This window comes from Olivibacter sp. SA151 (assembly GCF_054130995.1).
The window spans coordinates 3,287,271-3,344,941 of record NZ_CP096391.1 but is presented as its reverse complement, the minus strand read 5'-3'; the positions used below and the strand labels follow the sequence as shown (position 1 = coordinate 3,344,941).

The window sequence follows — 57,671 nt, the reverse complement described above, 5'->3', positions numbered from 1 at the left end:
TCAAATCCACGAACAATGATTCTAGAATCGCCATAACCTCCTGCTTGACCGGCCACGTAAACTGAAGGAGTATTTTTCAGGAGTTCTGGGAATTCTTGATTTCCTGCTTTCTGCTGGATTTCTGTAGTGCTTATAGTAGATACTGCAATTGGTGTTTTTCTATCCTTTGCCAAATCTATTAAACCACTTCCTATCTGTACAATCACTTCGTCAAGAGATTGTGCGCTTTGTTTTAGTGATATAGTACCAATGTCAGTAGTCCCAGATGAAAAGTTGACTTTTTCCACGTCGTAACCTACATAGCTAATTACAATCTCACCCGATTCCCTAGTTGTACTTAACGAAAACTTTCCATCAACGTCCGTAGAAGTTGATCGTGACGTTCCGGTAATTGATACCGTTGCCCCGGCTATTGGGTTTGTTCCGTCGGTTACAATCCCTTGGATAGCTTGCTGCGCAAAAGAAAATTTGGTATTAATTAGCAAGAACAATGCTAATAATAGCGTAGCCTTACTGAAAAGGTATTGGCTACGTCTTAATGATTTGAAAGAAAGTAAAAACTTCTTCATGTGCGTTGAATTGATTGAATAATTTGTTTTTCGGTACAAAATTAAATAGCTCGCGAGGAATAATTAGCAGGTTTTGTGTTAATTTAATATTAAGTTAATGTTACTTGATGCTTGGGTGTGAATAATTTACAGATCGATCTTGCGGTATCCAATTGTTTTTGTAACTGTTTAGAAATATATAAAGTCTTTTCTGATTTTTAATTGTTTATTGGTTAAAATTGTTTCGAATTTTCGAATGTGGATTGTGGATAACTTTTTTCAAAATCACAATCATACCCCCTGTGGTACATGCTTTAGGTAATGGTAAATGTAACAAGAGCTGTTGTCTGCTGTCGGAAATAAGCTATCAGCCTGATTAGACTGCCCGCCGGTAAGTATATACTGTTGCTGTTGTTGCTAGTAAATCCCCTACCCAACCACTTAACTATTTGCCCACTCAACTACTCTACTACTTCAACTATTTCCCTAAGGTAAAAAAATGCCGACACAGCCCGGAAATCTTCTAATTCTAAGAATTTTTATTAGGTTTGCGGAAGTAATACTTGTTTGACAAACACGTTCTTGGCTTGTTCAATGGGTATAAGCTAATTGTACTATCGAAACGAATTAATTTTTATAAGAATGAATTACGACATCATTGTAATTGGAAGTGGCCCGGGAGGCTATGTTGCAGCCATCAGAGCTTCACAATTAGGTTTCAAAACGGCTATTGTTGAACGCGAATCTCTTGGCGGTATCTGCCTTAACTGGGGTTGTATCCCAACGAAAGCTTTACTTAAAAGTGCGCAAGTTTTTGAGTATCTGAATCACGCGGCTGACTACGGTATCAAAGTAGAGGGCGGTGAGGCTGATTTTGGCGCGATTATTAAAAGAAGTCGCGGCGTGGCCGATGGTATGAGTAAAGGTATCCAATTCTTGATGAAAAAGAATAAAATTGATGTAATCATGGGTACCGCTAAGATAAAAAAAGGCGGTAAGATTGAGGTAAAGGGTGGTGATGGTTCTACTAAAGAGTACACGGCCAAACATACAATACTGGCAACGGGCGCCCGTTCGCGTGAGCTTCCGAATCTTAAGCAGGATGGAAAAAAAATCATCGGCTATCGTCAAGCCATGAACTTGGATAAACAGCCTAAATCATTAGTGGTCGTAGGATCTGGTGCTATCGGTGTAGAGTTCGCTTATTTTTACAATGCGATCGGAACGAAAGTAACGATTGTTGAATATTTAGATCGTATTGTACCGGTTGAGGATGAAGAAATCTCTAAACAGTTGGAACGTAGCTTGAAAAAAAGTGGCATCAATATCTTAACTGGTGCTGAAGTAACGGCGGTGGATACCAGCGCTTCGCCTAGCAAGGTGAAAATCAAAACGGCAAAAGGTGAAGAAGTGATCGAAGCGGAGGTTGTGTTGTCTGCCGTAGGTATTACTCCGAACATCGAAAACCTTGGTTTAGAAGAAGTCGGTGTAAAAACTGATAAAGGCCGGGTTGTTGTAGATGATTTCTACAAAACTAATGTAGAAGGTGTATATGCTATTGGTGATATTGTTAAAGGACAAGCCTTAGCACACGTTGCTTCTGCCGAAGGGATTACCTGCGTAGAAAAGATCAAAGGTTTACATGTTGAACCAATTGATTATAATAATATTCCTGGATGTACTTATTGCTCGCCTGAAATTGCCTCTGTTGGTTATACAGAAAAAGCCGCTAAGGAAGCCGGATACGAAATTAAAGTGGGCAAGTTTCCTTTTTCAGCTTCAGGTAAGGCAAGTGCCGCGGGTGCTAAGGATGGCTTTGTAAAGGTTATTTTTGATGCGAAGTACGGCGAGTTCTTAGGAGCACATATGATCGGATCCAATGTGACGGAAATGATTGCCGAGGTAGTGGCCGCCCGCAAACTGGAAACTACCGGACATGAAATTATTAAAACCATACACCCACACCCTACGATGAGTGAAGCTGTTATGGAGGCTACAGCGGATGCTTATGGTGAGGTAATCCACCTTTAATTAATTAGCCAATGAGTTAATTGGCTAATTAGCTAATTGGCTCATTGGTCAATTTGCCCAAAAACCTTTATGAAGAAAATCTTATCTATTGATGGTGGTGGGATTCGAGGGATCATTCCGGGAATGATCTTAGTTGCTTTGGAAGAAAAACTGAAGCAAAAAACGAACAATCCCTCAGCAGCTATCGTAGATTTTTTTGATTTTTTTGCCGGTACGAGTACCGGAGGTATTTTGGTTTGCCTGCTGCTCTGCCCTGATCAATCAGACCCCAAACGACCTCGTTTTTCTGCCAAAGAAGCTTTGGAAATGTATCTAAAATATGGTCACGATATTTTTAGAATGAGTTTTTTCAAGCGCATTACCTCAAGCTTGGGTTTAACCAGTGAGCGTTATAATAGTGCTACATTGGAAAGTGTGCTGCAGAAATATTTTGGAAAGACACAGTTAAGTGAACTCATCAAACCTTGTATCATCTCTGCTTATAACATAGAGCTTAGGAAGACACATTTTTTTAGGCAGCAGACAGCCATTGAACGGGGTGACGTGCGTGACTTTTATCTCAAAGATGTTTGTCGGGCTACCTCTGCCGCACCGACTTATTTTAGTGTCGCCGAAATTTACTCGTTATCAGGAACACGGTACCCTTTATTAGATGGCGGTGTTTTTGCAACAAATCCTGCTTTAAGTGGTTTAGTTGAAGTAACTCGGGCATTTAATCAAACGAAAATCAATGATATTCATATTTTTTCTTTGGGAACGGGGCGATCGAGAAAATCGTATAACTTAGAGCATTTTAAAAAAAGTCGGGCTATTTCCATGGTACCGGCTCTTATTGACATCATGATGAGCGGTGTGGCCGAAAGCAGCGACTTTTTTCTTCACCAGCTGTTCCGGTCGTCAAACAAGGAAAAAGATTATCTGCGGATCGAACCGGAAAATCTCAACAGCATTCAGGAGAGTTTAGATGCTGCAGAGGAATCGAATATGAAACGTTTAATTGCTTTAGGAGACCGTACGGTGAGTGAGAATCATTTAATACTGGATGAAATGGCTGACTTCTTGATCGAAGAACAAAAGAAGAATGGTTCCCATGAAAAGCCTTGGAGTTTTTTGAACAGAAATTTATGGTCTTGAGGGATGAAATATAGGCTTTAGGTATAAGGTATAAGGCTTTAGGTATAAGGTATAAGGGTTTAGGTTTAAGGTTTAAGGCTTTAGGTATAAGGGAAGGCTTATGCAACTAATAACTAATAACTAACAACTAACAGCTAACAACTAACAACTAGCTAATAATGGCTTTAAATTACGTTTGGATAGCCTTCTTTTTAATTGCTTTTGTTGTCGCGCTTTTTAAGCTGATTTTTCTTGGAGACCAGGAGATTTTTCAGGCGATTGTAAATGGAACTTTCGATACGGCAAAGACAGGAGCCGAGATTTCCCTGGGCCTGATCGGTTTAATGTCTTTTTGGCTAGGCATCATGAAAATTGGCGAAAAGGGTGGCATGATTAATATTTTTGCTCGTTTAGTAGGGCCTTTTTTTAATAAACTTTTTCCAGAGATTCCTAAAAATCACCCGGCGTTGGGTTCGGTTTTGATGAATTTCTCGGCTAATATGTTGGGCCTTGATAATGCGGCGACACCGGTAGGTCTAAAGGCTATGAAAGAACTACAGGAACTGAACCCAAATAAAGATACGGCAAGCAATGCGCAAATCATGTTTTTAGTATTGAATGCGTCAAGTTTGACACTCTTGCCAATTACCATCATGGCTTACCGGAAGGAAGCAGGAGCTATAGATCCGTCCGATGTGTTCATTCCCATCCTGCTGGCAACCTTCTTTTCTACTTTGGTCGGTTTGGTAGTGACCGCTATTTATCAGCGTATTAACCTGTTCAATAAAGTTATCATAGCTTATGTGGGCGGTCTGACAATCTTGATCGGCGGACTCTTGTACTACTTTTCCACGCTGAGCCAGGAAGAAATCAATGCTATATCGCAGGTTGCAAGCAATGTCATTCTCTTCACGGTAATTATTTCATTCATTGCCCTAGCCTTCTATCGCAAAGTGAATGTTTTTGAATCATTTATCGAGGGGGCTAAAGAGGGTTTTGAAGTTGCTATAAAAATTATCCCCTATTTAGTAGGGATTTTGGTAGCTGTAGGAGTTTTTCGAGCATCCGGTGCGATGGACTACCTGGTTCAGGGCGTCAATGCAATTGTTAGCGGGGCGGGTTTGGATACGCGCTTTGTGGAGGCGCTTCCTGTCGCTTTTATGAAACCAATGAGCGGAAGCGGTGCGCGTGGATTGATGATTGATTTAATGCATGCCAAAGGTGCCGATGATTTTGCGTCGCGCGTGGCTTGTGTCATTCAAGGAAGTACGGAAACAACTTTTTATGTGTTAGCAGTATACTTCGGATCAGTGGCCATTAAAAGAACGCGACATGCTTTACCTGCTGCTCTCTTAGCCGAACTCGCAGGGATAATTGCAGCCATTATTATCGCTTACATCTTTTTTGGATAGTAAAAAGTAAAAAGTAAAAAGTAAAAAGTAAAAAGTAAAAAGTAAAAAGTAAATTTTCACTAACAACTAACAACTAACAACTAACAACTAACAACTAACAACTAACAACTAACAACGAATAACTAACAACTAGCATGGCGGAAGTAAATGTAACAGTTACCATCGGAAAGGAACGGTATAAAACAGAAGTCAGCAATGGACGAAATATCGTAATAGCGGATGAACCGGAGTCTATGGGAGGTACTGATCAGGGATTAGGACCGAAGGAATTGTTACTTTCGAGTTTAGGTTCTTGTACGGCTATTACATTAAGGATGTACGCCGATCGAAAGCAATGGGATTTGCAGGAAGTCATCATAACGGTAAAAATGGAGGTAGTACCAAGCAGTCATCAGCAAACGACTTACATAAAAAATCATATTAAATTGATTGGCAATTTGGATGATGACCAACGGCAACGGCTGCTTCAGATTGCGGAGCTCTGCCCGGTACATAAAATATTATCAAATCCAATCGTAGTTGACAGTAATTTGGTCCCCTAATAGTTACGTGGTTAAGTGGGGGAATAGTTAAGTAGTTAAATGGATTGTATTGGAGCCCCTGGCGGGGGCGAATTTTGATTTTTGGCTTTTGAATTATTACGTTTGCGCGTGCAAGCTTAAACTTGGAATATGACTGATATGGCAATGAAGGAACAGTATTCTCCGTACGTGAGCATTACGCGAGACGAATGGAAATTACTGAACGGATCACTGAATTTCTCTCTTTCAAATGAGGATATTGGAAGGTTACATGCGCTGAATGAGCCATTAAATATGGAAGAGATTCAGGAAGTTTATTTCCCGCTTTGTCATCTCCTGAATATCCATATTGACCACGCACATAAGCTTTACGACGCTGAAAATGCTTACTTGAACAGCGGACGCAAACGCTCGCCCTTTATTATTGGTATAGCAGGCAGCGTGGCGGCGGGTAAGAGCACCACCGCACGCGTATTACAAAAGGTCTTGTCTTTATGGCCCGATAAGCCAAATGTCGCTTTAGTAACCACTGATGGCTTTTTATATCCCAATAGTGTGTTGGAACAACGCGGAATAATGAATCGAAAAGGCTTTCCGGAAAGTTATGATACGAAGAAGTTAATCAATTTTCTGGCGGATGTGAAGGCGGGCAAGGAAAGCCTTCAAGTGCCTATTTATTCGCATCTTGAATATGATGTGATACCGGATCAAATGCAGGAGATTTATAATCCCGATATTGTCATTGTAGAGGGGATCAATGTCTTACAAGTAAATTTGAGCGAAAAACACAAAGGACCGCAGGTTTTCGTGTCTGATTTTTTTGATTACTCCATTTACGTGCATGCCAACGAAAAAAACTTACTCGAATGGTATGTGTCTCGATTCAGACAATTGCAAACAACTGCTTTCCGGAATCCTAATTCCTATTTTCATAGATACGCCAGTCTTTCCGAAGAAGAAGCTATCGCGCGAGCAAATAGCATTTGGGATCTCATCAATAAACCAAACCTTATTAAAAACATACTACCGACGCGCTTTCGCGCTAATCTTATATTGGAAAAGGGAAGCAATCATTTCGTGACAGGCGTCAAATTACGGAAGGTGTAGTTGTCGGTTGCGAGCATGAATGATGAGTGATGAGTAAAGAGTGAATCGGCAGACAAGCTTCAGAGCATTATCACATTGGTTAATTATTGATCTCAGCTTTACATTAGGCTTTAAGCTATAAGCTATAAGCAGTATGCTTAAGCTCGTACAAACCGATCATCACATTGGCTCATCGGCTAATTGGCTAATCATCACATTGGCTAATCATCACATTGGCTAATTCCCAATTTTTAGTACTTCATTTAGCACAATGTTTTTGATAAACTGCGATTGCGTTTTTCCCAAATTGGTTAAGGTGAACTGTACCTTATATTTGACAACATCCTTTTGTACAGCCAATACCTTTAATTTCATACTATTTTCGAGTACTTCATTGCTGTGTTTGTTAAGCAGATCATTAAGACGCTTTTTGAGGTCCTCCCGGTCCATGGTATGGTTAATGGCTAATTCAAATTCAACGCTCACCTTGCGGGAGTTCTGAAAAGACTGGTTGACAATGTTTGTCGTAAAAACAAAGTTATTGGGAACCATGACAATATCATCATCATCATTATTGATAACAATATTAACCAGGGTGATGTCAATAATTTGCCCTTGGTACTCGCCGATCTTAACATAATCACCCAATGTCAATTGATCAGAAAACATGATAATTAAACCACTGATCATATTCGTGATGTAATCCTTAAAAATAAGGGCTATAGCCGCTGCAACGATGGTGATACTGGTTAGGAAATCTCTGGGGTTGATTCCAAAGGCCAACATCAGACTAAAAATAATGACGACGGCGTTGAGCACCGAGGCAATGCGGTTAATACCTAATACGAAGCTACCGCGCGAACTGGTATGAAAGTAAAGAGAGCGTCGTTTATACCAAGACAAGAGGATGATTCGGACAGTTGAAATGATGATATTACTGGATAGAAAGACATTCAAAGCATACACCAATCGTTGTAAAACCCTCTTGTCGTTATAGTAGGACTCATACTCTATTAAAGTGTATGTTATCGGAATGAATACAAGGATTTTGATTACCAGTATGAGCAAGTCTTTTTTCAGATGAATGCTACGTTGTATATATTCTTGTTGACTATTCATATTTTCAATGATGTATCTTTTTTTGCAGATCGCGTTGAAAACTAGCCGGCAGCTTGCCGGTATGTTTTTTAAAAAATCGAGTGAAGTAAGCAGGATCTTCAAAGCCGATTTTCCAGCCCACTTCGCGAATCGGGAGCTGCGTCCAAAACAGAAGGCGTTTCGCCTCCAGCACACGCCGTTCATCAATAACCGTTTTAGCGTTTGTCCCTGTCATTTCTTTAACTACATCATTCAAATGGCCTGCCGAGATAAACAATTTAGATGCATAATCAGCAACTTTCGTATGGCTAAGAAAGTCTTTTTCCACTAAAGCTATAAATTGACGCATTAAGGTACTATAGCGCTTCCGACCGGTGATATGGGTATGCGGACTGACATAGCTTTCTGTTTTTTCCAACAGCGCCAGTAAAAGTTGAGCTACAACCGCTCTATTCTGTTTAAAGAGTGTATATTCTTCCTCGATTAATGCAACAAAAGCCAAAATTCGTTCAAGTTCATGTTTCTTTAAGGATAACAGATTACTGCTAAACAGCTGTTCCCAGTGATTGTCTGCCGAATAAGAAAATAGAAAGTCGCCTTTAAAGGTAACCAAGTACATTTCCGCATTACCCGGGTCAACTTCATAATGAACCTGTCCGGGGCGCATAAATAATAGCGCAGCATCTTTCGCTTCATATTCTTTGAAATCGATAAATTGACGCGTCGTTCCTTGACAAAGAATGATCAAGGTATAATGATCGTGCCGATGCGGAGCCGTGGTTTTTTCATAGCGGTCGTGACCGTAGCTTAATCTTTTGATATCGAATTCGTCCGAATATCCTTCACCGGTACTCGGTACATTATATATCGGAATGTTCTGCTTTACCATTTTTAAGCTAGTTTTACAGTGCAAAGTTATTAAAATCCATGAAAAGTACCATTAATACCTTGTTTTGTTATGAAGGAGCTACCGCTCTAAACTTACATTTGTACAACAAAGAAGAAGTTACCCAAAGGTATCGCTTGTTTGTTCTCTCGATCTGCGGCAGATAGGAAGAGATCGGTAAATGCTAATTGCTTGTTTATGGCGGATATACCCGATGTCTCAATCTCACTACGTTAGGTTTGAGTTGGCATTAAGAAATATTAAGACAAAAAGATGCAAGGAGAAAATCAATTAGTCGAATTACACGTAACCGGCATGCATTGTAATAATTGTGCGCTCTCCGTACATAAAATGTTGGAGAAAAAAGGTTACCAAAACGTTTTCGTGAGTTTTGCAAATGAGGAAGTAAAATTTACAGCCGATAAGGGACTGAACGTAAATAATGTAATACAAGATATTGAAGGTTTAGGTTTCAAGGTGCAGCAGGAAGAACAGGGCTTTGTGAAAGAAGGTTTTTTAGAAAAAATAGAACATAAATTTATTTTTAGTCTATTGTTTACTTTGCCGCTTTTCCTGCACATGTTTTTACCTTTTCATTGGCTGCATAACCCCTATGTTCAATTGAGTTTATGTCTTCCTGTATTTATTTTAGGATGTGCTTATTTTGGAAAAAGTGCTATTAATTCAATTAAGGCAGGTGTGCCCAATATGGATGTCCTGATATTTGTTGGTTCTACGTCGGCATTTATCTACAGTATAATAGGTACTTTGTTGGGCTTAGGGCCTAATTATATGTTCTACGAAACAACAGCTACCATCATTACGCTTGTACTTTTAGGAAATGTATTTGAAAAGCGATCGGTAACACAAACGACTTCGGCCGTCAAAGATCTGATGAAAATCCAGGTCGACAGCGCCGTCCGTATTGTAAACGGTCAAGCCGAACGCGTCGATATAAATCAATTAAAAATTGGTGATACCTTATTAGTCAATGAAGGCGACAAGATACCGACCGATGGTGATATTGTATGGGGAGAAGCATCTGTGAACGAGTCGATGTTAACTGGCGAAAGCATTCCGGTTGAAAAGGGAAAATATGATGCGGTTATTGGTGGAACCATACTTGAACGAGGTAGCATTCGAATGCTGGTGACGAAAGTGGGTAACAAAACGGTGTTGGCACAAATCATTGATTTAATGAAAAGAGCGCAGGCCGCAAAGCCACCCATACAACGCTTAGGTGATAAGGTGGCGGCGATTTTTGTACCGGTGGTAATTGGCATCGCATTATTAACGTTTGTCCTGGCATATTTTGCCTTTGATATAGGTTTCCGTCAAGCCCTATTAAATGCCATTGCTGTGATGGTAATCTCCTGTCCTTGTGCCATGGGGTTAGCCACACCAACCGCAGTGATGGTTGGCCTGGGAAGAAGTGCTAAACAAGGTGTGCTTATAAAGGGCGGTGATACGGTAGAAGAAATGACCAATTTAAAATATATGGTGTTCGACAAGACGGGGACATTAAGCACCGGCAAGTTCAAGATAAGGGACATAAAAAGCGAGCTGAGTGATATAGAGACCGCGACGCTGATCCATGGTTTAGAAAGCTATTCGAACCATCCGATCGCCAAGTCACTTGTTAATGCATTTGCCAACCGGGAAAAGAGAAAGATCGTTTTTACACAGGTAAAGGAAGAAAAAGGATTAGGGATAAAAGCGATGGATAGTGAAGGGCACCGCTATCAAATTGGCTCAAAACAGCTTGTAGAAGATAGCAAGGAACTTGGCAACTATGATGTATTTTTATTGAGAGATGACGAGCTGGTTGTCAGAATCGCAATCGAGGATGAAATTAAAGCAGGAGCAAAAGAGCTTGTACAGACTTTGAAGGGACAGCAGATAATACCGGTCATTTTAAGTGGTGACAGAAAAGAGAAATGCGACGCACTTGCGGCGTCGATAGGAATTACAGAAGTTTATGCCGAAAAGTTACCCCATGAAAAATTAGAATTGATTGAGTCATTAAAGCAAGGAGGTAAAGTAGCAATGGTTGGAGATGGTATTAACGATGGTCCGGCGCTTACAACAGCCGATGTAGGCGTCTCTTTAGGCGATGCAAGTCAGGTCGCCATCCAATCTGCCAAAGTAGTATTGTTGAACAACGATTTGCAATCGATCACGACTTTACTTAAGATAGGTAAGCATACGTTGCTTACGATCAAACAGAACCTTTTCTGGGCATTTTTTTATAATATTTTTGCAATCCCTTTGGCCGCATTTGGTTTTTTAAGTCCGATGTTAGCAGCACTAGCCATGGCTTGCTCGGATGTAGTGGTAATTGGTAATTCCATCCGATTGAAGTTTAAAAAGCTATAAGCGAATGCCAAATAAAAATGCCCCAGTGTTTCACTGAGGCATTTTTATTAATTAAACATTCCTTTTACTTTATCGATGATACTATCCCCTCCCCCTTCACTATTTCCCAATAAGGATTGCATGTCGAAGTTGCCATTTAATAGGCCTTCAGCTTTGCCTTTTAATGCATCAGGTAAATTGTTGTTTACATAATCGAGCACAACTGAAGTTGCTTTTTGCGCTAATTCGGGGGAAAGACCTACTTTCTGAATCAGCTCGTTTACTAATTTTTCCATGCCTTTTGTTTTAATGTTGTCAATAGTTTTTTGAAAACATTTGAGGAGCTTATTTGTTTGCTCTCATTACATTATTGGCTAGCTATATTTATCGATTATATGCGCTACCTGTTTCAGGTAACTTCCTCCGAAGACATTGGCATGGAACAATAGAATATAGAGATTCCATAAATCGATTCGTTTCTTCCAATCCTTCTCCAAGGGAAAAACTTCTTGATAAGCGTCATAGAAAACTTGATCGAATCCACCAAAAAGTTGCGTTAATGCAAGGTCCATTTCGCGATGCCCGTAATAAACTGCCGGATCGATCAGGAAAGGTACTCCTGCTTGATTGACCATATAATTTCCATTCCAAAGGTCTCCGTGTAATAAAGCGGGCGGTTCAGTGGGAAAAAGAGAAGGCAGTCGCTGGAAGAGTTGTTCGAATTTATGATGTAATATGTTGTCTATCAGCCCCTTTGATTCACTTCGTTCCAGTTGTTTTTTTAAACGCTCTTCAATGAAAAAATCTGACCAGGATATATGCGGTCGATTATATTGAGGTAATGAACCTAGATAATTGTCGTATTCTAAACCAAAATAATCGTGGCTGTTTTTATGGACAAAAGCGAGCATGCGGCCTAGATTCGCTTGTGCGTTCTTACTATTATCGCCTTTTTCTATCCATGGCATAAGCAAAAAAGCATCCCTATTGAATTGACCTGCTATCAGCAGCTCCGGTACTACGGCTCCGCCCACACGTTTTAGCAGCTTTAAGCCTTCCCGCTCCAATACAAATATATTCGGCAGGGTATCGGCATCATTGATTTTAATAAAAAAAGATTCCCGGTGCCCCTGGATTTGATAGCTTCGATGGATATCACCTCCGGATACCGGTAACATATGGAGGATTTGAAAGCTAGTGCCGATCAACTTACTTATGACTTCCTCTAAGTTTTTTATAAAATCAACCGATAAAAACATTTTTTGAACTTGTTGAATAAACCTATGGATAAATGTATGTAAAAAGGAGAAAATAAGGTAGGGGTTTTAAATTTTATGTGATTTTGATAGTTTTAAAAGAACCTTTTCTTTGTCACTTTTATTCGTTATTGTTTGTTTTAAAAGGTACTCATGCTACTTCGTGGTTTCCGCAAAAAGTGACGCAAAAACTCGTCGCTTGGAAATTTGCTACAAACGGTAGCGCATCAAGGTGCAGACCGCAAATTTCCTAGGCGACATTTTCCAAAGCCAACGAATGATGCGTTTAACCAGACGTATCATTTCTTCAGCCCTAAATATAGCCCTGTGCGTGGGGAAAATCGGCCTTGGAGGATACCGAAGCAACGAGCAGCAAAGCATGTGCACCATCGTTCATATCGCAATATCCAAGCGGATTGAGGAAGTGAAACGGCTCCAATACGCGCCATGAATGCTTTGCAATCAGGTGCAAGGCAGCCTGCAGAGCCTTGATTGTTTGGTTCTTTATCATCAAGGATAAAGAACATTATATTAAATGAAAAATTATTTAAAATAAACGTTCTTTTTTGTAAGACACGGTTTTGCCGGAGAAAAAGTAAAAGAGATGGTAAATATTCTGGTTAATAATTTATCTTTGCCGTTTAATACGCATTATTGCCTACATGAAGCACATTCGCAATTTTTGTATCATTGCACATATCGATCACGGGAAGAGCACCTTGGCAGATCGCTTATTGGAGTACACCAATACTATCACACAGAGAGAGGCGCAGGCGCAGCTCTTGGACGATATGGATTTGGAACGTGAGCGTGGAATTACGATTAAGAGCCATGCCATCCAAATGAATTATAATTATGATGGACAGGACTATGTTCTTAACCTGATTGATACACCCGGGCACGTCGATTTTTCTTACGAAGTGTCCCGTTCGATTGCCGCCTGTGAAGGAGCTTTGCTGATTGTGGACGCTTCCCAAGGGATTCAGGCACAAACGATCTCCAACCTGTATTTGGCTTTGGAACACGATTTGGAAATCATTCCCATTCTGAATAAGATGGATTTACCGGGAGCAATGCCCGAGGAGGTAAAGGATCAGATTGTGGATTTGATCGGTGGAAAACGCGAAGATATTATTCCTGCGTCGGGAAAGACAGGGATGGGTGTTTCAGACATCCTTCGGGCAATTGTTGAGCGCGTACCGGCACCCGTAGGTGATCCGGATGGCCCCCTCCAAGCCTTAATTTTTGACTCCGTCTTTAACTCCTTTCGCGGAATTATGGCTTATTTCAAGGTAGAAAACGGGGAAATTAGAAAGAATGATAAGGTCAAATTTATCGCAACAGGTAAAGAATATACGGCCGATGAAATAGGAACGCTGAAACTCAACCAGGTGCCGAAAGACGTTATTCGTACGGGAGATGTAGGATATATTATCTCCGGTATAAAAGAGGCACGTGAAGTTAAAGTGGGTGATACAATTACCCATGTAAACCGTCCGAGCAAAGAGGCAATCAAAGGATTCGAAGAGGTTAAGCCCATGGTTTTTGCCGGAATTTATCCGGTAGATACGGAAGATTTCGAAGAGTTAAGAGAGAGCATGCACCGATTGCAGCTGAATGACGCTTCTCTCGTATTTGAACCCGAATCATCAGCTGCCCTTGGTTTCGGTTTCCGATGCGGTTTCTTGGGAATGCTCCATATGGAAATTATTCAGGAACGTTTGGAACGGGAGTTTGATATGACTGTTATCACAACGGTTCCAAACGTTTCCTACATTGCTCATACGACCAAAGATGGTGAGATAAAGGTAAACAACCCCTCTGATTTGCCTGATCCCAGTAAATTAGAATTTGTAGAAGAACCTTTTATCAAAGCTAATATCATTACCAAGTCGGAGTTTGTCGGACCTGTTATGTCACTCTGTATCCAAAAAAGAGGAGTTATTATTAACCAGAGTTATTTAACTGCGGATCGTGTAGAATTGGTATTTGAAATGCCAATGGGTGAGATTGTATTTGATTTCTACGATAAACTGAAAACCATTTCGAAAGGGTATGCCTCATTTGACTACCATCAAATTGGCTATAGACAATCGGATTTGGTTAAATTAGACATTCGATTAAACGGAGAACCGGTAGATGCGCTCTCTTCGCTTATTCACCGAAGCAATGCCTACGAGTTCGGAAAAAAGATTTGTGAGAAATTGAAAGAGCTTTTACCAAGGCAGCAATTTGAGATTGCCATCCAAGCGTCTATAGGAGCTAAGGTTATCGCGCGGGAGAATGTACGTGCCTTGCGAAAAGATGTAACGGCTAAATGTTACGGAGGGGATATTTCACGTAAGCGCAAGCTGTTGGAAAAGCAGAAAAAAGGTAAGAAAAGAATGCGCCAGGTTGGAAATGTGGAAATTCCTCAATCGGCCTTTATGGCGGTGTTGAAATTAGATTAATCTTTGGTTATTTGTTGTTCGTTATGAGTTATTAGCTGTGTAATTAACTGCATTATAACCAATAACGAATAACCGATAACTTATAACTAATAAGAAATGCAATTACTAGACGGTAAACTTGTATCTGAGAAGATTAAACAGGATATTGCTCGGGAAGCGGCAGAGTTTTTGACTTCAAACGGTCGGAAACCGCATTTGGTGGCGATTTTAGTAGGCCATGACGGTGGTAGTGAAACTTACGTAGCCAGTAAGATGAGAAATTGCCAGCAAGTTGGTTTCGAATCCACTAATATTCGCTATGAAGATGATATTACACAAGAGGAACTCATTAAGAAAATAAAAGAGCTCAACCAAGATGAGGCGGTTGATGGTATTATTGTGCAACTTCCTTTACCGAAGCATATTGATCCGGAAGTGGTGACCGAAGCTATCGATCACCGTAAGGATGTGGATGGCTTCCATCCGGTTAATTTAGGAAGGATGCAGCGGAACCTTCCCTGTTTCATTCCTGCTACTCCCTACGGCATTATGCTTATGTTAGACCATTACGGCATTCAAACTGCGGGTATGCATGCGGTAGTTGTAGGAAGAAGCAATATTGTTGGGAGTCCGATGAGCATTCTATTGGCACGTAACGCACAGCCCGGCAATTGTACCGTGACATTGACACATAGCCGTACTAAGAATTTAAAAGAAGAAATTTTACGTGCTGACTTAATTGTCGCCGCTATTGGTAAAAAGAATTTTGTTACAGCAGATATGGTGAAAGAAGGTGCTATCATCATTGATGTGGGAATCAATCGGGAAGTAAGCACGTTGACAAAATCCGGCTATAAACTGTTTGGAGATGTCGATTTTGAGCAGGTAGCGTCTAAGGCTTCTTATATCACACCCGTACCCGGAGGTGTTGGCTTAATGACGATTATTGGATTGTTGAAAAATACACTTGCAGCAGCTAAGAAAGAGGTTTATCGTTATTAGTTGTTCGTATTAGCTATTAGTTGTTAGTTATTAGTTGTTGGTTATTAGTTATTAGTGGTCGGTTGATCGTTGTTACGAAAAAAACTGTAGAAAAAATAGGACCATTTAACAACTCGACTATTTGACAACCAACCATAACAATTCAACTATTTAACAACTATATGTTAATATTAGTAGTAACGGGTTCTATAAACAATCTGGCATTTTTATTGTTATGTCTGAAAATGTAAACAAAAACAATTTATTCAAATGAAAAAATTAAGTTTATTAGCTGCCTTGGCGTTGGCATTTACATTCGCGGCCTGCAATAATTCCTCCAATAGTGGTGAAGGTACTTCGGATACGATTGTTGCCGATACAACTACACTTGGCGAGCACATAGATCAGGGCATTGACAGTATGAAAGAAGCTGGAGAAGAAGCAAAAAGTGATATTAATGCTGCTGCAGATGAGGCAAAGGCGGATGCTAAGACGACCGGAGAAAATATTAAAAACGACCTGAACGCTGCGAAGGAAGATGTAGGCGACGCTGCTAAAGCTGCCGGAACGGATATTAAGAATGCAGCAAATAAAGTAGCCGACAAGACGAAGGAAGGTTATAATAATATCAAGGAAAGCTTGAAAAAGGATAGTACAAAGAAATAATCGGTATTTTACATTTATAACCAATCTATGGGGCACTGATTCAGTGCCCCATTTTATTTACATAAACGCGTCAACTTCGCGATAGGCTTCAATTAACCGTTGTTCGCCGTCCTTGCCGCTGCCGGAGACACCATGTTCCATTCCGACAACACCTTTATAACCCTTCTCGTAAAGGTATTTGAATATGTTTTTATAGTTGATTTCGCCCGTAGTTGGCTCCTTTCTGCCGGGGTTATCTCCCGTTTGTATATAAGCAATTTCGCTCCAGGTGCGTTCCATATTCGCTATTAAATCGCCTTCATTCCGTTGCATGTGATATATATCATACAGTATTTTACAAGAGGGGCTATTTACCGCACGACAAATAAGATAGGTTTGGTTGGAAGTACGCAAAAATAAATCGGGTGTATCGCTCAAGGGTTCCAGCACCATGACGATGCCATGCGGTTCAAGTATTTCTGCGCCCTTCCGTAGCGCGTCGATAACGTGTGCTGTTTGCATATCCAGTGATAGATTTCTTGCAAAATCGCCCGGCACAACAGTAGTAAACTTGCCGCCGCATCTTTTTGATATCTCCACCGCTTCATGACAACCCTTTAAGAAGATGTCGATGTGGTCTTTTTTTCCCGCAGCCAAGGTGTTTGCACCGTTTCCGCCCTTATTTAAGACGAATACTCCCATTGCCATGCCCAATTTTGCTAATAAATTACCTATTTTTTCCTGTTCCTGCGGCGATCTACCCGACATACCATTGTCTTCAATACCCCGAAAGCCTTGATCGTACATAAACTGAATCTGATCTAAAAAATTATTGCCTGCCAGATTCTTAAACATACCATCGTGTGGTCCATAATTTAGATTGAAGGTTTTTGCGGCTTTGTTAACCGTTTGCGTGGACGCGTTGCTTGTTAGCGAACTACCGGCAACCAGTGCGCCTGTAGCCATTAATCCTTTCTGTAAAAATTCGCTTCTTTTCATCTTTTTTGTGTCAAGTATCGGGTATCAGGTATCAAGCATGATGTCCTTCTCCCTTGTTTTGTTCTTAGATCTTTTTCCTATGTCTATAATTAATCCTGTGTCTTCTATCTTTTATCTTATGTCTATGGTTCCCTTTGTCTTATGTCTTCTATCTATATCCTTTATCTTCCTCTACCAAAAATTGCTTAAATCCATTGGTCATGGTATCCAGCACATTTCCTTGCTGATCATGATAAATAATATACGCTTCCAGTGAAGGGCGTTTTGTTACAAAATTAAGGGCATCTGTTAAACTCATCGCCATTACCGCATTATCATAGCCATCAGCGGTTATTGCATCCTCTGCATAAAGCGTAACACTTATTAGTTCGTTATCCAGTGGAAAGCCCGTACGCGGATCAATAAGATGCGAAATTTTTTTGGATCCGTTTTGTTTGAACTTTCGATAGTTCCCCGAGGTGGTGATAGCGCCTTGACTTAGTGCTACGACATGTCGAATAATCGGTTCATCGTTATTTTCGGCAGGACCTTCGATGCCAATTTTCATAGCACTACCATCTTTCTTTTTGCCATGAATACGCAGTTCTCCCCCTATTTCGACAATAAATGATTTTATTCCTTTTTCTACCAGGTAATTTGCCACTTTGTCGACACTATATCCTTGGGCAATGCCATTCACATCTATCTTAACACAGGGCCTTGCCTTATGGAGGAAATTTCCTTTCAATTTTAATTTAGTATAACCAATGCACTTTTTAATAGCGGCAATTTCCAAGCTATCGGGGTAATGCGTTATTGCCTCATGGCCAAAACCCCAGGCTTCTACTAGCGGGCCTACGGTAACGTCAAATAAACCCTCGGTTTCCTGAGCTATTTGTAGTGATTTTTCGATAACCTTGCGAAAATCAGCGTCAATGGATATCCCTTTTTCACTGTTGTTAAATTGGCTAATCAGCGAGTAAGGTTTGTAGATCGACATGGAGCTATCAATGCCTGCCAGTAGGCTATCAATACTTTCTTTTCGAATACTAGGTAAAGGACTGTAGTACGTGATTTGATAGCTAGTACCTTGAGCATAGCCCGTTATCCAATGTTTATCTTCTTCGAGGGAAGGTTCGGAGAAAGAGCAAAACAAGCATAGCGTAAACAGGGAAAAAGAAAGCTTTTGCCAAGTATTAGTCGTGCTTGTTTCGCTCATAAGATGCCTATATTATGCTTTTTCCCAGTGAAATAATCCCGGTTGAGCTACAGGATAAAGGCCATTTTCATCCGGTAATATTTTTGGCTTAGCATCCCAAGCTAGCGTTTCGGGCATGAGGGAATTGTTGGCGTTTAATGCATCGTCCCATTTTATTACTTGACCGGAATAAGTAGCATAACGCCCAATAATGCCGGTAAGGGTGCTTTTAGCGCCATATTCCGCATCCCAATGCTTATACTCCCCTTTACTGATCGTTTCGAACAACTCATCGTGTTCTGTTTGATAGGGATTTGCCTGGCCTTTTGTTGGGTGATTAAACAGTAAGTTGCCTTGATGATCCCACAGTTTACCTGTGTTTCCCGCTGATAAATAGGCCTTTCCTTTCGTACCAAAGAAAGTTTCATCTACTCGGTTCTGCGTTCCTTCGAAATGCCGGCATTGACTGTAAATAACCGAACCATCAGCATAAGTAAGTTCAATCGAATGATTATCATAAATTTCACCGTATTCTTTTCCGGTACGCCAAGCCCGGCTTCCTGTACCCTGTATAGATACCGGATAAGAACCTTTAACCCAGTTCGCAATATCGATATTGTGAACATGCTGTTCTACTATATGATCGCCGCAGAGCCAGTTAAAATAAAACCAGTTACGCATTTGATATTCCATTTCAGTTTGTTCCGGCTTGCGCGGTCGTACCCACACCCCTCCACTATTCCAGTAAACCTGGCCGCCTACAATGTCGCCTATTTCACCGGCATGTATACGTTTAATTGCCTCTCTATAATTTTTTTGATAGCGGCGTTGTAGCCCGACAACGACATTTAGTTTTTTCTTCTTTGCTTCTTCAGCAGCTGCCAGTACTTTCCTCACACCAGGTGCGTCGACGGCTACCGGTTTTTCCATAAATACGTGTTTTCCCTGTCTGATGGCTTCTTCGAAATGAGTCGGCCTAAAGCCAGGTGAAGTAGCAAGGATAACAACATCCGCCAAGGCAATGGCCTTAGCATATGCATCAAAACCGACGAATTTATGATCTTCCGGTACATTGACCTTTTCTTTGAACTTTTCTGAAAGATCTTTGAAACTGTTATCCAGTTGATCCCTAAATGCATCGGCCATAGCGACAAGTTGAATGTTGAATTTGGTTGAAAGTGCCTGAGAGGCTGCTCCTGTGCCTCGTCCACCACATCCAACCAACGCAATCTTAATGGTATCATTTACGGAAGAATGTCCCATGAACGGAATGCTACTTAACATCGTGCTGCCGGCAATGACAGCGGAGGTTTTTAAGAAATCCCGGCGCTGTTGATGAAGATTTAATTTATTCATTTCGGTTTATTGTTTGTTATTATATCTGTTAATTGATTATTTATCTGGTATAGGCGCTTGGTTGTAGTAAGCTTCAATTTCGGCTTTAGCAGGCTGGACAGCGGGTCGTACCAAGCGAAAACCGACAAAAGGTGCTTCCGGAAACCACCAATTGCTTTTTGGTATCTGTGGATCCAATTGTTTCCAGGCCGGATCGGAAGCAAAGCGAGCTGCCGAGCGCAATGCAGCCGCTTCGTCGTCGTAGGCGCCGCCACGTACGCTGTGGGGATATAACTTAGTTGGTTTATTTACCGGGTTTTTAGCCGGTGACGACGCATAGAACTGCTCATCATATTGATCGTAGGTCCATTCCGATACATTGCCATGCATATCATATAATCCCCATGCATTTGGCTTCTTCTCTCCTACCTTATGTGTCGTTCCATTGCTGTTGTCCGTAAACCATGCATATTCGCTCAGCTTGCTCGCGTCATCTCCAAAAGTATAGCTTCCTGTACTACCGGCCCTGCAAGCATACTCCCACTCTGCTTCAGTAGGTAGTCGATAGAATACCCCGGTTCGTTCATAGAGCCATTTACAAAATTGTATGGCATTATAGTGGGTCATGGCGATTGCCGGATGTCCCTCTTTACCCATGCCAAAAGTCATGTCTAAGTAAGGTTTTGTAGGACGGGTAACGGCATCTACATTGGCCGGAACTTTTCCATCTATGCTTTGGGTCACTTCGTAATCCTTATAAAGGAAAGGTTCGAAAAGATCCCAAGTAACCTCGTAAACACCTATCCAAAAGGCATCTAAGGATACTTCGTGAACAGGCTTTTCATCAGGATTTCCATTTTCGCTTCCCATTTTAAAATCTCCTTTTGGAATGGCCTTCATCGGAAAGCTAAGTTTGGTTCCGTTGATGGCTTGCGTATAGTCTGCTACTTCTTGGGCGGAAAGAGTGAAACTTGTGAATGTTAGAATGGATAAAATGGCAAGTTTTCTATTCATTTGTTGTTTTAATTGGCTCTGCTTAATTAGTTTTGCATTGATTAGTCCACTAAATAAGTCATATTTTGGAAGATATACAAGAGTTATATGAAATAATTGTGTATGCTGAACACTTTCGGTTACATGCAATCGGTTGTATAGGTTAGGTTCAACACAATGCGACCGAATAACTGTTAATAAGTTGATTCGAAAATATAAAGGATATGCCCAACTTTAAAATAAAACGCATTTATGATGAACCCGATAAATCGGATGGTTATCGGATTTTGGTTGATCGGCTATGGCCACGAGGTATTAAAAAAGAACGTGCGCAAATTGATGAATGGTTGAAAAATTTAGCACCTTCAACGGACTTGAGGAAACGTTATCATCAAGATGCGGAAAGTTGGGATGAATTTAAAAGAGATTATTATCGAGAGATCAGTGGCAATAATGAATCAAAAGAAATCATTAACGAGTTAAAGAGGCATGAAGTGATTACCTTGCTTTATGCTGCTCATAATAAAGAACATAACAATGCAAAAGCCTTAAAGGAATATTTAGAGGCCTATTTTTGAAAAAATATTTGTCTAAAATGTGTAGGAAATAAAAGATTTTATTAGCTTTGCATCGCTTTTAGGGAGCATGCCTCGGTAGCTCAGTTGGATAGAGCAACGGTTTTCTAAACCGTGGGTCAGGGGTTCGAATCCCTTCCGGGGTACATAAGGTCTCAGTGAAAACTGAGACTTTTGTCATTTAAAAGGGATGCGAACAGAAGGGTCGGTCGGGTTCGAACACTTTCTCGGCGGGCCGAGTGCGGGCCAACAGGGACGCCGACAATCCCTTCCGGGGTACATAAGGTCTCAGTGAAAACTGAGACCTTTTTCGTTTAGCAGGGATGCGGACAGAAAGATTATAGATTACACATCGCCTGAAGTTGGAGATTTTCGTCTATGTGTTATTTCCTGAAAACTAAAAGATTTGCCCGATTTTCTTTCCCTACCCCTTCACTTAAATTCCTTAATAAATGCAGTAGCGATGCATCTTTATACACGTGATAACAAGATAATAGCGCGCTGTATAGATCATAAGGATAATAGACGGAAAAATGACCGCCATCATCAACATCCAGGCTAATAGCTTTATCGGTAATTTGTTTAAACGGCCATATCGAACCAGGCTCGACAAAACCTGCAAGGTATTTAATGGATTCTAATATATTTTTAGAATTTCCATTGTCCGTATTGTAATGCCATAAGTCAATGCCAACTTTACTACCGACCTTTGCCAAGGTTATCAACGCATGCACATTATACAAACTGTAATCGTAGGATTTAGTGCGGTTCAGTTCGTATATCTGCCGACCCATTGAATCGATCTGGGTATCAAAAAACTTTTTGCTGTCGCTAACTATTTTTGTCGCTAGTTGGTTATCGCCGGTGTATAAAGCATAATAAGCCGTTTGGGCAGCATACCAAGTTCCGTGATTGTTTTTCTCCTTCCCTTCCTCTTTTCCAATTTCACTGGTTAACAGCCAATTCAAAAAGGTATTGAACCATACTTTCAGTTCCCTTCTTTCTGCTTCTTGGAACACATCAGCCCCTTGAAGCATCTCTTGAGCATCAATCACCAGTATGAACCATCTCGAATCAATAATGCCTGTGGGCGTGCCCACTTCTACACCTGGTTTACACTGACCAAAATTCAAGTTGGGATTCATTTTGGTTTTAGGATTTAAGAACCACGTCCTAATCAATTCAGCGGATTTTTGTGCATATCTTTTATCTTTTGTAAAATGATAAGCAAGTGCCAATGTATGAACTGAGACCGACATTTTGCGAAGCAATGGTTTATCAGACACTTTTTCGGTTTCGGGGTTTGTCTCTCCATCTTTGGTGATATACGATAAACTATCTTTAGCGTTCGGATTAGGCCAACTGTACGGCGACCAACTGTAATAATCATGTATATCTTTACTGGCTGGCATGGGCGGATTATCTGTCACCGACAAGGCCTGAACTTTTAGCGTCAGATCCGCATCCGCTATGAGCCGCTTTAAAGAGGCAACCTTCGATTGTTCAAGTGCCTCGTCTACTATTTTTTTTATATTCGTAGTCTCTTGAGTAAAAGCAAGGACATGGTAGAGGAAACAAAGAATACATAATAATAATTTTCTAGCAAGATGCATTGCGTTGTTATTTAAATTCGTAATTTATTTTTTCGCCCACCACACGGGGATGGTGTACATGGTTGTTGCATTAATATTTGAAGGCGTATTGGGATTTCTGCTCACCTCCGAATTTGGATAGGGTAATCTTTTTACCGTCCCCTTTGGATTATTCATCAATGGAAAGCCAGTCCTCCGATAATCGTTAAACGCTTCAAATGGTTGGTATAGCCAGAAAGCAAGATATTTTTGACAGATGATATTTTCGAATGTTAAATCTTGCGGCGGCGGAAGCACTGTTGGCTTTAATAAATACTTCTCAACTTCAGGAGCAGAAACGCCAGCTCTGCTCATCGCTGCCTGAATGCCTCTCTTGTATGCAGCAAGCGCATCTATATTATTGTTTAATCTAAGTTGCGCTTCAGCTTCGATGAATTTCACTTCATCAAATGTAAGCAAGGGTTGGTGTGCTGCACCGAATAGTACATTCACCCTTGAAGGTTGGGAATATATCAGGTGGCCTTGGTCAAAAGTACTGGTTCCGCTTGGTGCACCAACTACTTTCTCACCAATTTTAGAGAACCACTTTTCCGATCTTGGATCTTCGACCAAAGTACCGGAAAATCCTTCCATGACTTTTAACACGGTTGAAGATACAGCAAACAATTCCTGTGAATTCTGGATGCCTGACCAAGGATTGTCATAGGCAGTCCCATCACTATATCTTTTAAAAATAAACCCTTCATTTTGATTGACAAAAGATTTTGCTGCCGCGGCGATAGCTAATGTTGCGGATCCCTGGGGATCGATTATACTTTGGCGGTTATACAACCTAGCTTTTAATCCATAGGCGGTTTTCTTCCAAAGTGTAACATCTCCTCCGAATATCAGATCTAACTCCATAGGATTACTGCCTGAGGTATCGTCTAAATTTACGATCGCTTCATCTAATAAATTAATAATAAATTTGTATATCTCCTCTTGTGCATCGAATTTGGGCGTTCTATTTTTACTTCCTAAAACCGCCTCACTTAACGGCACGTCGCCATACATATCTGTAAGCTGACTGACATCATGGGCATATAATACTTGAGCAATACCAAGGTAAATGAGGCTACCTTCAGTTTTGGCTTTTTCCATCAACCTGTTCAGATCATTTAATCCATAATAAACACGTGTCCAAAGCGACTCATTTACATCTGGCGGATCAATGGTATTCAACCGAACGCTCGTAGTATGTTCTACATAGGTAGATACCCCTTTAGCGGTATAGCCACCAGCGATGGCATAAACCGTGTTCATGGTTACCTGAGGTAAAAGCTGCTTCAACGGCACGTCGGTTGGAGCATTTGGATTGGTGTCTATTTTATTTAATTCCATTTCTGAGCAAGAATTCAAAAATACAATCAATAGACCTGCAATAGCTATATTTTTCATCTTTTTAATTGTTTTTTAGCGATGATGAAGCCCTGCCTACCGCAGGCAGGTATCAGACTTATTCATTCCCCTTTGTGGTTTGAATAAACCACGATGGTCTCATATTCATAAAGTTCGATCTTAGTTTAAAAAGTTACCCTCACCCCTCCACCAAAACTCATCACCTGAGGATAAGCCATGTACTCCTCCCCTTGCGCATTACCTATTCCACTGTTTAGTTCCGGATCAAAGTAAGGGAGTTTAGCGCTTAGCCAGAGGTTGCGTCCCGTTAAATACACACTAGCATTAGCAATACTGGTTTTCTTTATCCACTTCGCGGGCAGGTCATAGGCAAGGCGAACTTCTCTCAATCTGACAAATGTAGCATCGTACACACTCGCTTCTATGATCGGGTCCTGGTTTACCCGGTAAAAAGTCTCCCCTTTAACGATGTTTATGTCATTGGGACCTACCAGGTTCAATTGTCCACTGGCATCAAAATACCCCTTGCTGCCGGGGAAAATGTAGTCTGACGTACGATCTTCAGTCTCAATCAAACTGCCATATAGTTTGCCCAAACGGTTGCTGCCAGATGAGATTTTACCACCCTTTCTCCAATCAATCTGCACAGATAAAGACAAATTCTTGTAGTTAAACTGGTTTACAAACCCAAATTCAAAATCCGGCACGACACTGCCCAAAATGATCTCTTCATTAGATCGTAATGGCATTCCATAGGTTGAATTTACACTTCCGTTCGCTAATTTTTCTCTCGAATCGACGACAACGTTACCTTTGCTATCTCTGACATAACCAAAACCACGAAGAGATGGATAAGACTGTCCAACTTCCGCAACGATCGTCGCACGTGACCCTCCCAATTCTAAACGGGCGATTCCGTCAGCCAGACTGATAACTTTATTAATATATGAGGTGAAGTTTGTTGTTAGCGTATAGCTAAAGTTATTGGTTTGTATCGGTCTCGTAGTTAATACAATTTCATGGCCTTTTACAGACATTTGCCCGGCATTCCTAAGTTCAGAAGCGTAACCTGTTGAGGTAGCAACAGGCACTCGAAAGATCTGCCCACTTGATTTAGATTGGTAGTAGGTGTAATCCAGACCTATTCTATTCCTCAAAAATCTGAGATCCAAACCAAACTCGATAGTTCGCGTGTTTTCAGGTTTTAAATCACTGCTGATTAGGGTTTTATCGATTGTGAATCCGGTAATACCCTCAAATGGGAACATAAAAGAGCCGGATTGATCACCACTGTCTGCTGTGCCATTAACGAAAACGGAATTCGCTACATAGATCGGTCCGACCTGCCCAACCTCTGCCATACTTGCCCGGATCTTTCCAAAGTCAAGTATGCCGAGTTTTGATGTTTGAAACAGTTCTGTAAAGGCAAAAGCTAAGCCAACCGAAGGATAAAAGAATGAACGATTGCCTTGTTGCATATTTGACGCGATATCATTTCTACCTGTTGCATTAAAATAAAGCATCTCTTTCCAAGCGAGTGATAAATTTCCATAAAAGCCAACAATACGTTGTCTTTCAATAGTCTGCGCGGTCCGCTGTGTAGATGTATTAGAAATATGATCGAAACCACCGATGATGATATCGGTACCTGTTACTGAAAGGCTCTTTTCTTTCCTGTCAAAAACTTCGTTTCCCGCTAAAAAGTTGATATGGAAATCCTCTCCCAGCTGTTTATCGAACGTAACATTGAAGTTCGAGTTAAAATGACGTGAAGTTCGCATATGGTCTAGTATGCTGCCGCCACTCGGTGGCGTCGTTCTTCCTCCAGTGAATCCTGATCCGAGTGAATAAACTTGTTTCGCATCCGTTTGGCCATAATCTAAACCTATCCTGTAAGTGAAGGAAAGCCAATCAATCGGTTTATAGTCTAGAAGCACATTACCAAAAGTTCTTAAGGAAGTGGCCCGGTTGGAATTATTTTGTATAGACCAATAAATATTATCATGCGATGTCCTAAAATTGATTTGGTTATATGGATCATCTGAACGCGCGATTGGCTTGCCTTTTAAATGATAAGTTACCGGTGAAAAGTAGGCGGCATTTAACACACCGGAATTACCGCCTCCATCTACAATAGAAGAAGTATTCGAAGAGGTGAGGTTTATGGTTGTACTTACCGTAAACTTAGGGGTTAGATCGTAATCTGCGGCCACATTTACCGTATATCTTTTATAACCCGAGTTCATAACGACCCCATCTTGGTTGCTATGCCCCACACCAAGCAGCATATTTCCTTTTTCAATGCGTTTGGCGATCTGTAGGTCCATGTTGTACGTTTTTCCGGTTTGAAAAAAATCACGGGCATTATCATAAACTGCTGCTACTTCTGGTTGCCCTAACTGATTGGTATAGACGCCCATTTCATCGATTCTTGGACCCCATGAATTGGCATCAAAGGGCCCGAACTTTCCAGCTGAACCTTGACCATACGTAGTTTGCAGTTTCGGATATCTAGTGACGTTATCAAAGTTTACGCCCGACTCAAAGGTAATACTCGGTTTGCCTAAGGCATTTGATTCGCCACGTTTGGTAGTAATGATCACTACGCCGTTTGAGGCTCGGAGGCCATATAAAGCTGCCGCTGTGGGCCCTTTCAATACACTTAATGATTCGATTTCATTCGGATTGATATCGATAATTCTCCCGGAAATAGGAAGCCCATCTACTACATATAATGGCTCGTTGCTACCCGTCATCGACCTGCTTCCTCTGATATTAATTGCTGGTGTGTTTCCGGGCGAACCGCTTGATTGCCTGATCATAACCCCCGCAACTTTGCCTTGTAGGCCATTTAAAACATTGGGATTCCCTACTTTCGAAACAGCATCACCTCCCACCTCTTGTACAGCGTAACTTAGTGCTTTTTCTTTCACTTTTATGCCAAATGCTGTAACTACTACTTCATCTAATCCTTGAGATGATTCTTGCAACACAACTTCCAGCACTGTTTTGGATTCGACAGGTATGTCCTGCGAAATGTATCCAATACAAGAAAAGGACAAAACCGGGTTTTGTGTTGAATAAGCTATGTTGAATTTACCATCTTCACCCGTAACCACACCACCTGGCTCGCCCTTTACACGAACATTAACGCCAGGCAAACCTACACCTTTATCATCTCGAACATTACCTGAAATAGTAGATTGTGTACGGCTATTCCTGGAAAGTAGGCTAACGACCTTATCCGTCAATGAAGGTTCTTTCTTCTTTATTGATATGGACTTTCCGGTAATGTTGTATTCCAGTGCCAGCCCTTTAAGGGCTACATTAAGTGTTTCTTCAATACTTTTTTTAGATACTACGATGTTAATGTGCTGCTGTTGGGCAAGCACATCAGTATCGTAGTAAAAATTATAACCGCTTTGTTTTCGGATTTCTCTAAAAACACTTTCCAACGAAGCTTTTTTTAAATTCATAGTGATTTGCTGGCCGAATGTGGAGGCACTCACCTGCATGAGGGAGACTATTAATAGCACGATGGTTAATCGCATAGTCAAGGCTAATTTATGGATATAAGGTCCAAAGTAAGACCCAAAACCAGGTTTATTGATAAATAATTGGTACATTTGATGATGGTTTTGTTGACTATTGCCAAAATAATATGTAAACGAAGCCAGTTTCGCCAGTAGAGGATCGCCCTCCTTTACTGGCTTATTATGGCATCTGTGTTAGTGTCTTTATTTCATTACTCTCAACCTCCTTTCGTCTAACTTAAATTTCACTTGTCCAGACTTTTCAATTAATGCCAGTACTTCCGACAGTTTTGTGTCACGCGATATCCAACCTCCAGATTTGATATGGTCTGGAACCGTCGGATCATATACCACTTCTATATTGTACCAGCGTGCAATTTTCCGGAGCGCAGTTTTCAAATCGACGTCATTTAAAACGATCTCTCCATTTTTCCAATCCATTATGCTTTCCAGATTGGCTTTACCAACCTTTATAGCATGGCCATTATGAAGCGCTTGCTCGCCAGGTTTGAGATTGATAGCTTTGATCTTAATTGATGATATGCGAATAGATCCCTCGAGCAGTGTTGTTTCCACGATCGGTTCATCAGCATATGCATTGACATTGAAACTTGTGCCTAGTACTTCTACCTGTTGGTTTTTACTTTTTACCACGAAAGGATACTTCTTATTTTTGGCAATTTGAAAATAGGCCTCCCCTTGCAATTGTACCATTCGCTTCCCATTTGTTAATAGATTTGTGGTGTAGGTAATGCTGGAGGCGGCGTTCAGCCAAACTGTCGAACTATCAGGAAGTCGTACCTGGTAAGTTTCACCTTTAGCGGTGCTGAGCGTATTGAAAGCTCCGAAATCACTAGAGGCTTTTTTAGCGGGTTTTAACTCGTAAATCAATTGGCCATTGGCTGATTTTGTAATTACCACCCCAGCTTCTGTGGCTAGTTTGCCATTCGTTGCAGCAGATAGTTTGATGGTTTTGCCATTAGCCAGCGTCAAGGTGGCCCCTTGTTTTCCCGGTGCGATGTCATTGGTGAGCATTTCATCGCTGCTAGAAGTAGTTTTCAACGAGGCAACCTTATCCATATATAGCCAAGTTCCGCAAGTTATTACTACAATTGCTGCTGCGGCAGCTAGAATACGAGGCAATACGGCGGGCTTTCCGGTTGCTGCCTGAGTTGGACATATATATTCCTGTAATATGCTGTTTAATATATCTTGCCCCTGTCCCGGTTGAAAAACAGGCTCTGTTGGCATATTAGAAACATCAAATTCCTGCCAATAAACATTCAAAAGATCCTTTACCTGAGCTTCATTCTCGGGATTCGCCATCAATGAGAGCAACTCTTGCTTTTCTGCCGCAGAATTTTTATGAATCAGCTGTTGCCTGAATAAATAATAAAGTCTTGAATTTGGGTCCATTATTTTGTGTAGCAATGGCAGGATGGTTCTCAGCCATTTTGGAACTAAAGACGTAGAAAAGTCGGAAACGGGATATAAAATTTGAAAATAAATTTTACCCCTTGATCAACAACAGAATCGCACTCAACGCAGCATGAGATTTTAGGAACTTAGAGACAGAATGGCTCGCCCATTGCTGATATTTTTTTACCGAATCAGTAGAGATTCCCATTTTATCAGCTATTTCTCTCGTCTTTAAGCCTTGCTGTCTAAGCATTAACACCTTTTGTTGGGAAGGGGGCAGTTGGGCTACCGCACGTTGTATAATGTCCAAATACTCCTGATCCATGTTAAGGATTTCTTTACCGGTCTGGCAACTTAAAACATCTTCCACGTACAAGGCGGTGTGCTTTTTATTCTGTATCATCTTACGGATACAGTTCACCGTATAATTTCGCGTCAGAATAAAAAGATAGAAAGTAAACTTATCCAGCTGAGGAAGCGTTGTTCGGCTTTCCCATATTTTCACAAAAACGTCCTGCACAATCTCCTCGCACATCTGAACAGATTCCAGTAGGGTATATACATACCTCGCTAAAGGTTCATGGTAGGCATGGAACAATTCTGAAAACGCACGGTCATCCCCTTCCGCTATTTTGCGTAGCAATTCCTTTTCATTTGGAAGGGGTTTAATCGCCATTTATCTTATTACAGGTTCATAATATACTGCTAATATAACTATAATCGTTTTATTGTCAATTAATATTTATGGATAAAGCTGATCGGATATGCAAAAGAGTCTTTCATTAATATTTATGGGAACCTGCTCTGAACTATTGTATACGCTTCTTTAGCACCTCGCGACAAATATTACGGTGAGTATTATAAATTCGAGACGTTCGACTAGATAATTGGGCAGTTTAAGGTGTATAATCGGCCAAAAAGCCGATAGTGCTAATTATCGGCTTTTTGGCCGATTATATGATTGTAAAATTCCAACAAGTGCCAGTAATCAGGACAGTTTTGGTAATTGCCCTTGTAAACACTAATAGCAGTATAGCAAGCTTCTAAAAATTTTTTTGTATTAATAACCTTCGCCCACGGTTTCCATTCTACTTTAAAGGGTGGCGGATTGCTGTCAAAATATTCTTTAAGCTCTTGCGGTGTCATAAGGGATCTTCAAAAAACAGCCAAAAGTAGTAAAAATATTCACCTTCTCTCCTTTTACGAAGAAATCGAAGAAAATTAAATGGATTTTTCTGCATAACGAGTTCCCTTTAAACGGTATTAGTCCCCGTTAATTTGCAATGAAAACTTCGATTTCGACAAGTCCGATCTCAATGGATGGTTTTACTTTTATAGATAAAATATAGGAAGAATTCTTTATTTTCGCCCCTATATGGAAACAGTTGTCAGTGGAATCCGGAGCACCGGAAAATTACACTTAGGAAATTACTATGGCGCAATTAAGAACTTTATCAAAATGCAGGAAGAATACAACTGCTTTTTCTTTATTGCTGATTTACACTCATTAACAACCCATCCTACTCCCGATAACTTACATGGCAATGTGAAACAGGTTGTTGTAGAATATTTGGCAGCGGGTATCGATCCTGAGAAGGCCACCATTTATGTTCAGTCGGACGTACCGGAAGTTATTGAATTATATCTCTATTTAAATATGAACGCGTACTTGGGTGAATTGGAACGAGCTACCTCTTTCAAGGATAAAGTGCGCGCCAATCCGGATAACGTTAATGCGGGATTACTCACCTATCCTGTCTTGATGGCGGCCGATATTCTATTGCATAAAGCCACCAAGGTACCGGTTGGAAAGGATCAGGAACAGCATTTGGAAATGACGCGTACCTTTGGGAATCGTTTTAACAGAATGTACAAGCATGATTATTTTCCGGAGGCTTTTGCTTTTAGCTATAGTCATAATTTGGTGAAAATACCCGGTTTGGATGGTAAAGGAAAAATGGGTAAATCAGAAGGAGATGCTAATTGCATCTATTTATCAGATAAGCCGGAGGCGATTCGTAAGAAAGTCATGCGTGCCGTTACCGATAGCGGTCCAACGGAGGAAAATCAAGTAAAGCCCGTAGAAATACAGAATTTATTTGACTTAATGAAAGTTGTTTCATCTGCTGATACAGTTGCGCATTTTGACGACCTCTATAACAAATGCCAGATACGATACGGAGATTTTAAGAAACAGTTGGCAGAAGACATGGTAATAGCCACGGAACCCATGCGCTCACGAATTGAAGAGATAGAAGCTGATACAGCGTATATTCGAAGAGTTGTCGCTATGGGTGCGGAAAAAGCGAGGGAAAGTGCTAAAAGAACCATCAAGGATGTAAGGGAAATCATTGGATTTAAAGAGTTTTAAGAAGACAAGAGCATAAAGAGGTTGGTAGATAAAGCAACGAATAACAAATAACTTGTAACGAATAACAAAAAATGCATATAGCGATTGTAGGAAATATAGGCGCAGGCAAAACAACTTTGACCGGTTTGTTAGCTAAACACTTGGGTTGGGAGCCGCAATTTGAAGAGGTCGAAGACAACCCTTATCTAGAGGATTTTTATAGTGACATGAAACGCTGGTCTTTTAATCTTCAAATCTTTTTTCTCAATAGTCGCTTTCGCCATATTGTTGAACTGCAAAAAAGAAACGCTAACATTATTCAAGACCGTACTATTTATGAAGATGCTTATATTTTTGCCGAGAACTTGCATGACATGGGATTAATGACCACGCGCGATTTTCAAAACTATAGTAATATATTCGAGAGTATCGTTTCTTTTATTAAGGCTCCTGATTTATTGATTTACCTAAAGGCTTCAGTCCCCACCTTAGTTGATAATATACAGCTTAGGGGTCGTGACTATGAAGCAGGCATTCGCTTGGATTACCTTTCTAAGCTGAATGACAAATACCAAAAATGGATCAGTGGTTATAAGGAAGGCAAGCTGCTTATTCTGGATAAGGATAAGTTGGATTTTGCGAATAATCCGGAGGATCTTGGTTTTGTTATCCAGGAAATTGAAAAGAATCTCAATGGATTGTTCTAACAGATGCAAGATATAAAGACATAAGATGCAAGACAATGAATGTTTGTGCATCGAGTCTGGTTACTTTTATCTTACTACTTGATACTATAGAAAATGAACATTATAGGTATTATTCCCGCGCGTTATGCGTCGACACGGTTTCCAGGCAAGCCATTAATAGATATTAACGGAAAAAGTATGATCCGGCGGGTCTATGAACAGGCGCTTAAGGCTTCTTCCCTCAAACGTGTGGTGGTAGCAACGGATGACGAGCGGATCGCTCATCATGTGCAAAACTTCGGCGGTAATGTAATTTTAACGGCAAGTTCGCACCAAAGCGGAACGGATCGTTGTGCAGAAGTGATTGCTAAAGAGAATTCTTTCGATATTGCTATTAATATACAGGGAGACGAGCCTTATATAGATCCCGCCCAAATCGATTTGCTGGCGAGTTGTTTTGAAGATAAGGAGACGCAGATTGCGACACTTGTGAAGGAAATAAGAGACCATGAGGAGCTGTTTAATAATAACAGCCCTAAAGTGTTGCTAAATATGGATCGAGAAGCGATCTATTTTAGTCGCGCGACCTTACCATTTTTAAGAGGAGTTCCGACAGAAAAATGGCTTGATCATCATAAATTCTATAAGCATATTGGTATTTATGGATACCGTTGCGAAATATTAAAGCTTTTAACGGCACTTCCGATTTCGAGTCTGGAAAAGGCGGAATCCTTGGAGCAGTTACGCTGGATAGAAAATGGTTATCGTATTAAAACAGCGGAAACGCTGGTCGAAACAGTAGCTATTGACGAACCGAAGGATCTGCATAAAGTTAAACAATTAAAATAACGAAGGAAGCCAGTGTATTAAACTATAAATAACGATCTACTACCCTAACCCGTAACCTTGGCTGTAGTAGGAAATCTAAATCCGAATCAGATCAATTTAAACTGCTAACGAGGATTCCAGATTACTTCTTGCGTATTGCTGTCTTTGGCAATTTTCCTTGCTAAAACAAAAAGATAGTCGCTTAGACGATTAAGATAGATAATAATACTTCCCGATACTTCAGATGAAGCGGCTAAATGAACAACAATACGTTCTGCTCTCCGGCAAATACAGCGCGCAACGTGTACATGTGAGACGACGGTATTGCCTCCGGGAAGTATAAAGTTCTTTAATGGTTTAAGTTCATGGTCCATGCGGTCAATCGCCCTTTCCAAAAATTTAACATCATCATTCGCAATATTGTATAGTTTCATTTTTGATTTTTCAGGATCCGCAGCGAGTAAAGCTCCAATTGCAAAAAGCAAGTACTGTATTTCTAATAGTTCATCTTTCAAGTCGTTACTTATTTCATAGCTCCGAATTAGGCCAATGTAAGCGTTCAGTTCGTCTATCGTACCATAACATTCCACTCTCAAGTGATGTTTTGGTACCCTGGTACCTCCTATCAGGGAGGTCAATCCAGTATCTCCGGTTTTTGTGTATATTTTCACTTTACGTTGGTTAAGTTCATTGTTTTGATGATCATACGTTGCGCGTGCCTGAAAACTCCAAGTAGACTTACTTAGAGGAGACGGGCGTATTAAAATAAGCAATGCAATCGGTTAGATTCCTTCGAAATCAGAGCCCTTTTCCTTTAGTGCTGCTAAGCGAGGAGATACGTTCTTAATTTCGGGATTTGGATAATCATCTTCTATCAGACCATCTCTCATACGGACAATACGATGGGCGTGTTGCGCGATATCTTCCTCGTGGGTTACCAAGACAATGGTATTACCTTTAGAGTGAATTTCTTCCAATAAGCCCATAATTTCAACGGAAGTCTTTGTGTCGAGATTTCCAGTCGGTTCGTCTGCGAGAATAATGGAAGGATCATTTATCAAAGCACGGGCAATCGCTACACGTTGCCTTTGTCCGCCCGACAATTCGTTAGGTTTATGATCCACACGGTTTCCCAAATTTACACTTTCTAACGCTTTCTGAGCTTTTTCAATTCTTTCTGTTTTACTTAGGCCAGCGTATATTAAAGGAAGTGCAACATTGTCCAATGAGGTAGAACGGGGCAGCAGATTGAACGTCTGAAAAACAAATCCAATTTCTTTATTGCGTACTTCTGCCAGTTCATCGTCTGTCATATCACTTACTTTTATACCATTTAAGACATATTCGCCCCTTGTGGGCGTGTCCAAGCAGCCTAAGATATTCATCAAAGTAGATTTGCCTGAGCCTGAAGGGCCCATGAGCGCAACAAATTCGCCCTTATTAATTTGAAGGGTTACGGATTTTAGTGCGTGAATGGTCTCGGCTCCAATGACATATTTTCTTCCTATTTCTTTGATATCTATGAGCGGTGATGACATAAATTGTTAATGATATATAGATGAGACTTCGAAAGCATTCTTTTGTTACACTAAATATCGGAATTTAAGTGGGCCTTAAATAAGGCGTGTGTATGATCTCTAAGTGCGTCAGTATCATCAACGCCAAAATCCTGCGTTTCTATTGGTTTCAGTACTTCTATCAAACAACGACCGGGCCGGCTACCCGTAGCTCCTTCATCCCATAGAAGTTTCCATAGATTATGAATAACTATTGGAAGTACAGCAACGTGATTTTCGATGGCCAACCTAAAAGGCCCGTTTTTAAATGGCTGTAAGACGGGGGGATAGGTGTCGTCTATTTTCCCTTCGGGAAAAATGATAATGCTTTTACCTTCTGCTAATTTTTGTTGAGCTGCTTTAAAAGCTCTGTAGGAAGATATCTTACTATTTCTATCAACCGGAATATCAATCGTCTTGAAAAACATACGAGTGATCGGGTTCTCTAGCAGTTCTGCCTTTCCCATAAATAGAATATCCTGCTTGCAGAGGATTGCTAACGCCGAAATATCCAGAATGGAAGTATGATTTGAACAAATAATATATGGGCGGCTCCAATCCATATTTTCGGATATTTTGATCCTAAAATAGAATCCGCTTAGAAACGTACTTAGCCAGGCGATTTGTTTACGAATACGGCCTATCAAGGAGAAATTTTTTTGCTGATTTTTTGCCGCTGCCCATAAAACCGGATAAAACAGCACAAAAAAAAAGACAACCCAAAAAATATAAATTCCTAAATGTATTTTTTTTAATAACCTTTTAAACATAAACCGTATAAGGCCAAGATTTTAAGATGCTTTAGAATCTTCATTATCGCCTCCGACTGCTGTACGCTTATTTCGAAATTTATCGTTTCTCTTTTTGAAATTTGATCGTTTCTTTTTCCTTTTTTTGTTCTGGATAGGAATAATCTGTGGTCCTTCTCCGATAAATTCAGGAAGCTGAACTTCTTCTATTGTCCTGTCCATCATTTTTTCAATAGACAATAACTTTCTGAAGTCTCTGTTATTAACAAAAGTAATAGCCGTTCCTGTTCGTTCTGCTCTGGCCGTTCGACCTATGCGATGAATATAGTCTTCCGGATCACCCGGCACATCGTAATTAACGACCAAATCGATTCCCTCGATATCAATTCCTCGTGAAAGCACATCGGTACCCACCAATATATTTAATTTTCGGTTTTTAAAATCAAGTAAAATTTGTTCGCGTTCGTCTTGCTGCAAGTCTGAGTGAAAAGACCGGACCTTCAGGTCATTTTTAAATAACTCTTTTTCTAGAAGCTTTACATTTTCTTTCGTGCTACAGAAAATAATAATACTATAAAAACTATCGGTAGATAAAATATGCTTTAGAAGCGTTACTTTCTGTTCATCGAAGGTTCTGTAATATTGTTGTTTTATTTTTTCGGCAGGTTGAGAAATGGCTATATTAACTTGTTGCGGATTTTTCAGTAAGGCCTTTGCGAATAAGCGTATCTTCTGTGGCATAGTTGCTGAAAATAGCAACGTTTGTCTTTGTTCCGGCAGTTGCCTCACAATCCTTAATATGTCGTCCTTGAAACCCATGTCCAGCATACGATCCGCTTCGTCCAAAATCAAGAAGTCTATTTTTTCCAACCGAACAGTGCTCGATGACATATGAGCTATAAGTCGCCCGGGGGTAGCAATAACGATATCTACCCCTTCTTTTAATGAGCGCCGTTGCTGTTCATAACCAACACCATCTCCTCCACCGTATACGGCAATTGATGTTATTCCCGTAAAATAAGCCAGGCCTTGAATCTGCTGATCAATTTGTAAAGCCAACTCACGCGTCGGCGCTAAAATGAGCGCACTTATTGATGGTCGATCGTCATTTTTGCAAATGGCATCCATTAAAGGTAATAAATAAGACGCCGTTTTTCCGGTGCCGGTTTGTGCGCAGGCTATAAGATCATGTTTCTCCGCGATGACAGGTATTGCTTGCTGTTGGATGGGGGTGGGTATCTTGAAACCCATACTCATGAGCCCCTCTAAAAGCCTGTCATCAAAATTAAATTCACTAAAATCCAAAATGTATCGTTTTGATTATGACCGTAAAAATAGTAAATTATTTTGATAAGCTATTGGCTTTAGGTATTAGGCCATAGGTTATAAGCTATAAGCTTTAAGCTTGTGCCACCGCAACTGCCACTTTTTAGCTATCGGCAATCAGTTTTCACCAATCAGCTTTATATTAAGCCTCAAGCTATAAGCAGTAAGCTTAAACGTATACAAGCCCATCGTCCCATCGGCTAATCATCCCATTGGCTAATTATCACATCGGCTAATCATCCCATTGGCTAATTATCACATCGGCTATTCATCCCGTCGGCTAATTAACGACTCCCTTACTTAACCATTCAACAACTCAACTACTTACGATATTTGCTAAGAATTAATCAATATATGACAAAAAAGACCAAAAAAAATTCTACTTTTGTACCCCGTACAAGAACATGCTGTAATTGCATTACATAAATAAACAGCAATAATTTCCATTTTTTATATCATGACCAAATACATCTTTGTTACGGGCGGTGTTACTTCATCTTTAGGTAAAGGTATTATTTCAGCTTCATTAGCAAAACTACTTCAAGCGAGAGGATACCGGGTTACTATTCAAAAATTTGATCCATACATTAATATTGATCCAGGTACCTTGAATCCCTATGAACACGGCGAGTGTTATGTGACTGAAGACGGTGCGGAGACCGACCTTGACCTAGGGCACTACGAGCGATTTTTGAATACACCGACATCACAAGCTAACAATGTGACAACCGGTCGTATTTACCAGCATGTGATTGAACGGGAGCGTGCGGGCGACTATCTTGGTAAAACGGTTCAAGTGGTACCTCATATCACCGATGAAATTAAACGTCGGATGCGTCTGCTGGGCGAGACAGGAGAATACGATATTGTTATCACCGAATTAGGAGGCACCGTAGGAGATATTGAATCGTTGCCATTTATAGAAGCGGTAAGGCAATTGCGTTGGGAACTAGGCAACAATGACTCGCTGGTAATCCATTTGACTCTTGTGCCTTATCTTGCTGCTGCGGGCGAACTCAAAACAAAACCAACCCAACACTCGGTTAAGATGCTATTGGAGTATGGTATACAGCCTGATATTTTGGTGTGTAGAACCGAGCATCGTATAGGTCATGATATCCGGAAAAAAATTGCCTTGTTCTGCAATGTAAACATTAATGCTGTTATTGAATCGGCTGACGCCTCATCGATTTATGATGTTCCGCTTTTAATGTTGAAAGAGCAGCTTGATAAAACCGTACTGGCGAAACTTAAGCTTTCCAATAAAAATGAACCTGATTTAGAGAACTGGAAGGCCTTTCTGGGAAGAGTGAAAAACCCAACAGCAGAGGTTAAAATAGGTTTGGTGGGTAAATATGTGGAGCTTCCGGATGCATACAAATCAATCAATGAATCCTTTATCCACGCAGGCGCTCAGAACGAATGTAAGGTAACGGTAAGAAGCATAGCTGCAGAGAGTGTTAATAACGACAATGTTGAAGAGAAATTAAAGGGCTTAGATGGCGTATTGGTGGCTCCCGGCTTTGGAGAGCGTGGCTTGGAAGGCAAAATTGCTGCTATCAAATATGTGCGGGAAAATAATATTCCGTTTTTTGGTATTTGCTTGGGCATGCAGGTAGCGGTGATCGAGTTTGCAAGAAATGTATTAGGATTGAAAGATGCCAATAGTTATGAGATGGATAAAAAAACCAAACATCCGGTTATTAACTTAATGGAAGATCAAAAAAATATAAAAAACATGGGAGGAACTATGCGTCTTGGGGCCTATCCCTGTGAGCTAAAAAAAGGTACCAAAGCGTCTGCCATTTATGGGAAGCAGCGTATCAGTGAGCGACATAGACATCGTTATGAATTTAACAATGACTATCTAAAACAGTATGAAAAAGCGGGCATGATTGCATCGGGTATCAATCCGGATAATAATTTGGTGGAAATCATCGAACTGAAAGACCATCCATTTTTTGTGGGTGGACAATTTCATCCGGAATTAAAGTCTACAGTAGCAAATCCTCACCCACTTTTTGTTAACTTTGTGGCCGCTTCTTTAATAAAAGCGGGGAAACGGTAACAATTTGAAATAAATATAGTCAATTTCAATAAATATATTTTAGACTGATTCAGTAATATTAAAAGATGGATAGAAATACCTTTACTGGCCTGTTCCTGATTATGATCATCTTGGCAGGTTCGGTATTTTTTATGAAACCCTCGGAAGAGGAGATTAAAAAGGAACAACAGCTACAGGATTCCATAGCGCAGGCCAAAAGTCCTGAAACAAAAAAAACGACGGATAGTCTTTTTGCGGCACAACAAGGTTTAGAGGCCTCTACAGTAGATTCGACGCAAATGTCGGGTCCTTTTGGTGGCGCGAAAGTAGGAAACGAAGAACTTATTTCACTTGAAAATGAATTTATCAAAGCAACAATCAGTACAAAGGGTGGCCGCGTTAAATCTGTTGAAGTAAAAGGAGAAAAAGATTACCTTGGAAAACCTTTGGTATTATTTGGAGGTGACAAAAATCGCTTTGGTTTACAGTTTTCAACGGCCGGTGTCAACATTAATACGAATGACCTTTATTTTATTCCGCAGGCTAAAGAGCCCATTGTGGTAGAGAATACGGATTCGGCTTCTTTGGTTATGCGACTGTCTTATGCTGAGAATAAATATATCGACTATGTCTATAGCCTGAAAGGTAACAGCCATCAGTTAGGATTTACCATTGTAACCAAAGGTATGCAAGATGTGGTGGCTCCTACCGAGACTAAATTAGTACTGAATTGGCAAGCCGATCTTCCGCAGAAAGAAAAAGATATGAAGGATGAGCGGAATCGTTCGACCGCTTACTTTAAGGAATTTGACGGCGATGTTAATGAATTAAGTACCACCAAGGACGAAACAAAGGATGTAGGAAAAACTGATTGGATATCCTTTAAGCAGCATTACTTTTCTAATGTCTTGATCGCAAAGAATAGCTTTAATGGAGGTACGCTTAAGGTAAGCACTGTTAATAGTGACGAAATTGTAAAATCGTTTGCTGCTAATATGAGCCTTGATTTTAACAGACAGGACGTTAATACGTATCCAATGTCTTTTTACTTTGGACCTAATAAGTTCAGCATATTAAAGGATCAAGGACACGATTTGGAAAAGCAGATCAATATGGGTTGGGGACCAATGAAATGGATCAACCGCTTTATTACGCTACCGGTGTTTAACCTATTGGAAGGCTTTAATTGGAACTATGGTCTCATTATCTTCGTTTTGACGGTATTATTAAAGATTGTACTTTCTCCGCTTACCTATAAGTCCTATGTTTCGATGGCTAAAATGCGGGTACTGAAGCCTGAAATGGATGAGATTAAAGCAAAGGTAGGTGAAGATAACCAAACTTTATTACAGCAGGAATATCTTAAACTCTACAAACAAGCCGGTGTGAATCCGATGGGAGGCTGTATTCCGATGCTTTTACAAATGCCTTTCATGATCGCCTTCTTCTTTTTCTTTCCTAATCTTTTTGAACTGAGGGGGGAAAGTTTTTTATGGATGAAAGATCTGTCAACCTACGATTCAATAGTTAATTTTCCGATGATCCCGATCATCAATATAAATCACATTAGTTTAATGTGTATATTGATGACTTGTGCCACGCTACTATCCACCTGGTATAACAATATGGTGTCCGGAGCAACAGGACAAATGAAATATATCGGTTATTTTATGCCATTAATATTTTTCTTTGTATTGAATAGTTATCCTGCGGGTCTTAATTATTACTACTTCTTATCGACCTGTTTAACGTTTGTAATACAGTTCTTCATTAGACAATCAATTAATGATGAGAAGATACACGCGATGATACAAGCCAATAAAAAGAAACCTGAAGCAAGTAAAAAATCAACCTTCCAAAAAAGAATGGAAGAGTATATGCGTCAGCAACAACAAGCGGGCAAAAATAAAAAATAAAATTTTGCACTTGAAAGAAATCGGAAGGCGCGTTTCAAACGCGCCTTTTTTGTTACGGTAAAAGTGTTTATATTGGGTGCTTAAGGTGCTTATATGGAAACAGGGAAATTACTTGAGGCGATTATTCGCAATGCGATTGATGGTATTATTACAATTGACAACAAAGGGATTGTAGAGTCAATCAATCCGGCTGCTATGGCCTTATTCGGTTACTCCGATAACAGCGAAATCATTGGTAATAATATCTCGATGTTAATGCCCGAACCCGACCGCAGTCGGCATGATTCATATATCCACAATTACCTGACGACCGGTGTAAAACATATTATAGGAATAGGTCGTGAAGTAAGAGGAAAACGTCGAGATGGGACGACCTTTCCGTTTCGTTTAGCAGTAAGTGAAGTGAATTATAAAGATCGGAAAATCTTTACGGGTTTTATTCATGATCTTTCTAAGCAAAAAGAGGCTGAAGAGAAATTGAAAGAATATACCGCGGAACTAGAGATGAAGGTTACAGAACGAACCAAGGATCTTATTAAACTGATTGGTGAGTTAGAGGAAGCTAAAGCGGATGTTAGCCTATCTTTAGAAAAGGAAAAGGATCTTAACCAAATGAAATCCCGATTTGTTTCTATGGCTTCTCATGAATTTAGAACTCCCCTTAGCTCCGTACAACTTTCAGCATCTTTAATTGAAAAGTATCTGGACAAACGTGATTTTGATAATATTACCAAGCATACGAACAAAATTAAAGGGTCCGTTCAATTGCTTACGAATATTCTCAACGATTTTCTATCCTTGGAACGTCTGGAAGCAGGAAAAGTCACTGCTGTTGAGGAAGAAGTCAATTTAATCAGATTAGCAGAAGATATTATTGAAGAAATGCAGCTTTTGGCAAAGCAGAATCAACATATTGTTTACCAGCATACCGGCGAGATTGGCAAATTTCGGATCGACCCAAATCTTCTTAAGAATAGCATTCTTAATCTCATTTCAAACGCTATTAAATATTCGGGCGAAAACACGTTTATTGAGTTCAATAGCGAAATAAACGGAGATTCCTGTACTATTACGATCAAAGATAATGGGATAGGAATTCCATTTGATGAACAAAAAAACCTGTTTGAACCCTTTTTTAGAGCGAATAACACAGGAAATATTCCAGGGACGGGGCTTGGATTGAATATCGTAAAGCGATACGTACATTTAATGAAAGGTGAAGTAATGTGTAAGAGCGAAGTTAATAAAGGAACGACTTTTACATTGATCTTTAAAAATTAATTAGTTAATGGTTTCATGTCTTTGGTAAGCAGATAAAAAATAGTTTTCATGAAAAACGTATTGATCATTGAAGATAACGATGATATTAGAGAAAGCACAGTGGAGATTTTGGAACTGGCCGGGTATCGGGTGTTTAGTGCTACAGAAGGCAGATCAGGTGTTGAACTGGCGCTAAAAAATAAACCTGATATTATACTTTGCGATATTATGATGCCTAACCTGGATGGTTACGGTGTTTTGTTCCTATTAGGAAAGCATCAGGAAACTGCAAGCATTCCCTTTATTTTCCTTACAGCAAAGGCAGAGCGTGCCGATATGCGAAAAGCAATGGAAATGGGGGCCGATGATTACCTGACGAAACCTTTTGATGATGTAGAATTGCTTAATGCGATCGAAACGAGACTTAGAAAGAAGGAGATTACTGATAAAAGGAAGCCCTTGCATATAGCAAGTGAAGAAGATCAAAATCATCTCCTCAACGATTTGCATCTTAAAGGAAGGGCAAAAAATTATAAAAAAAAGCAGAGCATTTATGAGGAAGGGGATAATCCACTTTATATCTACAAGGTTAAATCCGGAAAAGTTAGGAGCTATCTCTTTTATCATGATGGACGCGAATTATCTACTAATATCTTTACAACGGGGGATTACTTTGGTTATGAGGCACTTTTGGCACACGAAAAATATTCTGATAATACCCAAACGATTGAGGAAACGGAACTATGTTTGATTAATAAGGATGTATTTTTTGAGCTGCTATACCAAAATCCGGCCATTGCTCAGAAATTTATTGGTTTACTTTCTGAAAACATACGGGAAAAGGAGGAGCAATTATTACGGTTGGCCTATCACACCGTACGAAAAAGGGTTGCCGATGCCTTGGTGGTTGTATCGAAAAAATTTTTAGGAGACCAAAATGCCGACGAATGTGTGATCCGTATTTCCAGGGATGATCTGGCAGCCCTCGCGGGAACAGCTAATGAAACGATTAGCCGGACCTTAGCGGATTTTAAAGAGGAAAAATTACTTTCAAAAGAGGGGAATGCAATTCGTATTCGTTCCATTTCTAAGCTGAGTACCATTAAACAATAATTATTGAAGTGTGTTTATCCTGTCATACAAAAAAGTAATGAATATTACTTTTTTGTATGACAGGATTCATCGTGTTCGTGCTCGATTCAATTTAGCTTTGTTTAGGCGCTATAAAAATAGCGATAACGAATCAGCACTATGAAAGCCACCGCTTACAGTATAAATGTCGATGAAAAAGAACACCTTGTTCGATCAAATGCCAAAACGCATGATTTAACGCTTATTTCGAATGCGTTGAATGCTTCCACTCTACCTTATTGCGCAGGAAAGACTGTTATTATTATTTCCGGAACAGATGTTTTGGACAAGTCCTTACTTATTTCTCTCAAACAAATGGGCGTAAAGCATGTGATCACCCGATCGAAATCAACTGCCCATATCGACTTAGCAAGTGCTGCGGAACTAGGTATTAAAGTAGCCAATAATCCCAGCAACGATCAGTCGATTGAAAATACAGCCAAACAGACCATTCACAATTTAGATTTATGGGAGGCTGGCCGCTGTGTCGGCCGTGCCTGTTGCTGTCATGACTGCATTAGTACGAATAAACATGATACAGAAGAAATCTAGCAAAGTAGTATGGAAAAGCAATTGATCAACTGCGCGAAAAAATATAATATAGCTGCACCGCGTTATACGAGTTATCCGACTGTCCCATATTGGGTAACTACTGATTGGACAGTTGACCAGTGGGTATCAGCTATGCGAGTTGCCGCTAATGTGGTCGGTGAAATCAGTTTGTATATACATCTACCCTACTGTGAGCGATTATGTACCTATTGTGGTTGTAATACACGGATTACAAAAAGTCATAGCGTAGAGAGACCTTATATCGATTCGGTACTTCAAGAATGGCAACTGTATTTGGCACAAATGAGCGTAAAACCAAAAATTGTAGATCTTCATTTAGGAGGTGGAACCCCGACTTTTTTTAGTCCGGAGAACTTAAGCTATCTCATCAAAGAAATTATCCAGTATGCGCATGTTGATGAACATGCAGCTTTTTCTTTTGAAGCCCACCCTGCAAATACAACACGTGAACACCTGGATGCATTGTTTGCGCTGGGGTTTCGACGTTTAAGTTTAGGAATTCAGGATTTTGACGCCGAAGTGCAACGTATAATCAATAGAAAACAAAGCCCTGCGGACGTTATTCGTGTTACGCAAGAAGCAAGACGAATCGGTTATACATCGATCAATTTTGATCTTATTTATGGCTTACCAAAGCAATCTTTGTTGCGGATTAAAGACACCATTCAAATGACTATCGCTATGCATCCGGATCGAATCGCTTTTTATAGTTATGCGCATGTTCCATGGATGAAACCGGGGCAGCGCCTATATACGGAAGATGATCTGCCATCGGATGAAGCAAAATTGGAACTCTATTATGTTGGAAAGGAGATGATTGTAAATGCGGGCTACATAGATATTGGCATGGACCACTTTGCTTTTCCGACCGATAGTTTAGCACTTGCAGCTAGAGTAGGTAAACTTCATCGCAACTTTATGGGGTATACCGATATCAGGCCTTCCCTCCTATTGGGACTGGGTGTTTCGGCGATCAGTGATGTAGGAACAGCCTACGCCCAAAATGTAAAAACAGTAGAAGAATACCGAGGCATGGTCGAAAAAGGACAGTTTCCGCTTCAAAAAGGCCATTTACAAACGGAGCACGATCTTTCCGTAAAAAAACAGATACTTCGCCTGATGTGTGAAGGTAGGCTTCCTTTGTCTGACGTACAAGGTTCACCGGGAGTTCTAAAAAGGCTAAAACCGCTTATTGCAGATGGTTTAGTTTTACTTGGAGCAAAAGAACTGATTGTAACAGATCTTGGTAAGTCATTCCTACGCGTTATTTGTATGGCTTTTGACGAATATCATCATGCTGAAACGGCAAATAAACCATTATTTAGTAAAGCTGTATAAGATATGACCCCGCTTAAGGACATACAAAAGGAACAGCATTGTTTCCATTGTGGTGACGTAGTTGTAAAAGCGAATTATGAGGTTGACGGCCATGATTTCTGTTGCTTAGGTTGCAAAAGCGTTTATCAGGTATTAAACCAGCATAAACTTACGCATTATTACAAGTACAATACACATCCAGGCATCTCCGTCCGTAAAGATAAGAGCCAGTACTTTTATTTGGAAGATGAAGGCATCGCAAATAGCTTGTTGGACTATAAAGATGATCATATAGCCGTCGTTACCTTTTATGTCCCTACTATACATTGTAGTTCTTGCATATGGTTATTGGAAAAACTTCATAAGCTTCATCGAGGTATAACCAACACACGAGCCGATTTTCTACGGAAAGAGGTACGTATTACATTTTGTCACGACATCATAAAACTAAAGCAACTAGTTGAACTACTCACAGAAATCGGTTATGCACCGATCATTACCCTGAAAGACACATCGTCGAAAAGGAAGAAAAAAGACAGCAATAGACTGGTGAGAAAAATAGCTGTTGCGGGTTTTTGTTTTGGCAATTCAATGATGATCAGTTTTCCGGAGTATTTTGGACTAGGGACTTTTGAGAGAAACTATGCCCAGCTATTTGGTGTCGTCAATTTGCTTTTTACCTTGCCCATTATGCTCTATAGCGGGCAAGATTATTTCGTTTCTAGTATTAAAAGTATCCGGCAAGGGCGTCTAAACTTAGATATTCCGCTCACTTTAGGTATAATCGTTCTTTTTCTTCGCTCTGTGTGGGAGATTTTAACTGGCTCGGGAGCCGGGTTTTCCGATACACTTTGTGGCTTACTATTCTTTTTACTGATTGGGCGATGGGTACAACAAAAGACGTATCATCATCTTTCATTTGAAAGAGACTACCGATCTTACTTTCCGGTAGCGGTTACCAAAATTGATGCAGGTGAAGAAAAAACAGTGGCATTGTCCGCGTTACAGGTTGGTGATCGTATTTTGATCAGAAACAATGAAATTATTCCGGCAGATGCGATTTTGTTAAAAGGAGCTGCCTGTATTGATTTCAGTTTTGTCACTGGTGAATCAAACCCTGTTGATAAAATACTTGGCGAAATTATTTATGCAGGTGGCAAACAAACCGAACAAGCAATTGAATTGGAGGTGGTGAAACCCGTGTCACAAAGTTATTTAACAAGCCTTTGGAATGATCAGAAAAATAAGAAAGGGCAAGTTTCCTTTCAATCGTTCAGCAATAAAATCAGTCGTTATTTTACACCCATTCTCTTATTGATTGCTTTTATAAGCTTATTTTTTTGGTTTTACATAGGCGAACCCGGGCGAGCATGGTCGGCCTTTACGGCCGTTCTCATTATCGGTTGTCCCTGTGCACTGGCTTTAAGCTCACCGTTTACGCTATCAGCGGTACTTAGCGTTTTTGATCGGAATGGTCTATTTATGAAGGATACATTGGCTATTGAAAAAATGGCGGGGATCGACACGCTGGTGTTTGACAAAACAGGGACCATCAGTACGCTTCATCAGGAGGAACTCCCATTCAAAGATAGCTTGCCAGCTACGGAAGCATCCATGGTGTTTTCTGTATGTCGAAATTCCAACCATCCACTCAGTCGTAAAATAGTTCAATCATTACAGGGTACTTGCGAAATGTTGCCGATAAGCTCTTATGCTGAAATACCGGGAAAGGGAATACGGGCGATCATAAAAAATAAGGAAGTTTTAATCGGAAGTTATTCTTTTGTTGTTGGTACCGATGAGCAGTTCTATAAAGGGCCTGGCACCTATGTACGAATTGGTGGACGTGTAAGAGGTGTTTTCTCCATGGGGCAAAAATGGCGAGATGGACTGGAATCGCTTATCAAAGTACTCAGCAGTTCGTACGAACTACATTTGTTATCAGGGGATGTTGATCGAGATTCAAGCGTCTTATCGTCTATTTTTCCTCAGCGAGATTATTTGAATTTTAATCAGCTACCGGCCGACAAGTTGCATTATATAAGCGGCTTACAGCAAAATGGAAAAAAAGTTGCGATGATCGGTGATGGTTTAAATGATGCAGGAGCCCTCAAGTGTGCCGATTTAGGACTAGCGGTGAGTGATGACGTTAATAATTTTTCACCGGCTTGTGATGCCATTATGAGCGGAACATCTTTTAGTAAGTTCTGTCGGTTTCTCGGATTTTCAAAAAAAGCAATGCATATTATTTACTGTAGTTTTGCTATTTCCCTTCTATACAATATAGTGGGTATGTATTTCGCGACACAAGGCAATCTATCGCCCTTGTTAGCTGCGATTTTAATGCCTTTAAGCACCATCACCATTATTAGTTTCACCAGTTTGACAACCAGGCTTTATGCTCGTAAATATACTTTGTAATGAGCGCAATATTCTTTTTGATAGCTTGTAGTGTGTTCATCGCGTTATTCTTTTTAGGCGCTTTTTTTTGGGCGAATAAGAATGGACAACACGATGATACCTACACCCCGGCCATACGTATTCTTTTCGAAGATGATGTTATTTTCGATGGGCAAGAAAACGAAAAAGGGGTAGATGAGAGCGAATTAAATAAGTGATAACAATCACCTTTTAGTCCGATCAATATCACTCGTCGGCTATTTGGACCATCGTACTTTTACCTCCGTAAAAATACTAAACTATGCAGCTTGAAACATTCAATTACGATAACAAAATTGTAAGAAATTTTGGTATAGCCACTATTTTCTGGGGAATTGTAGGCATGTCTGTCGGACTTCTCGTAGCAGTACAATTAGTCTGGCCTTTCATGAATTTTAATACACCCTTTACAACCTTCGGAAGAATACGACCTCTACATACCAATGCCGTTATTTTCGCCTTTGTCGGTAACGGAATTTTCATGGGCGTCTACTACTCCTTACAGCGCCTTCTCAAGGCCCGTATGTATAGCGATTTATTGAGCCGTATTCACTTTTGGGGCTGGCAATTGATTATTCTTGCAGCCGCGATCACTTTACCGCTCGGTTTCACCACTTCACACGAATATGCTGAGCTTGAATGGCCAATTGACATTGCGATAACGCTTATCTGGGTCGTATTTGGTATCAATATGTTCGGAACGATTATCAAAAGACGCGAGCGTCATATGTATGTTGCCATCTGGTTTTATATAGCAACCTTCGTAACGATTGCAGTGCTTCATATTGTAAACTCCGTTGAATTACCGATTGCTGCTTGGAAAAGTTATTATTTATATGCAGGAGTACAAGATGCACTGGTACAATGGTGGTATGGCCATAACGCCGTGGCTTTTTTTCTGACAACACCCTATTTAGGTATGATGTACTATTTTCTTCCAAAAATGGCGAACAGACCGGTTTACTCGTATAAACTAAGCATACTCCACTTTTGGTCACTCATATTTATCTATATATGGGCCGGGCCACACCATTTGCTGTATACCTCTTTGCCAAGTTGGGCGCAATCGTTAGGTGTTGTGTTTTCGATCATGCTGATCGCTCCAAGCTGGGGCGGTATGATTAATGGTTTATTGACCTTGAGAGGTGCTTGGGATAAGGTACGTACGGAACCTACTTTAAAATTTATGGTGGTTGCACTAACGGCTTATGGCATGGCAACTTTTGAAGGACCGATGCTCTCTTTAAAACAGGTAAACGCAATTGCGCACTTTACCGATTGGATTGTAGCACATGTGCACGTAGGTGCATTGGGTTGGAATGGTTTCATGACCTTTGCCATTTTATATTGGGCTATTCCGAAGATATATGGCACGACTTTACACTCTAAAAAAATGGCTAGTGTGCATTTTTGGGTTGGTACCCTTGGTATTCTCTTTTATGCCATACCAATGTACTGGGCCGCGGTCGTTCAAGGGCTTATGTGGAAGGAATTTACGCCAGAGGGTGTGTTGAAATATCCCACTTTTCTGTCGACGACTCTACAAATCCTTCCTATGCATATGCTGCGGGCAATAGGTGGTGCTTTATATCTTAGCGGTGCTTTACTAATGACCTATAACCTTATTCGTACCATGCAGAAGGGAAAATTAATTGCCAATGAACCGGCAGAAGCGATGGCGCTTCCTCCCGTCCATACGAATGAGAAATCAATTCATAGAAGACTGGAACGTAAACCGGCACTTTTTATGGTCATTGCCCTTATTGTTATATTGATCGGTGGTATGGTTGAAATGATGCCAACCTTCATGATTTCATCGAATGTTCCTACCATCAGTAGTGTGAAGCCCTACACCCCTTTAGAGCTTCAAGGTCGGGATATTTATATCCGAGAGGGTTGCGTTAATTGTCACTCACAGACCGTTCGTCCCTTTCGCTCAGAAACCGTTCGATACGGAGAGTACAGTAAGGCTGGCGAATTTGTCTATGACCACCCTTTTCTTTGGGGATCAAAACGCACAGGGCCCGATTTGCATCGTGTTGGTAAAAAATACCCAAATAAATGGCACTATGACCATTTGCTAGATCCTACCCTCACCTCACCAGGGAGTATTATGCCTCCATATCCCTGGTTGATCAATCAAAAAATAGATACGGCGAGTACCGCTGCAAAAATTACAGCCATGCGTAAATTGGGCGTTCCCTACCCGAAGGAATATGAAAATTACGCAAATAAAGACTTGCTACAGCAAGCGAAATCTATTGTAGACGATTTGAAACAAAGTGAGGTAGACGTGCTAAGTGACCGAGAAATTATTGCCATAATAGCTTACTTACAACGGTTAGGTACGGATATAAAAGTAACTGAAAAATAAATATTTAAATATGTTTAAGCAAATAATAGATTTAGGAGGAGATGAGTGGTATCTTATCCTCTCGTTATGGATCTTCTTTGTGTTTTTTGTTTTTGTGGCCATATGGCTGTTTCGCATGAGAAAGCCATACAGCGATTACATGAGCCAACTTCCACTGGAAAATGAAAAAATGGAAAACGAACAGGTTTTAGATTAACGATCAGGTATGAATAACTTATTATTACAGATAAATAATGCGACGTCCGAAAGGGGTTGGGGCAGCGGAAATATCCATCAGGATGTTTTACTGATAAGCCTGTTAATCGTGGTGTTGACGGTGCTAATTGCGGCGATCGTACTAAATAAGGCGTTTAAGACGATTGTTCATGTGATGATGCCTGAAATTGAGGCTGCTGCGAAAGCGGCTACCAAGGCTAAACAAAAGGAAAAGCGTGCGCACTTAAAACAATGGTGGAATAATGTAATGGGATTACGTCCGCTTTCGGAAGAAGAAGACTTAGTAATTGACCATGCTTATGATGATATCAGGGAATTGGATAATCCCACACCCGCCTGGTTTATGGGGCTTTTTTACGCTACCATGGTATTTGGTGTCGTTTATTTATCCGTTTATCACGTTTTTGGTTGGGGGATGAATCAAGACGATGAATATAAGAAGGAAATGCGCGTGGCCGAACAAGAGCGTAAAGCCTATTTAGCGAGCCAAGTAGACAATGTGGATGAAAATTCCGTTGAAGTAGACAAAAGTCCGGAGGTAATTGCCGAAGGAAAGGCGATCTTCGATCAAAACTGTATTGCTTGTCATGGTGCCGTTGGAGAAGGGGGAATCGGTCCGAATCTCACGGACAATTATTGGCTTCATGGGGCTAGTATAAAAGACGTATTTAAGACCATAAAACGCGGCGTGCCCGATAAAGGCATGATCGCTTGGGAGCAGCAGTTATCACCTTCTAAAATAGCACAAGTAGCCAATTATATTTTATCACTTCAGGGTACCAATCCGCCAAATGCAAAGGCTCCCCAGGGAGATCTTAATGAACAGCATCAAAGCGCGAATTGAGCGATATGCTAATGAACAAAAGAACAGATGAAACAAATGGCCTTAGCAACCAATACACAAAAGAATAAGAGGCGCTGGATTTATGCAAAAAAGGTTACCGGTAGACTTTTCAGCTATCGACAATATGTCGGATATTTCCTGTTAACGCTGTTGTTACTAGCTCCCTTTCTCAAAATTGGGGGTGAACCTTTTTTAATGTTCAATATAATTGAGCGCAAGTTTTGTGTTTTCGGAGCGGTATTTTATCCACAGGATTTACACATTTTTGTATTTGGCATGCTGATAGCCATGGTCTGCATTGTGCTTTTTACGGTTGTATATGGGAGGGTTTGGTGTGGCTGGGCCTGTCCACAGACTATTTTTATGGAATTGGTTTTCAGGCGCGTTGAATATTGGATAGAAGGTGATGCCAACGAGCAGCGGCGCTTAAATGAAGGGGATTGGACCAAAGAGAAATTGATGAAAAAAATAAGTAAACATACCATGTTTTTTCTTATTTCCTTCGTGGTTGCTAATTTATTTTTGAGCTACATTATCGGTATTGATATGCTTTTTTCTATCATAACCGAACCCGTACAGAATCATCTCGTCGGTTTTATTTCCATTATGCTGTTTACGCTCGTATTTTACGCGGTATTCAGCTTTGTTCGCGAAATTGTATGCACAACGATTTGTCCTTATGGACGATTGCAGGGGGTACTTCTGGATGAGCAGAGCATTTCCGTTGCCTATAACTATAAACGTGGGGAACCAAGAGGGCCTATTCGAAAAGGGCAAGAAGCCGACTTGCTTGGTGATTGTGTGGATTGTCACTTATGTGTGCACGTATGTCCTACCGGAATAGATATCAGAAACGGGATTCAGATGGAGTGCGTTAATTGCACCGCATGCATTGATGTGTGCAATGGAGTTATGGAAAAAATTCATCGTCCAAAAAATCTAATCGGTTTTTATTCACAGAATGAGATTGAATTTGGATCGGCGCAAAAGAAAAATAAACGTGTGGTTGCTTATAGTGCGGTTCTGGTTGTACTTATCGGTGTATTTTTGAGCTTGCTGATCACTAGAAATGTAGTAGACGGAACCTTGCTACGGGCAAGCGGTACAAGTTATATTTTCAGAGATGATGGTACTGTTACCAATCTGTATAATATGGAGCTTACAAATAAATCGTCCAAGGATATCCCTTTTGATCTTAGCTGCGTTGATAAGCATTTTTCAGTTCAAGTGCTTCAAGCTAAAAAGGTATTGGTACCAGGTGAAACGGTACGGTTTTCCCTATTCTTGATAAGACCTAAAAAATCTATCAACGTATATAAAACCGATGTCGTAGTAAATATTAGTTCTGAAGGGAAAATCCTGAAAAAAATGAGGACCAATTTTGTCGCACCGCCCGCAGCCTCACGTAAATAAAGATTGTATTAATAATTAGGGTATGAATTGGGGAATGAGAATCGTTATAGGAATGGCCATCGCCATGTCATCCATCGTTGCTGTTGGAATCTATATGGTCAACCAAGACACAGACACGCTTGAAGAGACAGACTATTATGAGAAGGGGTTGGACTATGAGCGTGTCTATAAAAAGAAGGAAAATCTTGTTCGGTATCAACGAAAAGTTACCTTGAACGTCGTGAGAGATAGTTTGGTGCTTTCTTTTGCAGAAGAAAATAATAAGGGAGTGGTCGATTTTATAAGGTCATCCAACAGATCTTTAGACCAACGTATTCATTTTATTACATCAAAGTCGGTCTACCGTCTCCCAATTAAAAACCTGAAAAAAGGGGTATGGCATATTAAGCTCGATTGGGAAAGTCAGCAGCGGCCTTACCTCCAGGAAGAGCAATTATATTTGAACTAAACTTTAAATATTAAAGTATGATTCTTGCTTTCTTTATTGGAGTAATTTCAAGTGTTCATTGTGTAGGCATGTGCGGACCTCTTATGTTCGCTTTACCGGCAATGAACGTATCGTGGGCAAAGCAAGTAGGTATACATCTGTTATATCAGTTAGGAAGGATTCTCACTTATGGTCTTTTGGGCTTTGTATTGGGATTACTTGGAGCTGGCACTTTAATACGGGGCTGGCAACAATATATAAGTCTTGTTACCGGCATTATCTTGCTCTTATTTGCCCTGTATTATTTTTTACAGCGGTATGGAAAAGGCTCATTTTCATATGGAGGCACTTTTTGGCAACCGTTGTTCAATAAAATGGGCTATTGGATCCAACGTCCCGGGGGACATTTTGTTGTAGGTCTGCTGAATGGCTTGCTTCCTTGTGGAATGGTTTATCTTGCTTTGGCAGCAGCTTTGAACACGGGGTCTCCTGTTAATGGGTTTATTTTTATGGCATTCTTTGGTTTAGGAACAGTTCCCCTCCTACTCATCGCTCTTGTTTGCGGTCATTATTTTCGAAAACGAATTCGTTTGAATTTTATCGGATTGATTCCATTCTTGTTTCTTATAATGGGTGTCTGGTTTATTCTTAGGGGGGCAAACTTAGATATAGCCTACTTGAGCCCACTACTCTATCCAAAGTCAGGAACAATGCTGTGTCATTAAATTACCCGCGGAATATACGTTGAAAAAAATTCCGTTTAATACCTACATACCAGTCTTCTCCCCGTTTTTCCAAGGCATATACGTTAATATAATTACCTTGCCCGGCTGCTCCATGTCCATTAGATAGATCAAAAGCATGCCGGTGATACGGACAGATGATCTGTTTATTTTCACACCAGCCTGCGCTTAGATCTGCACCGGCATGTGGGCATTTGTAGCTTGTAGCAAAAAGTTCCTGTTCGTAGTCGATCAAACATATCGTTTTTCCTCCAATCCTAACTTTTCTAATTGTGTTTACGGCAGGGAGCAAATCCGGATCTATCTTGTGCCAATAAAGCATGGATTATTCGTTGTTGGTTGTTAGTTATTAGTTATTAGTTATTAGTTGTTAGTTATTCGTTGTTGGTTATTAGTTGTTAGTTATTAAATTTTGTGTTTAATTTTTTATATTAGAAGTACGAATCCATATTATCTCTTGTCCATTTTCAGTATTGTCGGATAAAAATCAGTTTTGTTGCCATCAAAAGTAATATTTCAATGAAAGTTAATGAAAAATTATTAAACAGGCTAAGGGAAGCTTTAATGGATATCCCAACAATTAAGGAAAAAACGATGTTTGGGGGCATTTGTTTTTTAGTAAACGATAAAATGTGTATCTGCTTGAGAGAAAATCGATTGATGTGTCGCGTCGGACCAGCTGTTTATGAGGAGTGCTTAGAAATACCTGGCTGTGAACCTATGGTACACGGAAAGCGTTTGGTGAAAGGTTACGTTTTCGTCTATGAAGAAGCATTTAAAGATCGAGCTGCTTTTGATCATTGGATCTCCTTATCATTGAAGCATAACGAAGCGCTGAGTCGACAACAATAAGCAAGCAGTAATTGCTACATTGTATTTAATACCCGATTTAACTAAGTTTGCACTATGTTAATTGCTGCAGAAAAGTATTCGAAATTAATCAAGGATGAAGCAAAGCGCTTAGGTTTTGCTTTCTGTGGCATTGCCAAAGCTGATTTTTTGGAGGAAGAGGCACCGCGTTTGGAAAAATGGCTAAAGGAGGAAATGCATGGCGAAATGTACTATATGGAAAACCATTTTGATAAGCGATTGGATCCCCGTCTCCTTGTGGAAGGTGCTAAGTCTATTATATCTTTAGGTTTCAATTATTTTACTTCTGATATACAGATAGATAAAGATTCTCCAAAGATATCCAGATATGCTTATGGCGTCGATTATCATACGGTAATTAAAGATAAACTTAAGTCGTTACTGCACTTTATGCAGGACGAGATTGGGGAAGTAGGAGGACGGGCATTTGTGGATTCGGCTCCGGTGCTGGACCGTGCTTGGGCTAAACGTTCGGGTTTAGGTTGGATTGGCAAAAACAGTAACTTAATTAATAGAAAAAAAGGATCTTTCTTCTTTTTATGTGAACTGATAGTTGATATTGAGTTGGATTACGACCTTGCTCCCACAAAAGACTATTGCGGAACTTGTACGCGATGCATCGATGCGTGCCCTACGGAGGCTATTGTTGCGCCGCAAATTGTAGATGGAAGTAAGTGCATCTCCTACCTGACCATTGAACTTGAGAACGAGATTCCTGATCAGTTTGTAGGTAAAATGGACAACTGGATGTTTGGATGCGATGTATGCCAAGATGTTTGTCCTTGGAATCGTTTTGCTGAACCTCATAAGGAAGAGTCCTTTAAGCCGCATCCAGACTTATTGGAGATGACGAAGAAGGATTGGGAAGAAATTACTGAGGAAACTTTTCAACGCGTTTTTAAAAAGTCTGCCGTCAAGCGGGCAAAATTTTCGGGGTTGACGAGGAATATTAAATTTTTGGATAATCGGTAAGTGGTAGACAAAGACAAGAATGAGCCAATGGGATGATTAGCGAATTAGCCAATGTGACACTGGCAAAGTAAGTTCATGAAAACCTTAGAAATAAACAGACCGTCAATGATAGCAGGCTTTGATACCTGCATCTTACACCCTATAGCTTAAACCGTATACCTCCTAATCAACTTTTTACAGATTCGCTTAATCAACCCCGGACCCTCGTAAATAAATCCGGTATACAGCTGTACCAAAGAAGCACCGGCTTCCAGTTTTTCCAGCGCATCTTCTGCACTGTGTATACCCCCTACTCCGATAATGGGAAACGCTTTGTTTGATTTTTCCGACAGATAGCGTATTACTTCCGTAGAACGCTTGGTTAAAGGCTTTCCGCTTAGCCCACCTGTTTCCCTAGTTAAGTTGATCGGCGAGCGGAGACCCTCTCTGTCAATGGTTGTATTCGTAGCAATAACGCCTGCAATTCCTGTAGTGGTAACAATTTCTATAATATCATCCAGCTGGCTGTTTGTTAAATCAGGAGCTATTTTTAAAAGAATCGGCCGAGATATGCCATTTTTAAGATTACGTTGCTGTAAAGTGTTTAAGATATGCATTAACGGTGCCTTTTCCTGTAGATCCCGTAACCCAGGGGTATTAGGCGAGCTGACGTTTACGACAAAGTAGTCGACCACATCAAAAAGTGCATCAAAACACAAAATATAATCATTTACCGCTTCTTCATTAGGAGTTAGTTTGTTTTTTCCTATGTTTCCACCGATAATGACTTCGCTCCTTTTTTTCAAAAACTTTAGTCTCGTTGCAGCAACGTCGACGCCTTGATTATTGAAACCCATTCGGTTGATCAAAGCTTCGTCTGCCGTTAGTCGGAACATGCGCGGTTTGTCGTTACCGGATTGAGGTTTTGGAGTAACCGTCCCAATCTCAATAAAGCCGAAGCCTAGATCCACAAGTTCATCCACATATTCAGCGTTTTTGTCAAAGCCTGCGGCTAAACCGATCGGATTTTTAAAAGTTAAACCAAAAACTGTTTTCTGTAGACGAGCGTCTTCATAATTAAAAGCGGCTCTGATCAGTTTACTGCCTCCCCAAATTTTATTAGCTGCTTTTAAGCCTCCCGTAACATTATGATGGGCCGACTCAGGATTCATTAAGAAAAATAGCGGTTTAACTAGTTTATACATGGCGCAAAGATGATGAAAATTAGGCAATGAAACAATTGACTGACTGAGGCAACGTAAAAAAATCGTACTTTTGCACCCGCTATGATAGCTATTAATAATTTAACTTTCGAAATAGGGGCCCGAGCATTGTATGACGATGCAAATTGGCATATAAAACCAGGTGATAAAGTAGGCCTTATTGGCGCTAATGGAACAGGAAAAACAACGCTGCTGCGCATCATAATAGGCGAATATACGCCAACGTCCGGAACCATCTCGATGGCAAAGGACTTGAAGATCGGCTACCTTAATCAGGATTTGCTTTCTTACGAATCGGAAAAGAGTATTCTCCATGTAGCCATGGAAGCATTTGAAAGACAGAACCAGCTACATGCTGAGATAGAAACTTTGCTGAAAAAGATGGAGACGGATTATAGCGAGGAATTAATTCATAAGCTTAGCGATAAGCAAATTGAATTTGAAGCATTGGATGGATATAATATTGAATACCGCGCCCACGAGATTTTAGCGGGCCTGGGATTTGATGATGAGCAACAGAGCCGAAAGCTCTCGGAATTTTCAGGTGGATGGCGAATGCGTGTTATGCTGGCTCGTATTTTATTACAGGCACCTGATATCTTGTTGCTGGATGAACCGACCAACCACTTGGATTTACCTTCCATTAAATGGTTGGAAGCTTATTTGCAGGCATTTGAAGGGGCCATTGTCATTGTTTCGCACGACCGTTATTTTTTGGACCGCGTTATTAATAAAACAGTAGAATCTAGAAAAGGAAAGCTTACGCTATATGCAGGAAACTATAGTTTTTACCTAGAAGAGAAGGCTTTGCGTAACGAGATTCAGGCTGGCCAATTTAAAAATCAGCAAGCTAAAATTAAACAAGAAGAACGCTTGATAGAACGTTTCCGAGCTAAAGCGAGCAAGGCAAAAATGGCACAGTCACGTATAAAAGCGCTCGAGCGAATGGAACGTGTGGACGATGTGGATGACGACAACCCCACCGTCAATTTTAGCTTCAAATTTAGCAAACAATCCGGCCGTCATGTAGTCCGACTGGAGCATATTACA

General features: G+C 40.4%; 52 protein-coding genes and 1 tRNA gene (2 of these 53 cut by a window edge). 31 read left to right on the top strand and 22 right to left on the bottom strand.

What is annotated here, in order from left to right; genetic code table 11:
* Positions 1 to 569 carry the beginning of a TonB-dependent receptor gene (locus M1D52_RS13840; RefSeq protein ID WP_437360596.1) on the bottom strand. 2,062 nt of this gene lie to the left of the window's left edge, so the window shows 569 of its 2,631 coding nt (coding positions 1–569); the start codon lies at positions 567 to 569; its stop codon lies off the left edge, out of view.
* 621 nt (positions 570 to 1,190) lie between these two features.
* Between M1D52_RS13840 and lpdA the strand changes: the two genes are divergently transcribed.
* The 5 genes from lpdA (at position 1,191) to coaA (ending at position 6,732) form a co-directional block, all read left to right on the top strand.
* Positions 1,191 to 2,579, top strand: a complete 1,389-nt coding sequence (gene lpdA / locus M1D52_RS13835; RefSeq protein WP_013666696.1) for a dihydrolipoyl dehydrogenase — start codon at positions 1,191 to 1,193, stop codon at positions 2,577 to 2,579.
* Between the two features lie 69 nt (positions 2,580 to 2,648).
* On the top strand, positions 2,649 to 3,713 hold the full coding sequence (locus M1D52_RS13830) for a patatin-like phospholipase family protein (protein WP_013666697.1): 1,065 nt from the start codon (positions 2,649 to 2,651) through the stop codon (positions 3,711 to 3,713).
* A 158-nt stretch (positions 3,714 to 3,871) separates the two neighbouring features.
* Complete coding sequence (locus M1D52_RS13825; protein WP_013666698.1) at positions 3,872 to 5,104, top strand: nucleoside recognition domain-containing protein; 1,233 nt, start codon at positions 3,872 to 3,874, stop codon at positions 5,102 to 5,104.
* A 134-nt stretch (positions 5,105 to 5,238) separates the two neighbouring features.
* Positions 5,239 to 5,646: an OsmC family protein gene (locus M1D52_RS13820; protein WP_437392822.1), complete on the top strand. Its 408-nt coding sequence runs from the start codon at positions 5,239 to 5,241 to the stop codon at positions 5,644 to 5,646.
* Between the two features lie 129 nt (positions 5,647 to 5,775).
* The gene (gene coaA / locus M1D52_RS13815) at positions 5,776 to 6,732 is read left to right on the top strand and encodes a type I pantothenate kinase (RefSeq protein ID WP_437392821.1); all 957 of its coding nucleotides are present in this window, start codon (positions 5,776 to 5,778) and stop codon (positions 6,730 to 6,732) included.
* A 216-nt stretch (positions 6,733 to 6,948) separates the two neighbouring features.
* Here the strand turns inward: coaA and M1D52_RS13810 are convergent, their stop codons facing one another.
* Together M1D52_RS13810 and M1D52_RS13805 are read right to left on the bottom strand one after the other, a co-directional pair.
* Positions 6,949 to 7,830 (bottom strand): mechanosensitive ion channel family protein, encoded by an 882-nt coding sequence (locus M1D52_RS13810; RefSeq protein WP_013666701.1) that lies wholly within the window; start codon positions 7,828 to 7,830, stop codon positions 6,949 to 6,951.
* Positions 7,831 to 7,834: 4 nt separating this feature from the next.
* The gene (locus M1D52_RS13805; protein WP_437392820.1) at positions 7,835 to 8,698 is read right to left on the bottom strand and encodes a helix-turn-helix domain-containing protein; all 864 of its coding nucleotides are present in this window, start codon (positions 8,696 to 8,698) and stop codon (positions 7,835 to 7,837) included.
* Positions 8,699 to 8,968: 270 nt separating this feature from the next.
* On the opposite strand from M1D52_RS13805, the gene M1D52_RS13800 reads away from it, so the two are divergent.
* Positions 8,969 to 11,071 (top strand): heavy metal translocating P-type ATPase, encoded by a 2,103-nt coding sequence (locus M1D52_RS13800; RefSeq protein WP_437392819.1) that lies wholly within the window; start codon positions 8,969 to 8,971, stop codon positions 11,069 to 11,071.
* 47 nt (positions 11,072 to 11,118) lie between these two features.
* Here the strand turns inward: M1D52_RS13800 and M1D52_RS13795 are convergent, their stop codons facing one another.
* From M1D52_RS13795 to M1D52_RS13785, 3 genes are all read right to left on the bottom strand, one after another.
* Positions 11,119 to 11,346, bottom strand: coding sequence for a hypothetical protein (locus tag M1D52_RS13795; protein WP_013666704.1), 228 nt, complete (start codon positions 11,344 to 11,346; stop codon positions 11,119 to 11,121).
* A gap of 78 nt (positions 11,347 to 11,424) precedes the next feature.
* The gene (locus M1D52_RS13790) at positions 11,425 to 12,309 is read right to left on the bottom strand and encodes a fructosamine kinase family protein (protein ID WP_437360606.1); all 885 of its coding nucleotides are present in this window, start codon (positions 12,307 to 12,309) and stop codon (positions 11,425 to 11,427) included.
* A gap of 310 nt (positions 12,310 to 12,619) precedes the next feature.
* Positions 12,620 to 12,817, bottom strand: coding sequence for a hypothetical protein (locus M1D52_RS13785; protein ID WP_437360608.1), 198 nt, complete (start codon positions 12,815 to 12,817; stop codon positions 12,620 to 12,622).
* A 151-nt stretch (positions 12,818 to 12,968) separates the two neighbouring features.
* Between M1D52_RS13785 and lepA the strand changes: the two genes are divergently transcribed.
* The 3 genes from lepA to M1D52_RS13770 all read left to right on the top strand — a co-directional run bounded on the left by lepA (position 12,969) and on the right by M1D52_RS13770 (position 16,382).
* Complete coding sequence (lepA, locus tag M1D52_RS13780) at positions 12,969 to 14,756, top strand: translation elongation factor 4 (RefSeq protein WP_013666706.1); 1,788 nt, start codon at positions 12,969 to 12,971, stop codon at positions 14,754 to 14,756.
* A gap of 96 nt (positions 14,757 to 14,852) precedes the next feature.
* A complete protein-coding gene (locus M1D52_RS13775; RefSeq protein ID WP_437360610.1) occupies positions 14,853 to 15,737 on the top strand; it encodes a bifunctional 5,10-methylenetetrahydrofolate dehydrogenase/5,10-methenyltetrahydrofolate cyclohydrolase in 885 nt (294 codons plus the stop codon).
* Positions 15,738 to 15,986: 249 nt separating this feature from the next.
* Complete coding sequence (locus M1D52_RS13770; RefSeq protein ID WP_437360612.1) at positions 15,987 to 16,382, top strand: hypothetical protein; 396 nt, start codon at positions 15,987 to 15,989, stop codon at positions 16,380 to 16,382.
* A gap of 57 nt (positions 16,383 to 16,439) precedes the next feature.
* Here M1D52_RS13770 and M1D52_RS13765 read toward each other — a convergent pair whose 3' ends face one another.
* The 4 genes from M1D52_RS13765 to M1D52_RS13750 form a co-directional block, all read right to left on the bottom strand.
* A complete protein-coding gene (locus tag M1D52_RS13765; RefSeq protein ID WP_013666709.1) occupies positions 16,440 to 17,360 on the bottom strand; it encodes a hydroxypyruvate isomerase family protein in 921 nt (306 codons plus the stop codon).
* 148 nt (positions 17,361 to 17,508) lie between these two features.
* Complete coding sequence (locus M1D52_RS13760; protein WP_437392818.1) at positions 17,509 to 18,558, bottom strand: FAD:protein FMN transferase; 1,050 nt, start codon at positions 18,556 to 18,558, stop codon at positions 17,509 to 17,511.
* A gap of 12 nt (positions 18,559 to 18,570) precedes the next feature.
* Complete coding sequence (locus tag M1D52_RS13755; protein ID WP_013666711.1) at positions 18,571 to 19,893, bottom strand: Gfo/Idh/MocA family protein; 1,323 nt, start codon at positions 19,891 to 19,893, stop codon at positions 18,571 to 18,573.
* Positions 19,894 to 19,929: 36 nt separating this feature from the next.
* Entirely contained in the window at positions 19,930 to 20,886 is a 957-nt protein-coding gene (locus M1D52_RS13750) for a formylglycine-generating enzyme family protein (RefSeq protein WP_013666712.1), read from the bottom strand.
* Positions 20,887 to 21,089: 203 nt separating this feature from the next.
* On the opposite strand from M1D52_RS13750, the gene M1D52_RS13745 reads away from it, so the two are divergent.
* Together M1D52_RS13745 and M1D52_RS13740 are read left to right on the top strand one after the other, a co-directional pair.
* The gene (locus tag M1D52_RS13745) at positions 21,090 to 21,443 is read left to right on the top strand and encodes a DUF488 domain-containing protein (protein WP_437392817.1); all 354 of its coding nucleotides are present in this window, start codon (positions 21,090 to 21,092) and stop codon (positions 21,441 to 21,443) included.
* 69 nt (positions 21,444 to 21,512) lie between these two features.
* Positions 21,513 to 21,586 (top strand) — tRNA-Arg (locus tag M1D52_RS13740).
* Positions 21,587 to 21,823: 237 nt separating this feature from the next.
* Here the strand turns inward: M1D52_RS13740 and M1D52_RS13735 are convergent.
* From M1D52_RS13735 to M1D52_RS13710, 6 genes are all read right to left on the bottom strand, one after another.
* Complete coding sequence (locus tag M1D52_RS13735) at positions 21,824 to 23,053, bottom strand: alginate lyase family protein (protein ID WP_437392816.1); 1,230 nt, start codon at positions 23,051 to 23,053, stop codon at positions 21,824 to 21,826.
* A 24-nt stretch (positions 23,054 to 23,077) separates the two neighbouring features.
* A complete protein-coding gene (locus tag M1D52_RS13730) occupies positions 23,078 to 24,469 on the bottom strand; it encodes a SusD/RagB family nutrient-binding outer membrane lipoprotein (RefSeq protein ID WP_437392815.1) in 1,392 nt (463 codons plus the stop codon).
* Between the two features lie 125 nt (positions 24,470 to 24,594).
* Positions 24,595 to 28,056: a SusC/RagA family TonB-linked outer membrane protein gene (locus M1D52_RS13725; protein WP_437392814.1), complete on the bottom strand. Its 3,462-nt coding sequence runs from the start codon at positions 28,054 to 28,056 to the stop codon at positions 24,595 to 24,597.
* A gap of 111 nt (positions 28,057 to 28,167) precedes the next feature.
* Entirely contained in the window at positions 28,168 to 29,379 is a 1,212-nt protein-coding gene (locus tag M1D52_RS13720; RefSeq protein WP_437392813.1) for a FecR family protein, read from the bottom strand.
* 94 nt (positions 29,380 to 29,473) lie between these two features.
* Positions 29,474 to 30,058 carry an RNA polymerase sigma factor gene (locus tag M1D52_RS13715; RefSeq protein ID WP_437392812.1) on the bottom strand — a complete coding sequence of 195 codons (585 nt, stop codon included), beginning with the start codon at positions 30,056 to 30,058 and terminating at the stop codon, positions 29,474 to 29,476.
* Between the two features lie 254 nt (positions 30,059 to 30,312).
* Positions 30,313 to 30,528, bottom strand: a complete 216-nt coding sequence (locus M1D52_RS13710) for a DUF6965 family protein (protein ID WP_437392811.1) — start codon at positions 30,526 to 30,528, stop codon at positions 30,313 to 30,315.
* Positions 30,529 to 30,757: 229 nt separating this feature from the next.
* Here M1D52_RS13710 and trpS point away from each other — a divergent pair, with 229 nt between their 5' ends.
* The 3 genes from trpS (at position 30,758) to kdsB (ending at position 33,267) form a co-directional block, all read left to right on the top strand.
* Positions 30,758 to 31,753: a tryptophan--tRNA ligase gene (gene trpS, locus M1D52_RS13705; RefSeq protein ID WP_013666769.1), complete on the top strand. Its 996-nt coding sequence runs from the start codon at positions 30,758 to 30,760 to the stop codon at positions 31,751 to 31,753.
* Positions 31,754 to 31,824: 71 nt separating this feature from the next.
* Positions 31,825 to 32,439 carry a deoxynucleoside kinase gene (locus tag M1D52_RS13700; protein ID WP_013666770.1) on the top strand — a complete coding sequence of 205 codons (615 nt, stop codon included), beginning with the start codon at positions 31,825 to 31,827 and terminating at the stop codon, positions 32,437 to 32,439.
* A 93-nt stretch (positions 32,440 to 32,532) separates the two neighbouring features.
* Positions 32,533 to 33,267: a 3-deoxy-manno-octulosonate cytidylyltransferase gene (kdsB, locus tag M1D52_RS13695; RefSeq protein WP_013666771.1), complete on the top strand. Its 735-nt coding sequence runs from the start codon at positions 32,533 to 32,535 to the stop codon at positions 33,265 to 33,267.
* Positions 33,268 to 33,371: 104 nt separating this feature from the next.
* On the opposite strand, the gene M1D52_RS13690 is transcribed toward kdsB, so the two are convergent.
* The 4 genes from M1D52_RS13690 to M1D52_RS13675 all read right to left on the bottom strand — a co-directional run bounded on the left by M1D52_RS13690 (position 33,372) and on the right by M1D52_RS13675 (position 36,856).
* Entirely contained in the window at positions 33,372 to 33,917 is a 546-nt protein-coding gene (locus tag M1D52_RS13690; protein ID WP_041388404.1) for a cob(I)yrinic acid a,c-diamide adenosyltransferase, read from the bottom strand.
* 111 nt (positions 33,918 to 34,028) lie between these two features.
* On the bottom strand, positions 34,029 to 34,784 hold the full coding sequence (locus M1D52_RS13685) for an ABC transporter ATP-binding protein (protein WP_013666773.1): 756 nt from the start codon (positions 34,782 to 34,784) through the stop codon (positions 34,029 to 34,031).
* Positions 34,785 to 34,834: 50 nt separating this feature from the next.
* Complete coding sequence (locus M1D52_RS13680) at positions 34,835 to 35,572, bottom strand: lysophospholipid acyltransferase family protein (protein ID WP_437392810.1); 738 nt, start codon at positions 35,570 to 35,572, stop codon at positions 34,835 to 34,837.
* 21 nt (positions 35,573 to 35,593) lie between these two features.
* Complete coding sequence (locus M1D52_RS13675; protein ID WP_013666775.1) at positions 35,594 to 36,856, bottom strand: DEAD/DEAH box helicase; 1,263 nt, start codon at positions 36,854 to 36,856, stop codon at positions 35,594 to 35,596.
* A gap of 478 nt (positions 36,857 to 37,334) precedes the next feature.
* Between M1D52_RS13675 and M1D52_RS13670 the strand changes: the two genes are divergently transcribed.
* From M1D52_RS13670 to M1D52_RS13605, 14 genes are all read left to right on the top strand, one after another.
* The gene (locus M1D52_RS13670; RefSeq protein WP_013666776.1) at positions 37,335 to 38,945 is read left to right on the top strand and encodes a CTP synthase; all 1,611 of its coding nucleotides are present in this window, start codon (positions 37,335 to 37,337) and stop codon (positions 38,943 to 38,945) included.
* Between the two features lie 65 nt (positions 38,946 to 39,010).
* A complete protein-coding gene (gene yidC / locus M1D52_RS13665) occupies positions 39,011 to 40,840 on the top strand; it encodes a membrane protein insertase YidC (RefSeq protein ID WP_437360627.1) in 1,830 nt (609 codons plus the stop codon).
* A 93-nt stretch (positions 40,841 to 40,933) separates the two neighbouring features.
* Positions 40,934 to 42,121: a PAS domain-containing sensor histidine kinase gene (locus M1D52_RS13660; protein ID WP_437392809.1), complete on the top strand. Its 1,188-nt coding sequence runs from the start codon at positions 40,934 to 40,936 to the stop codon at positions 42,119 to 42,121.
* Positions 42,122 to 42,169: 48 nt separating this feature from the next.
* Positions 42,170 to 43,213: a response regulator gene (locus M1D52_RS13655; RefSeq protein WP_437392808.1), complete on the top strand. Its 1,044-nt coding sequence runs from the start codon at positions 42,170 to 42,172 to the stop codon at positions 43,211 to 43,213.
* A gap of 138 nt (positions 43,214 to 43,351) precedes the next feature.
* The gene (locus M1D52_RS13650) at positions 43,352 to 43,783 is read left to right on the top strand and encodes a Rossmann-fold NAD(P)-binding domain-containing protein (protein WP_013666780.1); all 432 of its coding nucleotides are present in this window, start codon (positions 43,352 to 43,354) and stop codon (positions 43,781 to 43,783) included.
* Positions 43,784 to 43,792: 9 nt separating this feature from the next.
* Positions 43,793 to 45,142, top strand: a complete 1,350-nt coding sequence (gene hemN / locus M1D52_RS13645) for an oxygen-independent coproporphyrinogen III oxidase (RefSeq protein ID WP_437392807.1) — start codon at positions 43,793 to 43,795, stop codon at positions 45,140 to 45,142.
* A 3-nt stretch (positions 45,143 to 45,145) separates the two neighbouring features.
* Entirely contained in the window at positions 45,146 to 47,542 is a 2,397-nt protein-coding gene (locus M1D52_RS13640) for a heavy metal translocating P-type ATPase (protein ID WP_437392806.1), read from the top strand.
* Entirely contained in the window at positions 47,542 to 47,739 is a 198-nt protein-coding gene (gene ccoS, locus M1D52_RS13635; RefSeq protein WP_013666783.1) for a cbb3-type cytochrome oxidase assembly protein CcoS, read from the top strand. Before M1D52_RS13640 ends, ccoS begins: the two co-directional genes overlap by 1 nt.
* 83 nt (positions 47,740 to 47,822) lie before the next feature.
* Complete coding sequence (gene ccoN / locus M1D52_RS13630; protein WP_437360633.1) at positions 47,823 to 49,934, top strand: cytochrome-c oxidase, cbb3-type subunit I; 2,112 nt, start codon at positions 47,823 to 47,825, stop codon at positions 49,932 to 49,934.
* A 10-nt stretch (positions 49,935 to 49,944) separates the two neighbouring features.
* Positions 49,945 to 50,130: a hypothetical protein gene (locus M1D52_RS13625; protein ID WP_013666785.1), complete on the top strand. Its 186-nt coding sequence runs from the start codon at positions 49,945 to 49,947 to the stop codon at positions 50,128 to 50,130.
* 9 nt (positions 50,131 to 50,139) lie between these two features.
* Positions 50,140 to 50,994: a cbb3-type cytochrome c oxidase N-terminal domain-containing protein gene (locus M1D52_RS13620; RefSeq protein ID WP_013666786.1), complete on the top strand. Its 855-nt coding sequence runs from the start codon at positions 50,140 to 50,142 to the stop codon at positions 50,992 to 50,994.
* Between the two features lie 27 nt (positions 50,995 to 51,021).
* Positions 51,022 to 52,407, top strand: a complete 1,386-nt coding sequence (ccoG, locus tag M1D52_RS13615) for a cytochrome c oxidase accessory protein CcoG (protein ID WP_437392805.1) — start codon at positions 51,022 to 51,024, stop codon at positions 52,405 to 52,407.
* Between the two features lie 34 nt (positions 52,408 to 52,441).
* Positions 52,442 to 52,855, top strand: a complete 414-nt coding sequence (locus M1D52_RS13610) for a FixH family protein (protein WP_457941569.1) — start codon at positions 52,442 to 52,444, stop codon at positions 52,853 to 52,855.
* A 17-nt stretch (positions 52,856 to 52,872) separates the two neighbouring features.
* Positions 52,873 to 53,559 carry a sulfite exporter TauE/SafE family protein gene (locus M1D52_RS13605; RefSeq protein WP_437392803.1) on the top strand — a complete coding sequence of 229 codons (687 nt, stop codon included), beginning with the start codon at positions 52,873 to 52,875 and terminating at the stop codon, positions 53,557 to 53,559.
* 1 nt (position 53,560) lies between these two features.
* Here M1D52_RS13605 and M1D52_RS13600 read toward each other — a convergent pair whose 3' ends face one another.
* On the bottom strand, positions 53,561 to 53,899 hold the full coding sequence (locus M1D52_RS13600; protein ID WP_013666790.1) for a Rieske (2Fe-2S) protein: 339 nt from the start codon (positions 53,897 to 53,899) through the stop codon (positions 53,561 to 53,563).
* Between the two features lie 197 nt (positions 53,900 to 54,096).
* Between M1D52_RS13600 and M1D52_RS13595 the strand changes: the two genes are divergently transcribed.
* On the top strand, positions 54,097 to 54,429 hold the full coding sequence (locus M1D52_RS13595) for a TfoX/Sxy family protein (RefSeq protein ID WP_013666791.1): 333 nt from the start codon (positions 54,097 to 54,099) through the stop codon (positions 54,427 to 54,429).
* Between the two features lie 54 nt (positions 54,430 to 54,483).
* Positions 54,484 to 55,419: a tRNA epoxyqueuosine(34) reductase QueG gene (queG, locus tag M1D52_RS13590; RefSeq protein ID WP_437392802.1), complete on the top strand. Its 936-nt coding sequence runs from the start codon at positions 54,484 to 54,486 to the stop codon at positions 55,417 to 55,419.
* A gap of 146 nt (positions 55,420 to 55,565) precedes the next feature.
* Here queG and M1D52_RS13585 read toward each other — a convergent pair whose 3' ends face one another.
* Positions 55,566 to 56,603, bottom strand: coding sequence for a quinone-dependent dihydroorotate dehydrogenase (locus tag M1D52_RS13585; RefSeq protein WP_013666793.1), 1,038 nt, complete (start codon positions 56,601 to 56,603; stop codon positions 55,566 to 55,568).
* An 81-nt stretch (positions 56,604 to 56,684) separates the two neighbouring features.
* Between M1D52_RS13585 and M1D52_RS13580 the strand changes: the two genes are divergently transcribed.
* On the top strand, positions 56,685 to 57,671 hold the 5' portion of the coding sequence (locus M1D52_RS13580) for an ABC-F family ATP-binding cassette domain-containing protein (RefSeq protein ID WP_437392801.1). The gene runs 939 nt beyond the window's last position; the window shows 987 of its 1,926 coding nt (coding positions 1–987); it begins with the start codon at positions 56,685 to 56,687; its stop codon lies beyond the right edge, outside the window.

What these genes read in the sequence shown, in the direction of transcription:
- lpdA (WP_013666696.1), top strand. Translation starts at nt 1,191, where the DNA reads ATGAATTACGACATCATTGTAATTGGAAGTGGCCCGGGAGGCTATGTT.
- M1D52_RS13830 (WP_013666697.1), top strand. Translation starts at nt 2,649, where the DNA reads ATGAAGAAAATCTTATCTATTGATGGTGGTGGGATTCGAGGGATCATT.
- M1D52_RS13825 (WP_013666698.1), top strand. Translation starts at nt 3,872, where the DNA reads ATGGCTTTAAATTACGTTTGGATAGCCTTCTTTTTAATTGCTTTTGTT.
- M1D52_RS13820 (WP_437392822.1), top strand. Translation starts at nt 5,239, where the DNA reads ATGGCGGAAGTAAATGTAACAGTTACCATCGGAAAGGAACGGTATAAA.
- coaA (WP_437392821.1), top strand. Translation starts at nt 5,776, where the DNA reads ATGACTGATATGGCAATGAAGGAACAGTATTCTCCGTACGTGAGCATT.
- M1D52_RS13810 (WP_013666701.1), bottom strand. Translation starts at nt 7,830, where the DNA reads ATGAATAGTCAACAAGAATATATACAACGTAGCATTCATCTGAAAAAA.
- M1D52_RS13805 (WP_437392820.1), bottom strand. Translation starts at nt 8,698, where the DNA reads ATGGTAAAGCAGAACATTCCGATATATAATGTACCGAGTACCGGTGAA.
- M1D52_RS13800 (WP_437392819.1), top strand. Translation starts at nt 8,969, where the DNA reads ATGCAAGGAGAAAATCAATTAGTCGAATTACACGTAACCGGCATGCAT.
- M1D52_RS13795 (WP_013666704.1), bottom strand. Translation starts at nt 11,346, where the DNA reads ATGGAAAAATTAGTAAACGAGCTGATTCAGAAAGTAGGTCTTTCCCCC.
- M1D52_RS13790 (WP_437360606.1), bottom strand. Translation starts at nt 12,309, where the DNA reads ATGTTTTTATCGGTTGATTTTATAAAAAACTTAGAGGAAGTCATAAGT.
- M1D52_RS13785 (WP_437360608.1), bottom strand. Translation starts at nt 12,817, where the DNA reads ATGATAAAGAACCAAACAATCAAGGCTCTGCAGGCTGCCTTGCACCTG.
- lepA (WP_013666706.1), top strand. Translation starts at nt 12,969, where the DNA reads ATGAAGCACATTCGCAATTTTTGTATCATTGCACATATCGATCACGGG.
- M1D52_RS13775 (WP_437360610.1), top strand. Translation starts at nt 14,853, where the DNA reads ATGCAATTACTAGACGGTAAACTTGTATCTGAGAAGATTAAACAGGAT.
- M1D52_RS13770 (WP_437360612.1), top strand. Translation starts at nt 15,987, where the DNA reads ATGAAAAAATTAAGTTTATTAGCTGCCTTGGCGTTGGCATTTACATTC.
- M1D52_RS13765 (WP_013666709.1), bottom strand. Translation starts at nt 17,360, where the DNA reads ATGAAAAGAAGCGAATTTTTACAGAAAGGATTAATGGCTACAGGCGCA.
- M1D52_RS13760 (WP_437392818.1), bottom strand. Translation starts at nt 18,558, where the DNA reads ATGAGCGAAACAAGCACGACTAATACTTGGCAAAAGCTTTCTTTTTCC.
- M1D52_RS13755 (WP_013666711.1), bottom strand. Translation starts at nt 19,893, where the DNA reads ATGAATAAATTAAATCTTCATCAACAGCGCCGGGATTTCTTAAAAACC.
- M1D52_RS13750 (WP_013666712.1), bottom strand. Translation starts at nt 20,886, where the DNA reads ATGAATAGAAAACTTGCCATTTTATCCATTCTAACATTCACAAGTTTC.
- M1D52_RS13745 (WP_437392817.1), top strand. Translation starts at nt 21,090, where the DNA reads ATGCCCAACTTTAAAATAAAACGCATTTATGATGAACCCGATAAATCG.
- M1D52_RS13735 (WP_437392816.1), bottom strand. Translation starts at nt 23,053, where the DNA reads ATGCATCTTGCTAGAAAATTATTATTATGTATTCTTTGTTTCCTCTAC.
- M1D52_RS13730 (WP_437392815.1), bottom strand. Translation starts at nt 24,469, where the DNA reads ATGAAAAATATAGCTATTGCAGGTCTATTGATTGTATTTTTGAATTCT.
- M1D52_RS13725 (WP_437392814.1), bottom strand. Translation starts at nt 28,056, where the DNA reads ATGTACCAATTATTTATCAATAAACCTGGTTTTGGGTCTTACTTTGGA.
- M1D52_RS13720 (WP_437392813.1), bottom strand. Translation starts at nt 29,379, where the DNA reads ATGGACCCAAATTCAAGACTTTATTATTTATTCAGGCAACAGCTGATT.
- M1D52_RS13715 (WP_437392812.1), bottom strand. Translation starts at nt 30,058, where the DNA reads ATGGCGATTAAACCCCTTCCAAATGAAAAGGAATTGCTACGCAAAATA.
- M1D52_RS13710 (WP_437392811.1), bottom strand. Translation starts at nt 30,528, where the DNA reads ATGACACCGCAAGAGCTTAAAGAATATTTTGACAGCAATCCGCCACCC.
- trpS (WP_013666769.1), top strand. Translation starts at nt 30,758, where the DNA reads ATGGAAACAGTTGTCAGTGGAATCCGGAGCACCGGAAAATTACACTTA.
- M1D52_RS13700 (WP_013666770.1), top strand. Translation starts at nt 31,825, where the DNA reads ATGCATATAGCGATTGTAGGAAATATAGGCGCAGGCAAAACAACTTTG.
- kdsB (WP_013666771.1), top strand. Translation starts at nt 32,533, where the DNA reads ATGAACATTATAGGTATTATTCCCGCGCGTTATGCGTCGACACGGTTT.
- M1D52_RS13685 (WP_013666773.1), bottom strand. Translation starts at nt 34,784, where the DNA reads ATGTCATCACCGCTCATAGATATCAAAGAAATAGGAAGAAAATATGTC.
- M1D52_RS13680 (WP_437392810.1), bottom strand. Translation starts at nt 35,572, where the DNA reads ATGTTTAAAAGGTTATTAAAAAAAATACATTTAGGAATTTATATTTTT.
- M1D52_RS13670 (WP_013666776.1), top strand. Translation starts at nt 37,335, where the DNA reads ATGACCAAATACATCTTTGTTACGGGCGGTGTTACTTCATCTTTAGGT.
- yidC (WP_437360627.1), top strand. Translation starts at nt 39,011, where the DNA reads ATGGATAGAAATACCTTTACTGGCCTGTTCCTGATTATGATCATCTTG.
- M1D52_RS13660 (WP_437392809.1), top strand. Translation starts at nt 40,934, where the DNA reads ATGGAAACAGGGAAATTACTTGAGGCGATTATTCGCAATGCGATTGAT.
- M1D52_RS13655 (WP_437392808.1), top strand. Translation starts at nt 42,170, where the DNA reads ATGAAAAACGTATTGATCATTGAAGATAACGATGATATTAGAGAAAGC.
- M1D52_RS13650 (WP_013666780.1), top strand. Translation starts at nt 43,352, where the DNA reads ATGAAAGCCACCGCTTACAGTATAAATGTCGATGAAAAAGAACACCTT.
- hemN (WP_437392807.1), top strand. Translation starts at nt 43,793, where the DNA reads ATGGAAAAGCAATTGATCAACTGCGCGAAAAAATATAATATAGCTGCA.
- M1D52_RS13640 (WP_437392806.1), top strand. Translation starts at nt 45,146, where the DNA reads ATGACCCCGCTTAAGGACATACAAAAGGAACAGCATTGTTTCCATTGT.
- ccoS (WP_013666783.1), top strand. Translation starts at nt 47,542, where the DNA reads ATGAGCGCAATATTCTTTTTGATAGCTTGTAGTGTGTTCATCGCGTTA.
- ccoN (WP_437360633.1), top strand. Translation starts at nt 47,823, where the DNA reads ATGCAGCTTGAAACATTCAATTACGATAACAAAATTGTAAGAAATTTT.
- M1D52_RS13625 (WP_013666785.1), top strand. Translation starts at nt 49,945, where the DNA reads ATGTTTAAGCAAATAATAGATTTAGGAGGAGATGAGTGGTATCTTATC.
- M1D52_RS13620 (WP_013666786.1), top strand. Translation starts at nt 50,140, where the DNA reads ATGAATAACTTATTATTACAGATAAATAATGCGACGTCCGAAAGGGGT.
- ccoG (WP_437392805.1), top strand. Translation starts at nt 51,022, where the DNA reads ATGAAACAAATGGCCTTAGCAACCAATACACAAAAGAATAAGAGGCGC.
- M1D52_RS13610 (WP_457941569.1), top strand. Translation starts at nt 52,442, where the DNA reads ATGAGAATCGTTATAGGAATGGCCATCGCCATGTCATCCATCGTTGCT.
- M1D52_RS13605 (WP_437392803.1), top strand. Translation starts at nt 52,873, where the DNA reads ATGATTCTTGCTTTCTTTATTGGAGTAATTTCAAGTGTTCATTGTGTA.
- M1D52_RS13600 (WP_013666790.1), bottom strand. Translation starts at nt 53,899, where the DNA reads ATGCTTTATTGGCACAAGATAGATCCGGATTTGCTCCCTGCCGTAAAC.
- M1D52_RS13595 (WP_013666791.1), top strand. Translation starts at nt 54,097, where the DNA reads ATGAAAGTTAATGAAAAATTATTAAACAGGCTAAGGGAAGCTTTAATG.
- queG (WP_437392802.1), top strand. Translation starts at nt 54,484, where the DNA reads ATGTTAATTGCTGCAGAAAAGTATTCGAAATTAATCAAGGATGAAGCA.
- M1D52_RS13585 (WP_013666793.1), bottom strand. Translation starts at nt 56,603, where the DNA reads ATGTATAAACTAGTTAAACCGCTATTTTTCTTAATGAATCCTGAGTCG.